The organism is Streptomyces sp. CNX435 (assembly GCF_059570575.1).
Map to the genome: position 1 here is coordinate 1 of NZ_JCANTA010000024.1, position 57,468 is coordinate 57,468.

Annotated in this window: 47 protein-coding genes and 3 pseudogenes (1 of these 50 only partly in view); 21 read left to right on the forward strand and 29 right to left on the reverse strand. The window is 72.8% G+C overall.

Going from position 1 to position 57,468, the window contains the following annotated elements; translation table 11 throughout:
- From T328_RS29410 to serC, 5 genes are all read left to right on the forward strand, one after another.
- Positions 1–3,846, forward strand: a 3,846-nt coding sequence (locus tag T328_RS29410) for a TreTu family toxin (RefSeq protein WP_496499250.1), incomplete at its 5' end; no start/stop codon positions are given.
- Entirely contained in the window at positions 3,846–4,169 is a 324-nt protein-coding gene (locus T328_RS29415; protein ID WP_496499251.1) for an immunity protein TriTu family protein, read from the forward strand. The genes T328_RS29410 and T328_RS29415, both read left to right, overlap by 1 nt.
- Positions 4,170–4,529: 360 nt before the next feature.
- The gene (locus T328_RS29420; protein ID WP_496499252.1) at positions 4,530–5,381 is read left to right on the forward strand and encodes a helix-turn-helix domain-containing protein; all 852 of its coding nucleotides are present in this window, start codon (positions 4,530–4,532) and stop codon (positions 5,379–5,381) included.
- Complete coding sequence (locus T328_RS29425) at positions 5,378–5,563, forward strand: DUF397 domain-containing protein (protein WP_496499253.1); 186 nt, start codon at positions 5,378–5,380, stop codon at positions 5,561–5,563. Before T328_RS29420 ends, T328_RS29425 begins: the two co-directional genes overlap by 4 nt.
- Before the next feature lie 101 nt (positions 5,564–5,664).
- Entirely contained in the window at positions 5,665–6,783 is a 1,119-nt protein-coding gene (serC, locus tag T328_RS29430) for a phosphoserine transaminase (RefSeq protein WP_496499254.1), read from the forward strand.
- 42 nt (positions 6,784–6,825) lie between these two features.
- Here the strand turns inward: serC and T328_RS29435 are convergent, their stop codons facing one another.
- Together T328_RS29435 and T328_RS29440 are read right to left on the reverse strand one after the other, a co-directional pair.
- Entirely contained in the window at positions 6,826–7,683 is an 858-nt protein-coding gene (locus T328_RS29435; protein ID WP_496499255.1) for an ABC transporter permease, read from the reverse strand.
- Positions 7,680–8,690, reverse strand: a complete 1,011-nt coding sequence (locus T328_RS29440; RefSeq protein ID WP_496499256.1) for an ATP-binding cassette domain-containing protein — start codon at positions 8,688–8,690, stop codon at positions 7,680–7,682. Before T328_RS29440 ends, T328_RS29435 begins: the two co-directional genes overlap by 4 nt.
- A 134-nt stretch (positions 8,691–8,824) precedes the next feature.
- On the opposite strand from T328_RS29440, the gene T328_RS29445 reads away from it, so the two are divergent.
- On the forward strand, positions 8,825–9,610 hold the full coding sequence (locus T328_RS29445; RefSeq protein WP_496499360.1) for a TetR/AcrR family transcriptional regulator: 786 nt from the start codon (positions 8,825–8,827) through the stop codon (positions 9,608–9,610).
- A 7-nt stretch (positions 9,611–9,617) separates the two neighbouring features.
- On the opposite strand, the gene T328_RS29450 is transcribed toward T328_RS29445, so the two are convergent.
- From T328_RS29450 to T328_RS29460, 3 genes are all read right to left on the reverse strand, one after another.
- The gene (locus T328_RS29450) at positions 9,618–10,706 is read right to left on the reverse strand and encodes a TolB-like translocation protein (protein ID WP_496499257.1); all 1,089 of its coding nucleotides are present in this window, start codon (positions 10,704–10,706) and stop codon (positions 9,618–9,620) included.
- Between the two features lie 144 nt (positions 10,707–10,850).
- The gene (locus T328_RS29455) at positions 10,851–11,840 is read right to left on the reverse strand and encodes an aldo/keto reductase (protein WP_496499258.1); all 990 of its coding nucleotides are present in this window, start codon (positions 11,838–11,840) and stop codon (positions 10,851–10,853) included.
- 154 nt (positions 11,841–11,994) lie between these two features.
- A complete protein-coding gene (locus tag T328_RS29460) occupies positions 11,995–12,939 on the reverse strand; it encodes a C45 family autoproteolytic acyltransferase/hydrolase (RefSeq protein ID WP_496499259.1) in 945 nt (314 codons plus the stop codon).
- 54 nt (positions 12,940–12,993) lie between these two features.
- Here T328_RS29460 and T328_RS29465 point away from each other — a divergent pair.
- A pseudogene (locus T328_RS29465) lies at positions 12,994–13,152 on the forward strand (aldo/keto reductase); the annotation flags it as partial.
- 247 nt (positions 13,153–13,399) lie between these two features.
- Positions 13,400–13,990, forward strand: a complete 591-nt coding sequence (locus T328_RS29470) for a Uma2 family endonuclease (protein ID WP_496499260.1) — start codon at positions 13,400–13,402, stop codon at positions 13,988–13,990.
- Between the two features lie 10 nt (positions 13,991–14,000).
- Here the strand turns inward: T328_RS29470 and T328_RS29475 are convergent, their stop codons facing one another.
- From T328_RS29475 to T328_RS29485, 3 genes are read right to left on the reverse strand one after another with little or no spacing between them, the layout of a single operon-like run.
- A complete protein-coding gene (locus T328_RS29475; protein ID WP_496499261.1) occupies positions 14,001–14,645 on the reverse strand; it encodes a 2'-5' RNA ligase family protein in 645 nt (214 codons plus the stop codon).
- Positions 14,646–14,664: 19 nt separating this feature from the next.
- The gene (locus tag T328_RS29480; protein WP_496499262.1) at positions 14,665–17,262 is read right to left on the reverse strand and encodes a cation-translocating P-type ATPase; all 2,598 of its coding nucleotides are present in this window, start codon (positions 17,260–17,262) and stop codon (positions 14,665–14,667) included.
- A 10-nt stretch (positions 17,263–17,272) separates the two neighbouring features.
- Positions 17,273–17,539: a DUF2530 domain-containing protein gene (locus T328_RS29485; RefSeq protein ID WP_496499263.1), complete on the reverse strand. Its 267-nt coding sequence runs from the start codon at positions 17,537–17,539 to the stop codon at positions 17,273–17,275.
- A 90-nt stretch (positions 17,540–17,629) separates the two neighbouring features.
- Here T328_RS29485 and T328_RS29490 point away from each other — a divergent pair.
- Positions 17,630–19,066, forward strand: a pseudogene (locus T328_RS29490) (NCS2 family permease); the annotation flags it as partial.
- A gap of 221 nt (positions 19,067–19,287) precedes the next feature.
- On the opposite strand, the gene T328_RS29495 reads toward T328_RS29490, so the two are convergent.
- A complete protein-coding gene (locus tag T328_RS29495; RefSeq protein ID WP_496499264.1) occupies positions 19,288–20,025 on the reverse strand; it encodes an SDR family oxidoreductase in 738 nt (245 codons plus the stop codon).
- A gap of 94 nt (positions 20,026–20,119) precedes the next feature.
- Between T328_RS29495 and T328_RS29500 the strand changes: the two genes are divergently transcribed.
- Positions 20,120–20,752, forward strand: coding sequence for a TetR/AcrR family transcriptional regulator (locus T328_RS29500; RefSeq protein WP_496499265.1), 633 nt, complete (start codon positions 20,120–20,122; stop codon positions 20,750–20,752).
- Between the two features lie 143 nt (positions 20,753–20,895).
- Here the strand turns inward: T328_RS29500 and T328_RS29505 are convergent, their stop codons facing one another.
- A complete protein-coding gene (locus tag T328_RS29505) occupies positions 20,896–21,912 on the reverse strand; it encodes a hypothetical protein (protein ID WP_496499266.1) in 1,017 nt (338 codons plus the stop codon).
- 9 nt (positions 21,913–21,921) lie between these two features.
- Positions 21,922–22,170, reverse strand: coding sequence for a hypothetical protein (locus T328_RS29510; RefSeq protein WP_496499267.1), 249 nt, complete (start codon positions 22,168–22,170; stop codon positions 21,922–21,924).
- 149 nt (positions 22,171–22,319) lie between these two features.
- On the opposite strand from T328_RS29510, the gene T328_RS29515 reads away from it, so the two are divergent.
- Both T328_RS29515 and T328_RS29520 read left to right on the forward strand, forming a co-directional pair.
- On the forward strand, positions 22,320–22,781 hold the full coding sequence (locus T328_RS29515; protein WP_496499268.1) for a MarR family winged helix-turn-helix transcriptional regulator: 462 nt from the start codon (positions 22,320–22,322) through the stop codon (positions 22,779–22,781).
- 28 nt (positions 22,782–22,809) lie between these two features.
- On the forward strand, positions 22,810–24,168 hold the full coding sequence (locus tag T328_RS29520) for an MFS transporter (RefSeq protein WP_496499269.1): 1,359 nt from the start codon (positions 22,810–22,812) through the stop codon (positions 24,166–24,168).
- Between the two features lie 156 nt (positions 24,169–24,324).
- Here the strand turns inward: T328_RS29520 and T328_RS29525 are convergent, their stop codons facing one another.
- Entirely contained in the window at positions 24,325–27,789 is a 3,465-nt protein-coding gene (locus T328_RS29525; protein ID WP_496499361.1) for a sacsin N-terminal ATP-binding-like domain-containing protein, read from the reverse strand.
- A gap of 179 nt (positions 27,790–27,968) precedes the next feature.
- Here T328_RS29525 and T328_RS29530 point away from each other — a divergent pair, with 179 nt between their 5' ends.
- From T328_RS29530 to T328_RS29540, 3 genes are all read left to right on the forward strand, one after another.
- Positions 27,969–29,309, forward strand: coding sequence for a hypothetical protein (locus T328_RS29530; RefSeq protein WP_496499270.1), 1,341 nt, complete (start codon positions 27,969–27,971; stop codon positions 29,307–29,309).
- Positions 29,310–29,480: 171 nt separating this feature from the next.
- On the forward strand, positions 29,481–30,404 hold the full coding sequence (locus T328_RS29535) for a 2-oxoglutarate and iron-dependent oxygenase domain-containing protein (RefSeq protein ID WP_496499271.1): 924 nt from the start codon (positions 29,481–29,483) through the stop codon (positions 30,402–30,404).
- A gap of 28 nt (positions 30,405–30,432) precedes the next feature.
- Positions 30,433–31,074 (forward strand): HAD family hydrolase, encoded by a 642-nt coding sequence (locus T328_RS29540; RefSeq protein WP_496499272.1) that lies wholly within the window; start codon positions 30,433–30,435, stop codon positions 31,072–31,074.
- 27 nt (positions 31,075–31,101) lie between these two features.
- Here T328_RS29540 and T328_RS29545 read toward each other — a convergent pair whose 3' ends face one another.
- Positions 31,102–31,341: a hypothetical protein gene (locus tag T328_RS29545; protein WP_496499273.1), complete on the reverse strand. Its 240-nt coding sequence runs from the start codon at positions 31,339–31,341 to the stop codon at positions 31,102–31,104.
- Positions 31,342–31,523: 182 nt separating this feature from the next.
- Between T328_RS29545 and T328_RS29550 the strand changes: the two genes are divergently transcribed.
- Positions 31,524–31,907 (forward strand): cold-shock protein, encoded by a 384-nt coding sequence (locus T328_RS29550; protein WP_027755166.1) that lies wholly within the window; start codon positions 31,524–31,526, stop codon positions 31,905–31,907.
- A 178-nt stretch (positions 31,908–32,085) separates the two neighbouring features.
- On the opposite strand, the gene T328_RS29555 is transcribed toward T328_RS29550, so the two are convergent.
- The 4 genes and pseudogenes from T328_RS29555 to T328_RS29570 form a co-directional block, all read right to left on the reverse strand.
- Positions 32,086–32,955 (reverse strand): 1,4-dihydroxy-6-naphtoate synthase, encoded by an 870-nt coding sequence (locus tag T328_RS29555; RefSeq protein ID WP_496499274.1) that lies wholly within the window; start codon positions 32,953–32,955, stop codon positions 32,086–32,088.
- Positions 32,956–33,767: 812 nt separating this feature from the next.
- Positions 33,768–34,379, reverse strand: a pseudogene (locus T328_RS29560) (futalosine hydrolase); the annotation flags it as partial.
- Between the two features lie 346 nt (positions 34,380–34,725).
- A complete protein-coding gene (locus tag T328_RS29565) occupies positions 34,726–35,310 on the reverse strand; it encodes a hypothetical protein (RefSeq protein WP_496499275.1) in 585 nt (194 codons plus the stop codon).
- Positions 35,311–35,336: 26 nt separating this feature from the next.
- On the reverse strand, positions 35,337–36,701 hold the full coding sequence (locus T328_RS29570) for an MFS transporter (RefSeq protein ID WP_496499276.1): 1,365 nt from the start codon (positions 36,699–36,701) through the stop codon (positions 35,337–35,339).
- A gap of 384 nt (positions 36,702–37,085) precedes the next feature.
- On the opposite strand from T328_RS29570, the gene T328_RS29575 reads away from it, so the two are divergent.
- Positions 37,086–38,036 carry a DUF3027 domain-containing protein gene (locus tag T328_RS29575; RefSeq protein ID WP_496499277.1) on the forward strand — a complete coding sequence of 317 codons (951 nt, stop codon included), beginning with the start codon at positions 37,086–37,088 and terminating at the stop codon, positions 38,034–38,036.
- A 301-nt stretch (positions 38,037–38,337) separates the two neighbouring features.
- Positions 38,338–41,244: a helicase-associated domain-containing protein gene (locus T328_RS29580; RefSeq protein WP_496499278.1), complete on the forward strand. Its 2,907-nt coding sequence runs from the start codon at positions 38,338–38,340 to the stop codon at positions 41,242–41,244.
- Between the two features lie 151 nt (positions 41,245–41,395).
- On the opposite strand, the gene T328_RS29585 is transcribed toward T328_RS29580, so the two are convergent.
- Complete coding sequence (locus T328_RS29585; RefSeq protein ID WP_496499279.1) at positions 41,396–41,881, reverse strand: SRPBCC family protein; 486 nt, start codon at positions 41,879–41,881, stop codon at positions 41,396–41,398.
- 92 nt (positions 41,882–41,973) lie between these two features.
- On the opposite strand from T328_RS29585, the gene T328_RS29590 reads away from it, so the two are divergent.
- The 3 genes from T328_RS29590 (at position 41,974) to T328_RS29600 (ending at position 44,620) form a co-directional block, all read left to right on the forward strand.
- Complete coding sequence (locus T328_RS29590; RefSeq protein ID WP_496499280.1) at positions 41,974–42,453, forward strand: iron chaperone; 480 nt, start codon at positions 41,974–41,976, stop codon at positions 42,451–42,453.
- Between the two features lie 108 nt (positions 42,454–42,561).
- Entirely contained in the window at positions 42,562–42,906 is a 345-nt protein-coding gene (locus T328_RS29595; RefSeq protein ID WP_496499281.1) for a hypothetical protein, read from the forward strand.
- A gap of 61 nt (positions 42,907–42,967) precedes the next feature.
- The gene (locus tag T328_RS29600) at positions 42,968–44,620 is read left to right on the forward strand and encodes a DNA repair helicase XPB (protein WP_496499282.1); all 1,653 of its coding nucleotides are present in this window, start codon (positions 42,968–42,970) and stop codon (positions 44,618–44,620) included.
- 149 nt (positions 44,621–44,769) lie between these two features.
- Here T328_RS29600 and T328_RS29605 read toward each other — a convergent pair whose 3' ends face one another.
- The 11 genes from T328_RS29605 to T328_RS29655 form a co-directional block, all read right to left on the reverse strand.
- Positions 44,770–45,786: a Gfo/Idh/MocA family protein gene (locus T328_RS29605; protein WP_496499283.1), complete on the reverse strand. Its 1,017-nt coding sequence runs from the start codon at positions 45,784–45,786 to the stop codon at positions 44,770–44,772.
- A 25-nt stretch (positions 45,787–45,811) separates the two neighbouring features.
- Positions 45,812–46,765 (reverse strand): TIM barrel protein, encoded by a 954-nt coding sequence (locus T328_RS29610; protein ID WP_496499284.1) that lies wholly within the window; start codon positions 46,763–46,765, stop codon positions 45,812–45,814.
- Positions 46,766–46,819: 54 nt separating this feature from the next.
- The gene (locus T328_RS29615; protein WP_496499285.1) at positions 46,820–48,331 is read right to left on the reverse strand and encodes a CoA-acylating methylmalonate-semialdehyde dehydrogenase; all 1,512 of its coding nucleotides are present in this window, start codon (positions 48,329–48,331) and stop codon (positions 46,820–46,822) included.
- Positions 48,332–48,381: 50 nt separating this feature from the next.
- Positions 48,382–50,316, reverse strand: coding sequence for a 3D-(3,5/4)-trihydroxycyclohexane-1,2-dione acylhydrolase (decyclizing) (iolD, locus tag T328_RS29620; RefSeq protein WP_496499286.1), 1,935 nt, complete (start codon positions 50,314–50,316; stop codon positions 48,382–48,384).
- Positions 50,313–51,209 (reverse strand): 5-deoxy-glucuronate isomerase, encoded by an 897-nt coding sequence (gene iolB, locus T328_RS29625; protein WP_496499287.1) that lies wholly within the window; start codon positions 51,207–51,209, stop codon positions 50,313–50,315. Before iolB ends, iolD begins: the two co-directional genes overlap by 4 nt.
- Positions 51,206–52,114 carry a Cgl0159 family (beta/alpha)8-fold protein gene (locus T328_RS29630; protein ID WP_496499288.1) on the reverse strand — a complete coding sequence of 303 codons (909 nt, stop codon included), beginning with the start codon at positions 52,112–52,114 and terminating at the stop codon, positions 51,206–51,208. The genes iolB and T328_RS29630 overlap by 4 nt, the downstream gene beginning before the upstream one ends.
- Positions 52,115–52,340: 226 nt before the next feature.
- A complete protein-coding gene (iolC, locus tag T328_RS29635; protein WP_496499289.1) occupies positions 52,341–53,366 on the reverse strand; it encodes a 5-dehydro-2-deoxygluconokinase in 1,026 nt (341 codons plus the stop codon).
- 12 nt (positions 53,367–53,378) lie between these two features.
- A complete protein-coding gene (locus T328_RS29640) occupies positions 53,379–54,203 on the reverse strand; it encodes a carbohydrate ABC transporter permease (protein WP_496499290.1) in 825 nt (274 codons plus the stop codon).
- The gene (locus tag T328_RS29645) at positions 54,200–55,102 is read right to left on the reverse strand and encodes a carbohydrate ABC transporter permease (protein WP_496499362.1); all 903 of its coding nucleotides are present in this window, start codon (positions 55,100–55,102) and stop codon (positions 54,200–54,202) included. Before T328_RS29645 ends, T328_RS29640 begins: the two co-directional genes overlap by 4 nt.
- A complete protein-coding gene (locus T328_RS29650) occupies positions 55,102–56,538 on the reverse strand; it encodes an extracellular solute-binding protein (RefSeq protein ID WP_496499291.1) in 1,437 nt (478 codons plus the stop codon). Before T328_RS29650 ends, T328_RS29645 begins: the two co-directional genes overlap by 1 nt.
- A gap of 15 nt (positions 56,539–56,553) precedes the next feature.
- Positions 56,554–57,468: the 3' portion of a carbohydrate kinase family protein gene (locus tag T328_RS29655; protein WP_496499292.1), read on the reverse strand. It continues 186 nt past the right edge of the window; the window shows 915 of its 1,101 coding nt (coding positions 187–1,101); its start codon lies off the right edge, out of view; the stop codon is at positions 56,554–56,556.

A 57,468-nucleotide genomic window follows, 5' to 3' on the forward strand; every position in this document is an offset into this window, starting at 1 on the left:
CAGAACCGCAAGTGGTGGGAGAAGGCGGTCGACTGGGTCAAGGACAACTGGGACACCATCGTCAACGTCTGCAAGGTCATCGTCGCCGTCCTCGGCATCGTCGCCCTCATCATCGGCGGCCCCCTCGCGCTGGTCGTCCTCGCCGCCGCCCTCGTCGTCCTCGCCGACACCCTCATGAAATACATGAACGGCGAAGCATCTCTTTGGGACGTTGCCTTCGCGGCCCTGGACTGCATCCCGGGGATGAGGGGTCTGACCACCCTCGGCGGGCTGGCGAAGATGGCCAAGGGCGGCATGAAGGCCATGAAGGGCCTCAAGGCCATGAAGGCCGGAGTGCTGGGCCTGGCCAAGCGTGGGCGCACCGTGCTTGGCGACGCGGCGCGAGGCGCCCGTGACCGGTTCAAGAGCGTGGTCAACAAGTTCACTGACCCGATCGACCTGGCCACCGGCGAGATGTACCTCCCCCAGACCGACATCGAGTTACCCGGCCTCCTGCCCCTGGCGTTCAATCGCCGTGTCGGCTCGTCGTACCGGTGTGGGTGGTGGTTCGGCCCCACCTGGACCTCCACCGTCGACCAACGACTGGAAATCGACGAGCAAGGAGTCGTCTTCATCACCGAAGACGGCCGTCTGCTGGCCTACCGCCACCCCTCCGGCCCCGATGATGCGGTCCTGCCCGACTCCGGCCCCCGCTGGCCCCTGGCCCTTCTGCAGACCGGCGGCTACACGATCACCGACCCACTCACCGGGCGCACCTGCCACTTTCGCAACCCGGACGGCGACGGTCTCGCCCTGCTGGACCAGATCTCCGACCGCAACGGCCACACCATCACCTTCGCCTACGATGATGCGGGCGCTCCGACCGGCATCCGTCACTCCGCCGGTTATCACCTCCGCCTGACGACACAGGACGACCGGGTCACCGCCCTCCACCTCGCCGGTGCCGCCGCAGACGGCACCGATGTGGAGATCAAGCGCTTCGGGTACGACGAGGACGGCAACCTCACCGAGGACTACAACTCCTCCGGCCTCCCGCTGACCTTCACCTACGACGACCGCCTGCGCGTCACCTCCTGGACCGACCGCAACAACCACTCCTACGCCTACACCTACGACCAACACGACCGCTGCATCGCTGAAGGCGGCGAAGCCGGTCACATCGCTCTCACCCTCACCTACGGCACCACCGACCCCACCTGGCCCGGCTGCACCCTCACCACTCTCACCGCAGCCGACGGCTCGACCACCCGCTTCGTCATCAACGACAACTCCCAGGTCATCGGCGAAATCAACCCCCTCGGCGCGATCACACGCACCGAGTACGACGACCACCACAACCTCATCGCCGAGACCAACCCCCTCGGCCACACCACCCGCTACACCTACGACGGCGACCACCGCTGTACCACCGTCGCCCGCCCCGATGGCAGCGAGACTCACGCGGTCTACGACCGCCACCCCTCCCCTGTCGAGCTGATCAGTGCCGACGGCACGGTCTGGCACCAGACCCTCGACGAGCGCGGCAACCGAATCGCCCTGACGGACCCGGCCGGCCACACCACCCACTACGCCTACGACGACGCAGGCCGGCTGGCATCAGTCACCGATCCCCTGGGCGCGGTCACCGAGTTGGAGTGCAACGCCGCAGGCTTGACCACCCGTATCACCGATCCCACCGGCGGCATCGCAACCTACGAATGGGACGACTTCGGCCGTCTGATCGCCGCCACGGATCCCACCGGCGCCACCACCCGCCTGGAGTGGACCGTCGAAGGCCAGCCCGCCCGCCAGGTCGGGCCCGACGGCGCCGAGCAGCGGTGGACCTACGACGGCGAAGGCAACTGCCTGACCCTCACCAACCCCGCCGGGCACACGACAGCGTTCACCTACACCCACTTCGACCGGCTCGCCACCCGCACCGACCCCGACGGCACCACCCACACCTTCACCCACGACCACCAGCTACGCCTCACCCAGGTCACCAACCCCCTAGGACTCACCTGGGACTACACCTACGACCCCGCCGGCCACCTCATCGCCGAATCCGACTTCGACCACCGCCGGACCACTTACGAACTCGACCCCGCCGGCCGGCTCCGCACCCGCACCACCCCCCTCGGCACGACCCTCACCTACCAGCGCGACGCCCTCGGCCGTCTCACCGAGAAGAACACCGGCGACACCGTCACCCGCTACACCTACGACTCGGCCGGCCGACTCGCATCAGCCACCAGCCCTGACGGTGAACTCAGCCTGCAACGCGACCTGAACGGGCAGATCACCGCGGAGGTGTGGAACGGGGAAACCGTCTCCTTCGCATACGACCCAGCTGGCCGCCGCGCCCACCGAACCACTCCGTCCGGCCACGTCAGCACCTACGCCTACGACACCGCCGGCCGCCGCACCCGGCTCACGACCGGCAACCACACCGTGGACTTCGCCCACGACGCCGCCGGACGTGAAACCGAACGCAGCATCGGCGCCCTCTCCCTCGTCTCGGACTGGGACCCCGCCGGCCGCCTCACCCGGCAGACCCTCACCGCGGGGCCCGCTCCCGTCCAATCCCGCGCCTACACCTACCGCCCGGACGGCTACCTCCTCGCCCTGGACGACCGGCTCTCCGGCAACCAGACCTTCGACCTCGACCCCGTCGGCCGCGTCACCCAGATCACCGCCGGCGACTGGACCGAGACGTACGCCTACGACTCCCTCGGTGCCCAGTCCACCGCCACCTGGCCCGCTGAACACGCCGCCCACGACGCTTCAGGACAGCGCACCCACACCGGCACCACCCTCACCCGTGCAGGCCGTTACCGCTACCAGCACGACGACGCCGGACGACTGATTCGCCGCACGCGGACCCGCATCTCCAAGAAGCCCGAGACCTGGCGCTTCGCATACGACACCGAAAATCGCCTCACGCACGTAGCCACCCCCGACGGCACCGAATGGCGCTACGCCTACGACCCCCTCGGCCGCAGACGCAGCAAGACCCGCGTCGCCCCCGGCACCGACGCGACCGCCGAAAAGATCACCTTCGCCTATGACGGCCCTACCCTCATCGAACAGACCACCCATCTACCCAACCCCATCACCGTCACCTGGGACCACGACGGCGTCGCCCCGATCTCCCAGACCGAGCACATCACCGACGCCACCACCCAGGACGAGATCGACGTCCGCTTCTTCGCCATCGTCACCGACCTCGTCGGCACGCCTCGCGAACTCGTCACCCCCGACGGCGACATCGCCTGGCGCACCCGCACCATCCTCTACGGCACCACCACATGGAACCGAGAAGCGACCGCCCACACCCCGCTCCGCTTCCCCGGCCAGTACGCCGACCCGGAAACCGGCCTCCACTACAACCTGCACCGCTACTACGACCCCACCACCGCCCACTACACCACCCCCGACCCCCTCGGCCTCGAACCCCACCCCAACCCCACCACCTACGTCCACAACCCCCACACCTGGGCCGACCCCCTCGGGCTCTCGCCATACGGCACTATGGGCGGTGGCGATGATCCGGTTCGGGTGGGCCGCTGGATGTCCCGGGCCGAGCACGATGCGATGGTCCAGTCCGGCGTCGTCCAGGAGGGCGCCGGTGGCACAACCTATGTGGCGCATCCCGCGGACCCGGCCGCGTACGGCCGTCAGGCCGCGCCCGGCACGGGCTACGTGGAGTTCGACGTCCCGCGTAGTTCCCTGTATCCGGCGGGCGAGCCCGGGTGGGCTCAGATCCCCGGGCCGAACTCGCTGCAGGCTCGCCTCGCAGTGCGTCGCGGACTGCCGGTGCCGCAGTTCCCGGAGGCGTCGAACATCCAGTGGCTGATGGAGAAGTGATGACGGTCCACGAGTTCCTTTTTCCGGCGCTGCGCGCCTGGGTCGAGGTGAGGCGGGAGTCCCTGGCCGCGGAGGGGGTCGCGCTGGACCTGGACGAGTCCCGGTCCGGGTGGGTCAAGGCGAGCATTGCCTTGGCGGTGGACGGACCGGATGCGGTCGGCCAGCTGACGGTGTGGGAAAACGGGGAGGCTGAGTTGGAGTACGGCGCCGTGGCCACCGGCCAAGTCGTTGCCGAGCACCGCAGCCTGGCGTCCGTCGAGGACCTGCACCGGGCCCTGGACGACTTGGTCCGCTTGCAGCACGAGGGGCCCGGGCGGCCGTGAGTTCAGCCGAGGGACGGCGTCAGGGCAGGGGGAGGCATCAAAATTGAACCAACTGAACGGCGACCTGGCCACCTTCCACTCCACCGCCGAGTTGTCCATCACCGTGAACGTCGACCGGCCGCAGACACCGCCCACGAGCGGTTAAAACGGTACGGAGGTTGTCCGGCTCACTCCACGCTCCAGACGAACGCTGAGTTCAGGGAGCGGCAAGAACGGGGGCGCCAAGGTACGTCCCACAACCACCTGCGCGTACGGTGAGTATGCGTACGCGCACGCAGGGTGGACAACGCTCGTAACCGTCCGTAAGCATGGGTGGGTTGGGCGTGAGGTGCGGGGTGTGTGTGCGGGAGGTGGCTGGGGATGGCCGAGGGAGTGGTTGGTGCGGGCGGCGGGGCCTGCGGGGGTGAACCGGAGGCGTCGGACAGTCTGAAGACGTTCGGCGCGATGGTCCAAGCGCTGCGCAAGCACGCGGGGTTGAGCCGGGAGCAGCGCGGGGAACTTGTGCGGTTCTCGAAGCACACGGTGGCGGCGATCGAGGGCGGCCGCCGGATGCCGCCACCGGACTTCGTGGAGCGGGCGGAGCCGGTGCTCGGCAACACGGGCGCACTGCGGGAGTCGGCGCAGCATCTGGTGCGGAAGCCGGGACTGGCGCGGTGGTTCCGGCAGTGGGCCCAGCTGGAGCGAGAGGCGATCAGTCTCTATACGTACGAGTGTCGGCTGATCCCGGGCCTGTTGCAGACCGAGGCGTACGCGCGGACGCTCCATGAGCACCATCTTCCGCCGATGGCGGACGATGCGATCGAGGCCCAGTGGGTTGCACGAGCGGAGCGGCAACGCCTGCTGCGCGAGCGGACGAACACCGCGTTCAACTTCATCCTGGAGGAGTACCTGTTCCAGCGCCGGACGGGTGGGGAGACAGTAGCGCGCGAGCTGATCGACCATGTGCTAGAAGTCGCTCGACTGCGCAACGCGAAGATCCAGATTATGCCCCTTGCTCAGGACGCTCATCCCGGGCTGGCCGGGCCGATGCAACTGCTGGAGACCCCGGAGAACCACTGGTACGCCTACAACGAGGCGCAGCGCGGCGGGCTGTTCATCTCTGACCGGAAAGAGATCAGCGTGCTCCAGCAGCGGTATGCCAGGATGTGCGCGCAGGCTCTCACCCCTGAGGACTCCGTGAGCCTCTTGCAGCGGATGCGAGGAGCGCAATGAGCACCAGTGACCTGGCCTGGTTCAAGTCCAGCTACAGCAGCAGCAGCGACGGAGACTGCGTCGAGGTCGCCGCCTGCCCCTCCGTCGTCCACCTCCGCGACTCCAAGGACAAGACCGGCCCTCAGCTCTCCTTCACCCCCGACGCCTGGGCCGACTTCGTCGCCTTCGCCCGCCGGCTCTGACCCGTACGGCGCTCACCGCGGGCTGCCCACCACGTGGGTGTTCTCGTCTCAGAGCGTGGACGGAGCGTCGTCGCGTCCGGGTCGGGTCGTAGGCTTCGGGGGTGGCTGAGATCGAGATTCCTGCTGACATCAAGCCCGCCGACGGACGCTTCGGGTCGGGTCCGTCCAAGGTGCGTACCGAGGCGCTTGAGGCCCTGGCCGCCACCGGCTCCGCCCTCCTCGGCACCTCCCACCGGCAGGCTCCCGTGCGGGACCTGGTCGGGCGGGTGCGGGACGGGGTGCGTGAGCTGTTCGCGTTGCCGGAGGGGTACGAGGTGGTCCTCGGCAACGGTGGGTCCACCGCGTTCTGGGACATCGCCACGCACGGGCTGATCGAGCGCAAGTCGCAGCACCTGTCCTTCGGCGAGTTCTCCTCGAAGTTCGCGAAGGCCGCCAAGCTCGCCCCGTGGCTGGACGAGCCGACCGTCGTGACGTCCGAGCCCGGTACGCACCCGGAGGCGCGCGCCGAGGCCGGGGTCGACGTGTACGCGCTGACGCACAACGAGACCTCCACCGGCGTCGCCATGCCGCTGCGCCGGGTCGCGGGGGCCGACGGCGGGGCGCTCGTGCTCGTCGACGCGACGTCCGGGGCCGGCGGGCTGCCGGTGGACGTGGCCGAGACGGACGTGTACTACTTCGCGCCGCAGAAGTCCTTCGCCTCCGACGGCGGGCTGTGGGTCGCCGCGTTCTCCCCGGCCGCGCTGGAGCGCGCCGCCCGCGTGCACGCCTCCGGGCGGCACGTGCCGGAGTTCTTCTCGCTGCCCACGGCGATCGACAACTCCCGCAAGAACCAGACGTACAACACCCCCGCCCTCGCCACCCTCTTCCTCCTCGCCGACCAGCTGGACTGGCTGAACGGGCAGGGCGGGCTGGACTGGGCCGTACGGCGCACCGCCGCGTCCGCCCGTACGCTCTACAACTGGGCCGAGGAGACGAAGGCCGCCACGCCGTTCGTCGCCGACCCGGCGCAGCGCTCGCAGGTCGTCGGCACGATCGACTTCTCCGACGACGTGGACGCCGCCGCCGTCGCCAAGACGCTGCGCGCCAACGGCATCGTGGACACCGAGCCGTACCGCAAGCTCGGCCGCAACCAGCTCCGGGTCGCCATGTACCCCGCGGTCGACCCCGCCGACGTCGAGGCGCTGACCCGCTGCATCGACTTCGTCCTCGAACGGATCTGACGACCATCAGGCCCCTGCGGCTTGCCGCAGGGGCCTGATGCGTCAGTGCGACAGGCGCTGGTACTTCCGCACCGCCAGCGGCAGGAACACCGCCGTGATCACCACCGGCCACACCACCGCCATCAGCATCGCGTGCTGCTCGATCCACGAGTCGCCCAGCCGCCCCGGGTTGCCGAACAGCTCGCGCACCGCGTTGGCCGTGGACGACACCGGGTTCCACATCGCGATCGCGCCCAGCCAGTCCGGCATGTCCGCGGGTGACGCGAAGACGCTGGAGACCATGCCGAAGGGGAACGCGATCGCGAAGAGGTTGCCCGCCGCCTCCTGGTTGGGCACCAGCAGGCCGAGCACCACCCCGACCCAGATCAGCGCGAAGCGCAGCCACAGCAGCAGCGCGAAGGCCGCCGCGGTCTCCAGCACCGTGCCGTCCGAGCGCCAGCCGATGATCAGCGCGATCGACGCCATCACCACCAGGTCCAGCGCGGCGCCGATGAGGTCGGAGACGCCCCGGCCGCTGACGACGGCGGAGGGGGACATCGGCATGGAGCGGAAGCGGTCGGTGATGCCGTGCTCCTTGTCGATGGCGATCAGCATGGCGGTGTTCATGAACCCGAAGGCCATGGTCATCGCGAACATGCCGGGCATCGCGTACGACTTGTAGGCGTCCGCGCCGCCCTCCATCGCGCTGCCGAAGACGTACACGAACAGCAGCACGGAGACGACGGGGAAGCCGAGCTGCCAGGCGATGTTCGACGGCTGCCGGCGGTAGTGCAGCAGGCCGCGGCGTACGACGGTCCAGCAGTCGGCGAACGCCCACTTCAGCGCCCCGCCGGGGGCCTGTTCGCGGGTGGGCGGACGGTGCCGCCGCCCGCCCGCCGCGGTGTCGGTGGCGGTGCTCATACGACCTCGGCCTCCTCTTTCTCTCCGGTCTTCGCGGTCTTCGCGGGCGTCTCCGTCTCGGCCGTGGTGTGGCCCGTCAGGCTCAGGAACACGTCGTCGAGCGTCGGTCGCCGCAGCGCTATGTCGTCCACCGCGACCCCCTCGTCCTGCAGCGTGCGCGCCACCTCCGTCAGCGCCGCGACCCGGTCGGTGACCGCGCCGTGCACGCGCAGCTCCTCCAGGTCGATGGCCGGTTCGGCGCCGGAGACCCGGGCGACGGCCTTGACCGCGTCCGGGATCTCCTCCGCCGAGCCGACGACGACCTCGATACGGTCGCCGCCGACGGCGTTCTTCAGCGCGGCCGGGGTGTCGTCGGCGATCGTCCGGCCGCTGTCGATGACCGCGATGCGGTCGGCGAGCTTGTCGGCCTCGTCCAGGTACTGCGTGGTGAGCAGCACGGTGGTGCCGTCGGCCACCAGGCCGCGCACCGCTTCCCACACCTCGCCGCGACCGCGCGGATCCAGGCCGGTGGTCGGCTCGTCCATGAACAGCACGTCCGGCGCGAGGATCATGCTCGACGCCAGGTCGAGCCGGCGCCGCATGCCGCCGCTGTACTCCTTCGCGCCCTTGTCCGCCGCGTCCGTCAGGCCGAACTGCTCCAGCAGCTCCGCCGCGCGCTCGCGGGCGCGCCGGGAGCCGAGGTGGAACAGCCGGGCGAACATCTCCAGGTTCTGCCGGCCGGTCAGCACCTCGTCCACCGCCGCGTACTGCCCGGCGAGGCCGATCCGCCGGCGTACCTTGACCGGCTCCTTCATCACGTCGTGCCCGCCCACCCGGGCCTGTCCGCCGTCCAGGCGGATGAGGGTGGACAGGATCCGTACCGCGGTGGTCTTGCCCGCGCCGTTCGGGCCGAGCAGGCCGTAGACGGTGCCGTACGGCACGGTCAGGTCGAATCCGGCGAGGGCCCGCTTCTCTCCATAGCGCTTCTGCACGCCGTCCGCCACGACGGCGTCGGCCGAGCTTGCCATCACGCTCTTCCTCCCCTATCTGAGTACGCCGTACTCATTTACGCATACGGTGTACGCAGATGGCAAGTCCCCAGCTAGACTCGGGTTCCATGGCGGGAACGGAACACAGCGGCAGCGGCGACCTCAGCCGCAGCATGGCCCTGCTCTGGGGCATGGAGGAGCGCGCCAAGCGCGGCCCGAAGCCCGGCATCTCGGTGGCGCGGATCGTCGACGCGGCCATCCGCATCGCCGACGCCGAGGGGCTGGAGGCGGTCTCGATGCGCAAGATCGCCGGGTGCCTGGGCGTGGGCACCATGTCGCTTTACCGGTACGTGCCCGGCAAGGCGGAGCTGCTCGACCTGATGCTCGACGGCGTCAGCCCCGTCGAACCGGAGGACATCGAACGCTTCCGGAACTGGACCTGGCGGGAGCGGCTGCGGGGTCTGGCCCAGAGCTTCTGGCAGCGCTACCTCGACCATCCCTGGCTGCTCCACGTCGACCAGGGCCGGCCTGTGCTCGGTCCCAACGGCCTGGACGGCTTCGAACTCGCTCTCAGCGGCTTCGACGAACTGCCGCTCACCGACCAGGAGAAGGTCGGCTTCGTCGTCGCGGTCGACGCCACCGCCGCCGGCCTCGCCCGGACCCATGTCAACGCCAAGCAGGCGGAGGCGCGGACCGGGATCAGCGATCAGGAGTTCTGGGAGGCGCAGTCTCCGGCGCTGGAGTCGGCGATGGAGTCCGGGCGCTATCCGCGGATCGCCAAGCTCGCCGACGACGCCTTCTCCGGGCTGGACGAGGAGGCGTTGATGTTCGCGATGGACCGGATGCTCGACGGCCTGGAGGCACTGCTCGAACACCGCCGCAAGACGGGATGGGCTCCGCCGCAGCAGACGGCGAGGACCTTCGACGGAACGGAGTGCCGCGAGGGGGAGACGGTCTGAGGGGCGCTCAGTCCGGGCGCGGGCGCCGCACCAGCGCGCGGAACAGCAGCAGCACCGCCGCGATAACCCCGCCCGCCATCAGCACCGTCGCCACCGGACTGCGGTCCCCGTCCTCACCGGAGCCCCCGCTCGCGCCGTCCCCCGAACCGCTCCCGGACCCCTCCGACTCCCCGCCCGACTCCTCGCCGGAACCCCCCTCGGCCTCCCGCCACACCAGGTCGCTCCGCTCCCCCTCGCTGCCGAACACGATCGCCGACCCGTCCGCCGTGTACGTCATCGACTCGCCCTGCGACTGCAGCGGCACGTCCAGCCGCCCGTCCTCCTTAGGCTCGCCGTCCGCGAAGCGGTACATCCGCCCGCCCACGTAGCTGCGCAGCGCCATCCTGGTGCCGTCCGGCGAGAACGCCCCGTCCGTCACCCACAGGTTGACCGGCGCGACCCGCCGGAAGACGTTCATCGACCCGGTCGACAGCTCCTCCGGTCCGACGTACAGCGCCGCGCCCCCGTCCTCCTTCTTACTGACGACGTACACCCGCCCGGACTTCGGGTGCACCATCAGCGCCTCCGCGTCGCGCGGCCCGTCCTCGTACTGCACCTCGTACTGCACGGCGTCCACCGTCGCGTCCGCTAGCCGCTTCGGCTCCGGGAAGCGGTAGACCCACACGTACGACCAGGAGCCGCCCATGTTGTCGCCGATGTCGCCGACGTAGAGCTGGTTGTCGGGCCCGAGCGAGATGGCCTCGACGTCGCGCGGCTCGCCTATGCCGCGCAGCGTGATCGTGGCCAGCGTCTCGCCGGTCTCGCCGTCGACGGCGTAGACGTACGGGCCGTCCTCGGAGTCGTTGTGCGTCCAGTACACGCCGTCGTGCTGCCGGCTGGCGGCCAGGCCGCTGGACTCGGTGATCCGGGGGTCGGTGAGGATCACGTCGTCCTGCGCCGCGGCGGGCGGGGCGTACGCGGCGGACGTCGCCAACGCCGCCGAGGTGAGCAGGGCGGCGGCGGTCGGCAGAAGGGAGAGCCGGCGGGAGGGCGGGCCGGAGGGCTGACAGGAAGACTGGCCGGAGGGCGGACGGGAGGGCGGAGAGGCGGCGGGCATGGCGCTAAGCCTGCCATGCGGGGATACCCGGTCGCGTTTCGGATGCGCTGGCTCAGAGCGCGCTCGAAGGACCTGGCTTGATCCTCATGAGGTATACGCAGCGCGCCGACCGCCGCCTCCCACTCCCCCTGCGGATCTGCTACGTCACCATGCGAAGGCTTCGGGAGACGGCCCCGGCCCCGGGAAGACATCGTCGAAAGCCGCAAGAAGCTCCTCGCCCAGGTCCAGGTCGAGGGCGCGCAGCGCCGAGTCCAGCTGCTCCTGCGTGCGCGGCCCGACGATCGGTCCTGTCACACCGGGACGGGTCAGCAACCAGGCCAGGGCGGCCTCGCCCGGTTCGATGCCGTGGTTGTCCAGCAGGTTCTCGTACGCCTGGATCTGCTCGCGCGTGCGAGCGTCCTTGAGGGCGTCGGCGGCCCGTCCGCTCGCCCGGCGCCCCTGCGTGACCTCCTTCTTGAGGACTCCGCCGAGCAGCCCGCCGTGCAGCGGCGACCACGGGATGACGCCGAGGCCGTAGTCCTGCGCGGCGGGGATGACCTCCATCTCCGCACGGCGCTCGGCGAGGTTGTAGAGGCACTGCTCGCTGACGAGCCCGACCCGGCCGTGTGTCTTCGCGACCTCGTTGGCCTGGGCGATCTTGTAGCCGGGGAAGTTCGAGGAACCGGCGTACAGGATCTTCCCCTGCTGGATCAGGACGTCGATCGCCTGCCAGATCTCCTCGAACGGCGTCGACCGGTCGATGTGATGGAACTGGTAGACGTCGATGTAGTCGGTCTGGAGCCGCTTGAGGGAAGCGTCCACGGCGCGGCGTATGTTCACGGCGCTGAGCCGGTCATGGTTGGGCCAGGCCGGTCCGTCGGTGCCCATGTTCCCGTAGACCTTGGTGGCCAGGACCGTCTTGTCACGACGCCCGCCGCCCTTGGCGAACCAGGCACCGACGATCTCCTCGGTGCGGCCCTTGTTATCGCCCCACCCGTACACGTTTGCCGTGTCAAAGAAGTTCAGCCCCGCATCGAGCGCCGCATCCATGAGGGTGTGGCTGGTGGCTTCATCCGTCTGCGGCCCGAAGTTCATCGTGCCGAGCACGAGGCGACTGACCTTGAGTCCGGTGCGTCCCAGCTGCGTGTATTTCATAGACGTCAAGCGAACCCCTTCGAGTCCACTCCAAGCAAGGCGGGTCACGTCCGGCGGGTGGCGGGGCCGGCCGGGGGACGGCCTGTCGGCGGCGGGTGAAATCACGTTCTTGCAAGATCTTCGTGCCGGGGTGGGCAGGAGTCCGGAAAACCTCTCAGCTGGCCCGGCCCAGGGTCACGGTGCGGGATCCGGGTGCGAAGTCACCGAAGGACTGTTGCCAGGACTCACCGGGCCATGCGTACGTCACACGGCCCTCGACGGGCCGGTAGCAGGCCGTGTAGAGCGTTCTCGACCCCTGCTCGTCGACGGATCGATACAGCGGCGGCTTCAGCATCGCCGCCACGTCCGCACCCGCGGCGCGAATGGCGCGCAGCCGCTCCTGCGTTCGCATGGCCCGCTCCTGCTCGTCGGTCACCGGCAGGTGCTGGTGATTGGCGGCGCAGGCATCCGGGGCCACCGTCGGCGCCATGTCCGGCCCCACGAACACCGTCACCGCCTTCGCGGGATCGACAAGGGTGAGGTTCTGGGGGACGGCGATGGGCAGGGATCGCAGCCTGCCGACCGCCTCGTCGACGGTGTCGCACGTCTCCAGCAGGTAGCGGACGACGATGAGAATGGCGAAGCCGCGTCCGTAGACGGAACGTCCGCCCCAGGTGAGCGAGACCGCGAGACCGGCGTCGTTCATCCCGTCCTGCAAGCCCCACAGCATGTCCTGCATCCCGATCACGGGGCGCAGGAAGCAGGAGGAGACGATGGTGCCCTCGCACTGATCGGGCCGCAAGTCGTAGTTGCGCAGCAGCGTGCCGTTCCCGCCGATCTGGGTGCAGCCCGGGGAGAACGGCCGCAGGGCCGCGTGGGTGAGGAAGACTTCCGCCTCGGGCCGGTCGAGTTGGCCGGCCAGGCGGTCCAGAACCGGGACCAGTTCCGGCATGTGCGTACGGAACAGCGCCCGAACACGATCCGCGCCCTCTTGGGTCCGGCCCTCCTCGGTCAGCAGGCCCGCCATCTCCTGCCACAGGGCCCGGGCGTAGGCGGCCCACCGCCCGTCGCCGCCGTCGCCGACCTCGATCGCCTGGAAGGTCATGTGCTGTTGCCGCATGGCTGCCACTCCCCCTGGGAGAATCGGATGAGGTGAGGGCAACCTAGATAATTGGGCACGCATTCGCCAGGTGTGGGCCCGCGCACGAGGGAGCAGCTGACGTCGGCGCTGCCGACGCTGGAGCTGACGCTGTCCGACGAGCTGCCGGCGTCGCTCGACGAGGTCTTCCCGGGCCCGGGTCCGGGTCCGTCCCCGGAGGCGTTCGCCCGGTAGCGGTGGCCGGGCCGGGCTGACCGGGTTCAGCCGCCGAAGGCGGCGGCGATGGCGACGACGGCGAAGATCAGCACGAGCGTGGCGCTGACGACGCGGATGCGGGTCTTGGCGTTCACGCGTACGAGCTTACGGGCCCGCCGCCCCGGGCGAAGCGCCCGGGGCGGCGGTAACGGGCCGTAACGGCTCACCGTGAGTATCGTTGTACTACCGGCTGCGGTGTTGGGTCGCAGCGGGGAGGAGCGGCACGATGACCGTCGTGGAGACCGACAGGATCGAGATGGCCGACGAGAGCGACGAGCTCACCCTCGACATGATGTTCGAGTGGCTGGAGCGCATGCCCGTCCCCGAGGGATACAAGGTTGAGATCGTCGAGGGGAAGATCTGCATGTCGCCGCAGCGGCAGACGCACTGGGAGATCACGCTCACCATCATCGAGCAACTGCGTGACCAGTATCCCCGAAGGCGCCTCGCCTCCGACGTCCGCATCGACTTCCCCGGCTACCTGAACGGCTTCGCCTCCGACGTCACCGCGCTGGCAGAGAGCGCCGTACGCGGGAGCGAAGGTCGCTGGCGCCCGCAAGACGTGGAATTCGTGGCCGAGGTGATCTCCAAAACGACCGCTACCAACGACTACGGCCCGAAGAAGACCGCATACGCCACCGCCGGCGTGCCGGTCTATCTGATCGCCGACCCGTACACCGGCAAGTGCCATCTCTACAAGTTGCCCAAAGACGGCGAGTACCGCAGCAAAACCACCCTCGACTTCGGTGAGCAGATCGATCTCACCGACACCCCCGTCGGGCTCAAGCTGGCCACCGACGAGTTCCCGCGCGACTGAGCGCCCCGCGCTACGTCTCGCCCCGCCCCAACGGCCAGGCGGCCAGGGTCTCGTAGTCGGGTTGGGCGCCCTTCTCGCCCGGGGGCGGTGGGTGGCTGCGGATCAGGGTGAGGGCGGGGACCGGGCGCTGGGCGGTGGCGAAGTCGCGTAGGGCGTACGTGAACGGGGTGAGGTCCGCGCCGCCGCCGTGGCGTTGGCGGGCCAGCGTCAGGTGCGGGCGATAGCGGCGCTCCCCGCGCCCACCGACCCCAGCTCCGGCACCGACCCCGGCACCGGCTCCGCGCCCGCCCCCGGTCCCGCCCTCCACCCCCGCCGTGCGGCGCCCCGCCGCCTCCGCGCCCGCAGCCAGCCGGCCCAGCTCCTCGACGTCGCCCGCCGCCTCCGTCCACAGCGCCGTGTCCGAGACCCGCCCGCCGCCCGCCAGCCCCAGCGCCACCGCCCCCCGCCGCCGCGCCGCCGCCCGCGCCAGCCGCTCGCCCAGCTCCGCGACGGAGCCGGCCGGCACCTCCCCGTAGAACGCCACCGTGACGTGCCACCCCTCCGGCCGGGTCCAGCGCAGCCGCCCGGCGTCCGGCAGCGCCCGCAGCCGCTCCACCGCTCCGGCCAGCTCCGCCAGCACCTCCGGGGGCGGGATCACCGCGGCGAACAGCTTCATCGGAACCGACCGCCTTCCCTCAGTCCGGGAACCGCCGCGTCACCCATCGCCACGCGAACTCCAGCACCACCGACGCCCCCGCCGCGATCCCGACCGCCGTCCACGGCATCTCCGCCCCGACCAGCTTCAGCGCGAAGAAGTCCTGCAGCCACGGCGTGACCAGCACGATCACGAACCCCAGTGCCATAGTCGCGACCAGCCCCACCCGCCACCACGTGTACGGCCGCGCGATGATCACCAGCACCCACATCGCGATCAGGAACAGCGTCAGCGTCGCCGCCGACGTCTCCGCGTCCAGTGCCCCGTCCCCCGTGTAGTGCCGCCGCGCGAGCATGTACGTCAGGAACGTCGCCACCCCCGCGATCAGCCCGGCCGGGATCGCGTAGCGCATCACCCGCCGCACGAAGTGGGGCCGCGCCCGCTCCTTGTTCGGCGCCAGCGCCAGGAAGAACGCCGGCACGCCGATCGTCAGCGTCGACAGCAGCGTCAGGTGCCGCGGCAGGAAGGGGTACGGGACCTGCGTGACGACGACGAGCAGCGCCAGCAGCACCGAGTAGACGGTCTTAGTAAGGAAGAGGTTCGCGACCCGTTCGATGTTGCCGATGACCCGGCGGCCCTCGGCGACCACCGAGGGGAGGGTGGAGAAGCTGTTGTTCAGCAGCACGATCTGCGCGACGGCCTTCGACGCCTCCGAGCCCGAGCCCATGGACACGCCTATGTCCGCGTCCTTCAGCGCCAGCACGTCGTTGACGCCGTCGCCCGTCATCGCCACGTCGTGCCCGCGGGACTTCAGCGCGGCGACCATGTCCCGCTTCTGCTGCGGGTTGACGCGACCGAAGACGGCGTTGTCGTCGAGGACGGCGGCCATCTCGTCCAGGTCCGTCGGCAGGGTGCGCGCGTCGACCGTACGGTCCGCGCCGGCCATGTCCAGCTTCGCGGCGACGGCGCCCACGGACACCGCGTTGTCGCCCGAGATGATCTTCGTCTCGACCCGTTCCTCCGCGAAGTAGCGGAGGGTGTCGGCGGCGTCCGGCCGCAGCCGCTGCTCCAGGACGACCAGCGCGGTCGGCTCGACGTCGCGCGCCACCTCCGGGTCGTCCAGCTCCCGGACGGCGCGGGCGAGCAGCAGGACGCGCAGGCCCTGCGCGTTCAGGTCGTCGATCTCAGTAAGAGTCGGGTCGGCGGCCGGCAGCAGCACGTCGGGCGCGCCCAGCAGCCACGTACCGGCGCCGTGGGCAAGGTCCCCGTCGCTCGCGTCGCTCAACGCCGCCCCGCTGTACTTGCGCGCCGAGGAGAACGGCAGCGACTCGGTGCTGCGCAGCTCCTCGGTGTCCGGGTACGCCTCGATGATGGCCTGCAGGCTGGCGTTCGGCCGCGGGTCGGACGAGCCGAGCGCGCCCAGCACCCGCCGTACGTCCGCCTCCGTCGCGCCGCCCAGCGGCCGCAGCTCGGTGACGTCCATGCCGCCCTCGGTGAGGGTGCCGGTCTTGTCGAGGGCGACGACGTCGACCCGCGCGAGGCCCTCGATCGCGGGGAGTTCCTGCACGAGGCACTGCTTGCGGCCGAGCCGGATGACGCCTATCGCGAACGCCATGGAGGTGAGCAGCACCAGCCCCTCGGGCACCATCGGCACGATGCCGCCGACCATGCGGCGGACGGCGTCCTGCGGGCCCTCGTTCTCGACCACGAGCTGGCTGATGACCAGGCCGATGGCGGCCGGGATCATCATGTACGTCACGTACTTGAGGATCTCGCTGATGCCGCTGCGCAGCTCGGAGTGGACGAGCGTGAAGCGCGACGCCTCCTCCGCCAGCTGCACGGCGTACGCCTCGCGCCCCACCTTCGTCGCCGTGAACGCGCCGCCGCCGGCGACGACGAAGCTGCCGGAGAGCACCTTGTCACCGGGGGACTTGACGACGGGGTCGGCCTCGCCGGTGAGCAGGGACTCGTCGATCTCCAGGCTGTCGGACTCCAGCACCTCGCCGTCGACGACGACCTTGTCGCCGGGGCCCAGCTCGACGAGGTCGCCGAGCACGATCTCGGCGGTGGGGATCTCTCGGGTGCGGCCGTCGCGGCGCACCCGCGGCTTGGCCTCGCCGATGACGGCGAGGCTGTCGAGGGTCTTCTTGGCGCGCAGCTCCTGGATGATGCCGATGCCGGTGTTGGCGAGGATCACGAAGCCGAACAGGCTGTCCTGGATGGGCGCGACGGCCAGCATGATGATCCACAGGACGCCGATGATGGCGTTGAAGCGGGTGAAGACGTTGGCGCGGACGATGTCGGCGGTGGAGCGGGAGGAGCGTACGGGAACGTCGTTGACCTCGCCGCGGGCGACGCGCTCGGCGACCTCGGCGGCGGTGAGCCCGATGTGCCGGCGCACGACGGCCGCCCCGCCCCCGGCCGCAGTCCCGACGGCTGTCCCGACGGCCATCCCGACGGCGGTGTCCGCCGCACCCCCCGCCTCGGTCCCGTCCTCGGCCCCTGCCCCGGTCCCCGTGTCAGTCCCCGCCTCGGGCGCACCGTCTTCCACACCGGTCGCCCCGCCCGCCCCTCCGGCGCCTCCGCCCGGCTCCGGCCCCCCACCACCGTCGGACGCTGCCTCGACCCGCTGTGTCATGCGTACGACGTTACGTGTTCGACTCGGCGACTGCGCGCGCCCCCCGGGCGAGCGCGGCCGCACGGCGGCGTACGTACCAGATGCCGAGGAGGCCGAGGCCGGCGCCCGCGAGGCACGTCCACAGCCACCACAAACGGTCGTGGTCGTCGAGCCAGCCGACGAACGGCAGCTGGACGAGGAAGAGCACGCACCACAGCACGGTGCCACCGACCGTGACCGCCATGATGTCGCCCTCGAACGGCTCCGGCGCCGGATGCCTGTGCGGCTTCTTGCCCATGTCACCAGGGTACGGGCGGTATCACGACCGCACCCTGATTAGGCGCCGGAATCCGGCCGCCGCCCGGCACGAACAGCACGAAGGTCGCGCATGCCCCACGCCCGGAGGACCGGCAGCACCTCCCCCCTCGACGCCTACTTCCGCATCTCGCGGCGCGGCTCGTCCGCCACCCAGGAGCTGCGGGGCGGGCTGGCGACGTTCTTCGCCATGGCGTACATCATCGTGCTGAACCCGATCATCCTCGGTTCGGCGACGGACAAGTACGGCCAGAAGCTCGACCACGGAGAGCTGGTCACGGCCACGGTGCTGGTCGCCGCCGTGACCACCTTCCTCATGGGCGCCCTCGGCAACGTCCCCGTCGCCTGCGCCGCCGGCCTCGGCATCAACGCCGTGGTGTCGCTGCAGCTCGCGCCGGAGATGTCGTGGGCGGACGCGATGGGGATGGTGGTGCTGGCGGGGCTGGTCATCATGCTGCTGGTGGTCACGGGGCTACGGGAACGGGTGATGTCCGCGATCCCGGACGGCCTGCGCAAGGCCATCGCGATCGGCATCGGTCTGTTCATCGCCCTCGTCGGCCTGGTGGACGCCGGCTTCGTCACCCGCAACCCGGACTCCGCGAACACCACCGTCCCGCTCGGCCTGGGCACCGCCGGTCACCTGAAAGGGTGGCCGGTGCTGGTCTTCGTGCTGGGCCTGGCGCTGACCTTCGTCCTGCTGGCCCGCCGCTTCCGCGGCGCGATCCTCGTCAGCATCGTGACGATGACGCTGGTCGCGATGATCATCCACGCGACCGGCGACCTCCCGGAGGAGGCGTGGGGCCTGACCGCCCCGGTGGTTCCGGACAGCCTCGTGGAGGCCCCCGACTTCGGCCTGCTGGGCGAGGCGAGCCTCTTCGGCGGCTTCCGCGAGGCGGGCATCCTGACGGGCTGCCTCTTCGTCTTCACCGTGCTGCTGTCCGGCTTCTTCGACGCGATGGGCACGATCCTCGGCGTCACGGAGGAGGCCGGCCTCCTCGACGAACACGGCCGCCTGCCCGAGATGAACAGGGTCCTGATGGTCGACGGCGCCGCCGTCGCCCTCGGCGGCGCGGCCTCCGCCTCGGCGAGCGCGGCCTTCGCGGAGTCCACGGCGGGCGTCGGCGAGGGCGCCCGTACCGGGCTGGCGAACGTCGTCACGGGCGCGCTGTTCCTGCTGGCGCTGGTCTGCACGCCGCTGGTGACGATCGTCCCGTCCCAGGCGGCGACGCCGGCGCTGGTGGTGGTGGTGGGCTTCCTGATCCTGTCGTCGAACATCCGCAGCATCGACTGGTCCGACACGACGATCGCGGTCCCGGCCTTCCTGACGATCACGCTGATGCCCTTCACGTACAGCATCACGGTCGGCATCGGCATGGGCTTCCTCGCCCACGCCCTGCTCCGCGCGGCGGTGGGCCGCCCCGGGACCGTACGCCCGGCGCTGTGGGTGACGTCGGCGGTGTTCGTGGTCTTCTTCGCCCTCGACCCGATCGAACGCTGGCTGGGCCTCGACGGACGCCCGGCGGCGCCACCTGGGCGACGTCGAGCTCCAGTTCCCACGGATACGTCTCGGCGCGCCCCTCACCTGGCCGTTCGGCACGAAGCCGCCGTCGCCGGGAGGACGTACACGCCATGCGGTGCCGCGCGGCGACGCTGTGGTCGAACTGCGTGTGCCGTACGAAGGTGGCATTCACGGCGCACCCTCGCCGGTAGTCAAACCCGCCTGCGGCGGAACTACCACGGCACCGTTCCGTTGTCGTTGAAGAACTTCCCGGTGGGGCCGTCCTCGGGCAGGGTGGCGAGGTCAACGATGATGCGGGCTCCTTCGGCAACCGTGCGGGTGCCGCGGTGTCGGGTCATGTCCGTGGCGGTATAGCCTGGCGTGGCTGAATTGATCTTGATGTGCGACAGTGCGTCGTTCGTGCTGAATGCCTTGGCGTACTGGACGGTGAGCATGTTGAGCGCTGCCTTCGACGAGGAGTAGGCCATCCGCATGTCAGCGTCGCCACCGAAGTCGGTGCCACCGCTGGTCAACGACATCGACGCAGTGGTGCTGGAGACGTTCACGATGCGCGGTGCCAAGGATGTGCCGAGCAGGGGCAGCATGGTCTGGATCATCGTGACCGCACCGAAGACATTGACCTCGTAGGTATGCCGCATCTCGGCGGCGGTGGTGCGTTCGGCGCGTTGGTCAACGACCGTTCCCGCGTTGTTGACCAACGCATCCAGCCGCCCGTACTCGGCTTCCAGCCAGTCGGCAACGTCCTGGACGCTGCCTGCGTCGGTGACATCCAGCCGGACCGGAATCGGCGCGATGCCCGCTGCGGCCAACTCGTGGGCGGCGGCCTCGCCGCGCTCGGTGTCGCGACTTCCGAGTGCAACGGTTACCCCGCGCGCGGCGAGCTGCCGAGCGGTTTCCTTCCCCAGCCCCTTGTTCGCCCCCGTCACCAGCGCCACCGGGTGATCAGTCAAAACCGGGCACCTCCCTCATCGCCTGAAGCCGAAAGCGGCCAACCTGGTTGATGATGCAAGCCGTATCATATGATACAAGCTGTATCATGAAGCCGTGGGACAGGACGAGTCGCAGTTGAGACACGAAGGGCTGCGCGCACGCGGAGTCCAGCGCACCAGGAACAAGATCCTCACAGCCGCCCGGCAGAACCTGATCGCCGCCGGCTACCGCAACCTCAGCCTCGAACAGGTCGCCACCGACGCCGAAGTCACCCGTGTGACCATCTACCGCCAGTTCGGCTCCAAACTCGGTCTGCTCGACGCGGTTGCCGACGACCTCTCCCAGCGGGCCGGACTGGTTGCCGGCATGCACGCCGCAGCCGCGCTCGACGACCCGGTCGCTGCCTTCCGGGCGATGGTCTCCCGGACATGCCGCTTCTGGAACACCGACCCAGACCTGTTCCGGCGCCTCATCAGCCTCTCCGCGGTCGATCCGGAAGCCCACCGGGTCGTCAGCAGTCGAGAACAGTGGCGCTTCGCCCAGGTCGCCCAGTTCGTCGCCCGGCTCGCCGAAGCCGGCCGGTTGCGGAGCCCGTTCGACACCCAGCGCGCCGGGGTGGTTGTCGCGGCCACCGTCAGCTTCACCACCTGCGACGACATCGCCACCCGGCTCCGCCTCGACCATGATCAGCTCGACGACCTCCTGCTGGCGCTGCTGCACGGAGTCGTCCGACTCGACCAACGCTGAACCACGGTCGGACGCATACCGGCCTTACGGCGCCTGGACGAGTTGCTTCGTCGTTCCGCTTCCCGCCGCCGGATGGCCCGGCGCAGCCCTGTCGACCGGCATCAAGGTCATGGCCCGCAACAAGTAGACCAGCCCCCAGCCATCTACCCGCTCCCAAGGATCGTGAATGAGCCCTCCAGCAGCGCCGCCCCCAGTGGCGGCGCGAAGTGCGGCTCGTCATTGACCCGGATCCGTTGGTCACCCACATCGACGACGTCGGGGGCCGTCTCGCGGAGCGCGCGAGCCGCAGCAGCGGGAATACGGTTCCCCGTAACGTCGAGTCGGCGCAAGTTACTGAAGGCGGACCAGCGGTTGCGGAGACGCAGCGCCCCGGATGCGCCGAGCAGGCCGAACGGCAGTCTCAAAGACTCCAGTCGTGCGATGAGCGCACTCTCGGCGAGCACGTCCACCAGTGTGTCTTTCAAGTCGCTCACCAGAGCCAGCTGACGAAGTTCCCCGAACCCGGGGTTGTTCAGCAGCGGGACCAAGTCCCGCGCCGAGCCGTCCCAGCTGTACTCGAAGTGGCCGAGCCAGAGTTCGAGCGACTCAAGCTGTGGAAAGGAGCTTGTACCCAGCGCGGCCACCACGGCAGGGTCGAGTGCCTCATCACGCAGCACCAGCCGGCGCAGATGTGCCATCTCCGGGAACGGAGGTGAGGGCTTCGCGCCCGAGACGTCGTGCACCATGTCGATGTCGTTGCACTGAACGACCAGCTCATGGAGAGTCGGCACTGCTGCAAGCACCCGCTCCAGCAGCACTGAAAGCCGACACGAGGAGCCGTCGCGCGACAGATCCTCCGGGATGTAGTCGCCGCGGCCGAAGTCCGGAAAGGTGAGGGCGCCGAGTCCTAGGTGGCGGATCCCCGGCTGACGGCTGGCGAGTACGTCGACGACCGGGTCAAACGAACCATGATGGGCCTGGCTTGTTGTCACCAGGAGCTTGCGAAGGACTCGCTCGGGGTTCGCGTGCAACCAGCCGTCGAGCGCCGCCGCGCAGTGATCCTCGTTGACGTCGTGGCCCATCGCGCCGCGGGTTCGGCTGCACTCCAGAGTGAGGTGCAGCTCCGCATACGGACCGCGGTCGTCGGCGTGGAGGACGTGACTGCACGCGGACGAGGGCATCGAGGCAGCCTACTCGGACAGCCCGGCCGGAGCGTCGAGCTGCCAGGGCTTCGTGGAGGCGGGCGGTCGTGCGGTAGTGGGCCAGTGGGTGAGGCGGTCGGTTTCTGCCACCGCCGCCCGGAAGCGTTCGTCGAAGTCGTTGCGCTGCAGCAGGCGCAGCACGTAGTCCTGCACCGCCATGTCCCGCTTCGCCGCGTGGGTGCGGAGGCGGTCGAGGAGTTCGCCGTCTATTCGCAGACTGAGCACGTGTGTCCCCATGCCGTTCAGGGTCGCCCGTCGCGTACTCCGGGGGCGGGCGTTCCCGTACGCGGTCATCCTTTCGGGTGGCGCGGGCAGTCTGCCCGTAACCTCCTCTGTCTCGGCTTCACCATTTTACTTAGCCAAAGTAATGAGGTACGCTAATGACCATGCCTGACCTGTCCCAGGAGGAGAACGCCGCCGCGGTGAACTCGCTCCGCTCCGCGATCATGCGGCTGACCCGGCGGCTGCGGCATCAGCGCGTGGACGAGTCGCTGAGCCCGACCGAGATGTCGGTGCTCGGCACGCTCTTCCGCTGCGGCCCTCTCGGCCCCGGTGAGCTGGCGCGCAAGGAGCACGTCCAGCCGCCGTCGATGACCCGCATCGTCGCCATGCTGGAGACCAAGGGGCTGGTCCGGCTGGAGCCGCACCCGGAGGACCGGCGGCAGAAGGTGGTCAGCCAGACCGAGCAGGCCGTGGCGATGCTCGAAGAGAGTCGCCGCAAGCGCAACGCCTGGCTGGCCGAGCTGGCCGGCGGCCTGTCCGAGGAGGAGTGGGCCACCCTGCGCGACGCCGCGCCGGTGCTCGAAAAGCTCGCACATCTGCCCATGCCGAAGACCGCACCACGCTGACGAAGGACGCTGACAGGAGGGGACACCTTTGCGTACGGGACCCGGAGCAGACTCCGCCCCCGCACCCACACCCGACGACCACGAAGAAGAAGACAAGCGCGGCAGGCACGGCACCTTCAGCTCGCTGCGGATCCGCAACTACCGGCTCTTCGCCGGCGGCCAGGTGGTCTCCAACACCGGTACCTGGATGCAGCGCATCGCGCAGGACTGGCTGGTGCTCAGCCTCACCGGCTCCGCCACCGCCGTGGGCATCACGACGGCACTGCAGTTCCTGCCCATGCTGCTGTTCGGCCTCTACGGCGGCGTGCTCGCCGACCGGCTCCCCAAGCGCAAGCTGCTGCTCGCCACCCAGACCGCGATGGGCCTCATCGGACTCGCGCTCGCGGCGCTCACGCTGAGCGGAGCGGTGACGGTCTGGCACGTGTACCTCATGGCGTTCCTGCTCGGCCTCGCCACCGTCGTCGACAACCCGGCGCGGCAGGTGTTCGTCGCCGAGCTGGTCGGCAAGGAGCAGATGCAGAACGCCGTCAGCCTCAACGCCGCCAACTTCCAGACGGCGCGGCTGCTCGGCCCGGCCGTCGCCGGTGTGCTCATCACGGCCGTGGGCAGTGGCTGGGCCTTTCTGCTGAACGGGCTTTCCTTCATCGCCCCCATCGCCGGGCTGCTGCTCATGCGCTCCGCCGAGCTGCACCGCGTCGAGCGCGCGCCGCGCGGCAAGGGGCAGTTGCGCGAGGGCCTGGCGTACGTCGCCGGGCGGCCGGAGCTGCTGTGGCCGATCGTGCTGGTCGGCTTCATCGGCACGTTCGGCTACAACTTCCCGATCTGGCTCACGGCGTACGTGGACGAGGTCTTCCACGGTGACGCCGGCACGTACGGCCTGCTGAACTCGCTGATGGCCGCCGGGTCGCTGGGCGGCGCGCTGTTCGCGGCGCGGCGCGGGGCGAGCCGGCTGCGGCTGACGGTGCTCGCGGCGCTGGCGTTCGGGGTGCTGGAGATCGTCGCGGCGGTGTCGCCGGCGTTCTGGCTGTTCGCGGCGCTGCTGGTGCCGGTGGGCGCGGCCGGGCTGCTGTTCAACACGACCGCGAACGCCAACGTCCAGCTCGCCACCGACGAGGCGATGCGCGGGCGCGTGATGAGCCTGTTCGTGATGGTGTTCGTCGGCGGCACGCCGATCGGGGGGCCGATCGTCGGCTGGGCGACGGACACGTTCGGCGCCCGGATCGGGTTCCTGACGTGCGGGGTGATATCGGCGGTGGCGGCGATCACGGTGGGCCTGGTGCTGGCCCGGGTCGGGGGGCTGCGGCTGCGGATAGACCTGCGGCGGGGGCAGAAGCACGTCGCGTTCGTGCCGGCGCGGCGGGCGGAGGAACTGGCTCCGGCGGCGTAGGTCAGGCGGGGGCAGGTTCGGGGGGCAGGTCTGGCGGTGTAGCTCCGGCGGGGCAGGTTCGGGGGGGCAGGCTCGGCGGCGTACCTACGGCGGTGTAGCTCCGGCGGGGCCGGGTGGCTTCTGTGCACCCGGCTCCTTCCCGTGCCGTACGGGCCCTCAGTCGAACCAGCGGGCCTCCCCCAGCTCCCGCGTCCGCGTCGGGTCCTCCAGCAGCGCCGCCGCCTCGAACCGCCGCTGCCACTGCCCCGTCGCCCACGCCAGCCCCGCCGCCAGCCCCTCCATCGTCGCCGCGTGGACGGTGCCGTCCGGGGTGCGGCGCCAGTCCAGTTCGACGCCGTCGACCGTCAACCGCTCGTGTTCCTCGTACGTCGCCGGGGTGTCCGCGCCCAGCAGCTCCCGTACGGCCTCGGGGACCTCGCGGGTCTCGCCCGCCGGCGGCACCCGCACTGTCGACGCCTCGTACGCCTCCGTCAGCCGCCTCACCTGCAGCAGCTCCCCCAGCGCCGCCGCCCGCCGCGGGTCGACCGGCAGCAGCGGGCGGGCCGTGGCCAGGGGCACCAGGTCCGGGGCGTCCGCGACCACGGCCTCGGCGGCCGGAACGACCTCCGTGGCGCCGTCGCGAACCGCGCGGAGGTCGTCCGGGAGGGTGACGCCGGCGGGGTCGAGGCCGGCGAGGAGGGTGTAGAGGGCGTGGAGTTGGGGCGGCGTGACGTCGCTCGCGGGGTCGGCGAGGCGGGCGAGCAACTCCGCGGCGCCGCCCGGTTCGTCGAGGAGCACGGCGGCGGAGGTGCGTACGCCCAGGGCGCGGAGGACCTGCTCGTCGCCGACCGCGGAGGCGTCGGCCGGCTCGTACAGCCCGGCGAGCAGCGGGTCGCCGCCCGCGGCGCGCAGGCCGGCGGGCGGGCGGCCGTCGAGCACGGGGTTGCCGCGCAGCCACCAGGCGGTGTACGGGCGTACGAGGTGCGCCTCGCCGTCCGGCAGCAGCACGCGCGCGGGGCGCGTGAGGGCCTCGCGCAGCGGCGGGCGGGAGAGCAGCGCGAGGGCCTGCGGCCAGCGCGCGTCGTCGACCAGGTCCAGGTCCCGTACGCCCACCAGCTCGGTGAGCACCGGCGGCACGGGCGTGTCCGGCAGCTGGTCGAGGACGTCCTCGCACCACACGTCGACGGCGTCGAGCAGCCCGGCGTCGTCGGGTTCGGGGTAGTCGGCGTCGCGCGGCTCCAGCTCGTCGGGGTCGAGGACGACGTCCTCGGCCCGTACGAGCGCGAAGTCCGCCTGCACCCCCACCGCCGTCAACGGCTCCTCCCCCCACCGCTCGACCAGGCTGCCGGCGCACAGCGCCAGCTCACCCGGCCGGATGACGGCGGCGAACGGGCTGCCGGGGTAGACGAGTTCGCCGGCGGGGGCCGGCTCGCCGTCCTCGTCGGGCAGCGCGAGGGCGCCCAGCCACGGTTCGTCGCCCGGCTCCAGGTGCGCGTCGCGGACCAGCCCGAGGACGATGTCCGCCAGCTCCTCCGGACCCGGCGCGCCCTGCTCCGGCCCCTCGTCGAACCACACCTCCCCGGCGTCCAGCGACCCCGCCACCGCCGCCCGCACCTGCGGCGTCGTCAGCACGGCGCGGGGCGTGGCGGGCACGGCGCCCAGCTGCTCCAGCACGGGGTGGGCGGCGACGGGGTCGGCGACGCGCAGGCCGAGGCGGGCGAGGCGCTGGGGCCGGTCACCGGTGCCGTCGGTGCTGTCGGCGCCGCCGGTCGGCAGGAGTACCTGGCGCGGGCCGACGACGACGCGGCCGTCGGCGAGCGGCACCGGCAAGCCGGCCAGCTCCTCGGGGTCGGTGCCGGCGAGGGAGCCGTAGAGGCCGTACCACCAGGCGGCGGGACGCTCGACGCTGCTGAGCCGCTCGACGAGTTCGCCGAGCGGCACGCGGGCGACGTCGAGGGTGCGCAGTTCGCCGCGGCGCTCCAGACCGGCGGGGAGCAGCTGCGGGAAGACGTCGCCGAGCCGCTGCACCGTCTCGGCGCCGGCGCCCTCGGCGACTAGCGCGTCGCGGGGGCGTAGCGGCTGCGGCTTGGCGCCCTCCTCGGGCGCGGCGGGCTCCTCGGGCGCGGCGGGCGGCAGGAACGCGACGTCGGGGAGGAGCCGGAGGATGCCGGCGCGCAGGGCGCCGTCCAGTTCGCCGCGGCCCAGGGGGCCGGGGACGAGGTCGACGGTGCCGAGGGTGAGGGGGGCCCAGTCGGCGAGGAGCGCGGCGTAGGCGTCGGCGGCGCGGTCGACGAGGAAGTCGGTGAGCGGGCCGGGGGCGAAGTGGCGGCGGGTGGGTTCGAGGGGGAAGGAGGCGATGAGGAGCGCGGGGACACCGAGGGGTTCGTCGGTGGGGGTGGGGGCGTGGAGTACGGGGGCGGTGGTGGGGGCGGCGGGGGCGCCGTCGGGACCCACGGGGACGGCCCAGGTGAGGGTCCAGGTGGGGCGGAGGCGCTCCTCGACGGGGCGGTCGGCGAGGAGGCGGGGGTCGAGGCGGCCGGCGGCGGTGCGGGTGCGGTAGCGGGTGGCGGTGGAGGGCTGACCGGGGTGAATGTCGGAGGGGCGGCCTACCCTGGGGCGGGAGTGCGGGGGATGGGTGAGTGCGGTGCCGGGCAGCGCGGAGGCGCCGGGCAGCGCGGAGGCGCCGGGCAGCGCGGAGGCGCCGGGCTGTCGGGGCGTACGGCCGGTGTCCTCGATGACCGTGTACGGGCCGTCCGCGCGGCGGCGCAGGGTGCGTACGCCCTCGGGGGTCTCCACCTCGACCTCGGCCAGGCCGGGCAGGGCCAGCAGGAGGGCGTCGTCGACGCCGGCGAGCAGGCGGCGGGCGAGGGCGGCGGCGGCCGGGTCGCGCAGCGGGAGCCGGACGACGGTGTCGTAGCCGTCGGGCACGGCCGGGGCGTCGGCACCGGCTTCGGCTTCGGCTTCGGCGAGGGGCAGGGGGAGGCGGAGCAGGGGGACGTGGCCTTCGCGGCGGGCGGCTTCGTCGGCGAGCGCGGGGTTGCGCTCGGCCGTCGTACGGACCATCTCCCGGGCCTCCGCCAGCGACCACCGCACCCGCGCGCCTCCGTTGGAGACGACCTCCGGCGCGTCGCTGACCGCCAGCACGGCGGAGAACCCGACCCCGAACCGGCCCACGGCCTCGTCCGTGTCCTCTCCCCGCTTGGCGGAGGCCCGCAGCGTGGACAGCGACTCGACACCGGCGGCGTCGAGGGGGGCGCCGGTGTTGGCGACGGTCAGCACCCCGGCGCCGCCGGAGGCGGCGTGTGTACCGGGCCCGCCGGCTCCGGCCGGCTCGCCCACGGCCTGGGCCGGCTCGCCGTCGGTCCCGGCCGCGGTCCCGGCCGGTCCCGTCTCCCCGGTCCCGTCGGGGACATCCAGCGTCAGCCGCAGCCGCCCCGCGACGCCGGCGCGGGCCGCCGCGTCCGCGGCGTTCTGGGCCAGTTCGACCACCAGCCGGTCGCGGTAGCCGCCGAGGGCGAGGTCCTCCTCGGCGTTGGCGTCCTCCCGGAAGCGGGCGGCCGACGCCGCCCAGGCGTCGAGCGCGGCGGCGCGCAGCCGGGCGGTGGGGTCGGCCACGGAGGCCAGGGGGTCCACGGGATCCACGGGGTCCACGAAGGCTCCTTGTCGCGGGAGGTACCGGTCGCCGCAGCGTATTCCGTCACCCGCGGCGTACGCGCGGCGCACTCGCCCTCGCGGGTGCCGGGGCCGCGTACGGGGGCGAGGGGGTGCCCGTCCGCGCGGTACCGTCGAGAAGTCAACAGCGCACGGCCGTAGGGGATTCGGTGGGCATCGAGAGCGACCAGCTCGTATACGACTACCTGAGCCGCGTCGGCGACATCGCACAGCAGCGTGCCCTGCCCTCCGGGCAGCGCATGCGGCTGGTCAACGAGCTGCGGGCCGGCATCGACAAGGTGCGCGCCGCCGAGGGTGCGCACAGCGTGGCCGCGGTCAAGCAGGTGCTCGCCCGGTTCGGCAGCCCGGGGGACATCGTCGAGGCCGCCAAGCGCGACCCCGCCTCCGCGGTGCCGGAGGTCGCGGTGCAGCCCGGGGAGCCACCGGCGGGGGGCGGCGGGCTGGCGTCGCGGCTGCCACGGCCGCGGGTGGGCGGGTCGGAGAAGTGGCTGGGCCGGCTGCCCCGGCCACGTACCGGCTCCGGCTTCTCCGACGGCTCTGACGGCGGCGGCGGGCGCACGACGGGCGGGCGGGGTACGGGCGGGCGAGGGACGGGCCGGTCCGGCGGACGCGGGCCCGAGTACCCCGTACCCCAACCGGGGTCCGCGCCGGACGACTTCACCCCGCCCGCCGAGCCGCCCCCCACCGCCGCCTCCCCGCCGCACCTCGCCGGCGAGGACGAACTCGACGGCACGCACTCCGACCCCGACTGGTGGCACGTCGAACCCGGGCCGTTCGGCGGCCCGATGCCCGGCGGCGCGGGCGGCGCCGACAAGGTCCCGGGCTTCACCGGCGGCGTCGAGCTGCCGGAGTTGTTCCGGCAACCCGGGGACCAGGACGACGAGGACGAGGACGACTACGAGGACGAGAACGAGAACGAGGACGACGGGGAGCAGCTGAAGCCCGGCACGCAGAAGGGCGGCGGCGGCGCGGGCGCCGTGGGCCGGGCCGCGCGTGCCGCCAAGGCGGCGAACGCGGCGCGGGCGGCCCGGGCCGCCAAGGCCAAGCAGGCCCGCCGGGAGAAGGCGGAGGCCGAGGCCGAGGAGGACTACGAGGACGACGAGCCCTCCACCCCGCGCCGCCGCGGCGCCGCCACCCGCGACCTGCTGCGCAGCGCCGGCCTGATGGAGGTGCTGGCGATGGGCGCGCTGCTGGGGGGCGCCGCGCTCAACCAGTGGATGGCGTCGGTCGTCGGCTGGGCGCTGGTGTACACGTCGCGCCGGCTGACGATGGCGGAGAAGAAGTGGGCCGCGCTCGGGGTGCCGGGCACGGTGGGGGCCGGCGGGCTGGTGTGGCTGTGGGGACGGAACGAGGGGCGGTGGGGCGAGCAGCTGAAGGAGGGGACGATGGGGCAGGCGTACGAGGACATGTTCCTCGACCTCGTCCGGCTCGCGGCCGTCGCCTCGACGCTGTTCCTGCTCTGGCGCGCGCGGCGGCGCCTGCGCGGGTAGCGCCCGGCTAGCGCTCCGCGGGCAGGCCCGCGCGGGTGAGGCTCGGCAGCCAGCGCGCGGCGTACGGTACGGGCCCCGCGTTCACGCCCGTCCGACGCTCGTCCGCTGTACGGGGCCGTCCGCCGCGGCAACAATGAGGCCGCCACGGAACCATCCCGGAGAGAGGCACCCATGAGCATCTCCCTTGTCGACCTCGCGTCCTGGCGGTCCGGTGCCCCGGACGAACGGCAGCAGCTCCTCACCCGGCTCGACGCGTCGCTGCGCGAGACCGGATTCGTGATGGTGACCGGCCACGGCGTGGACCCCGCCCTGCGCGCGACCGTCAGGGAGGCCGCACGCACGGCCTTCGACCTGCCCCCCGCCGTCAAGGACGGCTACCGCAACGAGGGCAGCGGCGGCTGGACCGGCCCCGGAGGCATCGCCGCGGCGGCCGTCAAGGACGCGGCGAGCCCGCCGGACCTCGTCGAGCTGTGGAGCCTCTACCCGCACCACCCGGGCGTCTGGCCGGCCGAGGCGCCCGCGCTGCGGGAGCCGGTCGAGGAGTACGCGCGCCAGATGCGGCGCCTCTCCCTCGACCTGCTGGAACTGCTCGCCGCCGCCCTCGGCGAGCCCGCCGACTTCCTCACCCGCTACGACACCGACGCGGCCTGGACGTGCAACATCAACTGGTACGGGAGCAGGCGGCAGACCGGCGAGCCGCGCCCGGGTCAGTACCGCCTCGGCGCGCACCAGGACTGGGACCTCATGGCCGTACTGGACCGCCAGCACGGCCTGGGCTGCCTACAGGTCCGCAACGGTCCGGCAGACGCCGAGGACGACGAGGACAACTGGCAGGACGCCCCGTACCACCCCGAAACCGACGCCCTGACCGTCAACCTCGGTGAGCTGGGGGCGATGTGGAGCGGGGGGCGGTGGCAGGCGGGCTGGCACCGCGTGCTGCCGCCGCCGGCGGACGCGCCGGCCGAACAGCTCATGTCGCTGGTCTGGTTCTACAACCCCGGCCCCACCACGCCGATGCCGCCGGGCTCGGATCAGACGGCCGCCACCGTAGGCGAGTTCCTCGACGAGCGGCTGCAGGCCATCCTCCTCTCCTGACGAAAACGGCGGCGGGCACAATTGGCCTGTGCATACACATTCCCCGCCGCCGGGTTTCACTGTCGGCTTCGACCTGGACATGACCCTCATCGACTCCCGGCCGGGGATCAAGGCCGTGTACGAGGCGCTCGTCGCCGAGACCGGCGGGTACGTCGACACCGACCTCGTCACGTCGCGTCTCGGCCCGCCGGTGGAGTCGGAGCTGGCGAACTGGTTCCCCGCGGACCGCGTGGCCGCCCTGGGCGACCGCTACCGCGCCCTCTACCCCGACCACGGCATCACCCCCACCACGGCCCTGCCCGGCGCCGCCGAGGCCCTCGCGGCGGTGCGGGCGGCCGGCGGGCGGGCCCTCGTGGTGACCGCCAAGAGCCGGCCGCTGGCCAAGCTGCACGTCGACCACCTGGGCCTGTCCCCGGACGCGGTCGTCGGCGGGCTGTGGGCGGACGCGAAGGCGGAGGCGCTGACGGAGTACGGGGCGTCGGCGTACGTCGGCGACCACGTCGGGGACGTCGCGGGGGCGCGGGCGGCGCGGGTGCTGTCGGTCGCTGTGGCCACGGGACCGTGCCCGGCGGAGGAGTTGCGGGCGGCGGGGGCGGATGTCGTACTGCCGGATCTGACGGCGTTCCCGGGCTGGCTGGCCGGGTGGCTCGCGGGGGACCCGGCGCTGTAGCGCACGGGCGGGCGCGCGGGCCGTACGCTACGGCGCCGCCTGCCGCGCCTTGCGCCGGGACGCCGCCGCGGAGCGGAACAGCCCGGCCAGCGCGAGCCCGAAGCCGACGCCCATCAGCATCGAAACGAGGTACGCGGCTGTCGGCAGCGGGTCCGCCCCGACGAAGAACGGGACGAAAGTGACGAACGTACCGAGCGCGCCGACGAGGAAGACGATCGCTCCGGCGCGTACGAGCAGGTCCCCGGGGCGGGAGGTTCCGGTGTTCACACCACCAGCGTAGGCGGGGCGGGAAGTGCGCGGGGTATGCACGGTATATGCGCTGAGGAAGCACCCGGCGACATCTTGTCACCACGCGGGGGACCATTAGCCTTGAGGTGGCGGGTCGCGTGACCCGCTCTCCTGCTCTTTCGGGGGCGGCGAGTACGAAAACGAAGACAGGGCGACGACACGTGCCTACCGGCAAAGTCAAGTGGTTCAACAGCGAGAAGGGCTTCGGCTTCCTCTCCCGCGACGACGGCGGTGACGTCTTCGTGCACTCGTCGGTGCTGCCGGACGGGGTGGAGACTCTCCGGCCCGGTCAGCGCGTCGAGTTCGGCGTGGTGGCCGGGCAGCGCGGCGACCAGGCGCTGTCCGTGACGTTGCTGGACCCCACCCCGTCGGTCGCGGCGGCGCAGCGGCGCAAGCCGGACGAGCTGGCGTCGATCGTGCAGGATCTGACGACGCTGCTGGAGAGCGTGACGCAGCAGCTCGAACGCGGCCGGTACCCGGACAAGACACACGGCCGGAAGATCGCCGGCATGCTGCGGGCCGTCGCCGATCAGCTGGACGTCTGAGGGGGCGAGTGCCGCGGGGCGGCGGCGGGTGGCACGTAGGCGCGTAGGGCTGCGGGGTGCGGGGACGGGGGCCCGTACCCGTACCGTATCGCCTCAGACGGAAGCACCGGAGCCCACGGGCTTCGGGCTTCCGGCTTTCGGGTTTCCGGCTTTCCGGCTTCCGGCTTCCGGCTTTCCGCTACGGGAAGGCCAGCGCGTCCGGGCCGAGCGGGGGCACCAGGCCCTCCGCCGCCGCCCGGGTGAGCAGCCCGCGCACCGCCGCATAGCCGTCCTCGCCGAGGTCGGCGGTGAACTCGTTGACGTACAACCCGATGTGCTGGTCGGCCACCGCGGGGTCCATCTCCTGCGCGTGCTCCCTCACGTACGCGCGCGACGCCTCCGGGTCCTCCCAGGCCATCCGCACCGAGGCGCGGGTGGCGGCGGCGAGCGCGTGCAGGGTCTCGGCGCCGAGGGCGCGGCGGGCGACGATGGCGCCGAGGGGGATGGGCAGGCCGGTGGTGGCCTCCCAGTACTCGCCCATGTCGGCGACGCAGTGCAGGCCGTAGCCCTGGTAGGTGAAGCGGGCCTCGTGGATGACGAGCCCGGCGTCGACCTTGCCGTCGCGGACGGCGGGCATGATCTCGTCGAACGGCATGACGACGATCTCGCCCACGCCGCCCGGCACTTCGGTCGCGGCCCAGAGCCGGAGGAGCAGGTACGCGGTCGAGCGCTCGCTCGGCACCGCGACGGTGCGCCCGGCGAGGTCCACGGGGTTCTGCGCGGCGGCGGTCAGCACCAGCGGCCCGCAGGCCCGGCCGAGGGCGCCGCCGCAGGGGAGGAGGGCGTAGCGGTCGAGGACGTAGGGGAGGACGGCGTACGAGACCTTGAGCACGTCCAGCTCGCCGCGCTCGGCCATGCCGTTGGTGAGGTGGATGTCGGCGAAGGTGACGTCGAGGGGCGGGGCGCCGGGGACGAGGCCGTGGGCCCAGGCGTGGAAGACGAAGGTGTCGTTGGGGCAGGGGGAGTAGGCGATCCGCAGGGCTTGCGAAGGGCTCGCGGGCGAGGTCATGGGTGCTCCTCTCCGTCCGGTGGGGCGGGGGTGGCGGTGGTGGCGGTGGGTCCGGTCGAGGGGGCGTCGGCCTCCGGCGGTGGCGGGGGGTTGTCGGAGGGGCGGCCTACCCTGGGGCGGGTGTGCGGGGAACGTACGTTGGCGGCGGTGTGGGGGTCGACGGACACAGTGCCGGCGGGCGCGGTCTCGGCGGATGCCTGCTCGGTCGGCACGGCGTCGGCGGATGCGGTGTCGGCGGATGCCGCCTCGGCCGGGACTGTCCCGGGGGGTGTCGTCTCGGCCGGGACGGTCCCGGTCGGCACGGCGTCGGCAGACGCGGTCTCGGCAGACGCGGTCCCGGCGGGCGCGGTCCCGGCCGGCGCGGTCCCGGCGGGCGCGGTCCCGGCCGGCGCGGTCCCGGCCGGCACGGTCCCGGCCGGCACGGTCCCGGCCGGCACGGTCCCGGCCGGCACGGTCCCGGCCGGCACGGTCCCGGCCGGCACGGTCCCGGCCGGCACGGCGTCGGCAGACGCGGTCCCGGCGGGCGCGGTCCCGGCGAGTGCCGTCTCGGCAAGTGCCGTCTTGGCCGGGACGGCCTCGGCGGGTGCCGTCTCGACGGGCGCGGCCTCGGCGGGCGCGGCCTCGGCGGGCGCGGCCTCGGCGGGCGCGGTCCCAGCGGGTGCCGTCTCGGCCGGGACGGTCCCGGTCGGCACGGCGCCGGCAGACGCGGTCCCGGCGGGCGCGGCCTCGACGGGCACGGCGCCGGAGGCGGCGGGCGGGGTCTCGGCGCCGGGGGCAGCGGGCTCGGCGCCGGAGGCGGGGCGCGTGCCGCGGGACGTGGCGATGTCGGAGAGGGACGCGAACGCGGTCGTCAGGGCCGTCAGGGCCGCCGGGATGCGCCAGGCGGCGCGGTCGCGGGGGCCCACGGCGTTGGACACCGCGCGGATCTCCAGCACCGGAACCCCGTGCCGGGCCGCGGCCTCGGCGACGCCGAAGCCCTCCATCGCCTCGGCCGCGGCGCGCGGGTGGCGCCGTAGCAGGCCGGCGGCGCGCTCCGCGGAGCCCGTGACGGTGGACACGGTCAGCACGGCACCCAGCACCGCGCCGGTCGCCTCCGCCGCCGCCCGCGCCGCCTCCGGCGGCGGGCGGTGGACCACGGCGCCGAAGCCCAGCTCCGTGACGGGCACGAATCCCTCCGCGGTCTCCGCCCCCAGATCCGCGGCCACGATCTCGTCCGCCACGACCACCCCGCCCACGGGCACCACCCCCGCGAAACCGCCGCCGATCCCGGCCGCGATGACGACGTCGTACGGAACGGAGGCCGCGGCGAGCACCGTTGCGGTGGCCGCCGCGGCGGCCGCTGGGCCCACCCCGCCGACCACGACGTCGTAACCCCGCCCGGCCCGCCCGACGGCCTCGGCCTCCGCGGCAACGGCGGTGACCACCAGCACCCGACCCCCACACACCCACCCCAGGGTAGGCCGCCCCTCCGACAATCCCTGCTCACCGCCGCGGCCGGACGCCCCCGCCCCCGCAGCCCGGCCCGCACGCCGCCCCTCCGACGAGACAGGCCCGCCGCCGGACCCCGAGTCCGCATCGCCAGATGCGCCCGCACCGCCGGACGCCGCCACATACCCGCCGCCGAGCGCACCCGCGCCCGCGCCCCCGCCGCCGCCAGGCGTCACCGTCCCACCGCCAGACATCAGCTCCGCCGTCCCGTCGGGCGCACCGTCGGGCGCCGCGTCGGACACCACGCCAGGCGCCCCGCCGGACGGGGCGTCAGTCGTCCCGTCAGGACTTCTTCCGCTTCAGGTCGAAGCTCCACGCGCCCTTGTACTTGCCCTCGTCGTCGATCTCCACGATGCCGACCTTCGCCTTGTCGTTCAGCACCGGCTCCCCCGTCGGCGACTGCGCGTTGAGGAACTGGTCCGCGTTGTACGTCACATACGTGTGCTTGCTCGGCCGCGGCACCACCGGCCGGCCGTCCACGAACAGCGTCCACCCCGTGTCCGCGATATCCGGATCCACGCCGATCCGGACCCGCTCCCCCGCGTCCACCGTGATCGACGCACCCGCGCGCTCCGCGACGCAGGCGTCCAGCTCCCCGCTGGGGATGTCCTCCCCCTCGTCGTAGCACTGCGCCTCCGTGCTCGCCGTGCGGCCCCCCACCGTGATCTGGGCCAGCGGCGTCGGCTTTTCGCACCCGGCCAGGGCGAAGACCGAGAGGGCCGCGACGCCGAGAGCCGCCCCGGAGCGACCAGCGCGACCAGCGCGACCAGCGCGGCGGCCACGCCGACCGCCGGTGCCGCGAGGGCCGCCGGTGCCGCGGGGGCCGCTGGCGTGGGAGAACGCGGTGGTGGCGGGCGCAGTGGTCATGCGGGCAGGCTACCTGTCACCCCCGGTCAGGCCACGCGCGGGTGCGGCGTGCCGCGGCGGGCGGCGGTGAGCAGCCCTCGTACCGTCGCCAGCAGCCCCGCGGCGACGACCGCCGCCCCCGCCGCCATCCCGCCCACGCCGCTCAGCGGCAGCAGGATGCCGATCGCACCGCCCGCGACCCACGACAACTGCATGACCGTCTCGGAGCGGGCGAACGCCGACGTGCGCACGTACTCCGGTACGTCCCGCTGGATCAGTGCGTCCAGCGACAGCTTCGCCAGCGACTGCGCGAACCCCGCCATCGCCGCGACGCCGATGATCAGCGGCAGCGAGTAGAAGACCGCCGCCAGCACCGTCATCGTCAGCGCGAGGGACAGCAGCACGGCGATCAGCTTCTCCGGTCCGCGGGCGCGCAGCCAGGAGCCGATGACCGAGCCCAGCGCGTTGCCGGTGCCGGCGGCGACCGCAGCCATGCCGAGCGTCAGTTCCGGCCGCAGCCCGCCCGGCGGGTTGTCGCGCAGCAGGAACGCCAGGAACAACGTCATCAGCCCCGACAGCACGCGCAGCGCGGAGTTGGCCTGCAGCGCGTACAGCACCGAGGGGCCGACGGAGCGCAGCCCCGGCTTCGACGGGGTCCGCGGCCGGCCCTCCTCGCCCGACGCCAGCCGCGCCTTGCCCTCGCCGCGCGCGGAGTCGACCGCCGGCGGCATCCGGAACGACAGGACGACCCCGAAGCCGAAGATGACCAGCGCCCCGTACAGCGGCCAGCCGGGGCCGATGAGGTGCAGCAGACCGCCGATCGGGGCGGCCAGCCCGGTGGCGAGCAGGCCGGCGAGCGTCACCCGGCTGTTGGCCTTCACCAGCGACGTGCGCCGCGGCAGCAGCCGCGGCACGACGGCGGAGCGCACCACCCCGTACGACTTGGAGCACACCAGCACCCCGAGCGCCGCCGGATACAGGCTCAGATCCCCGGACTTCACCGCGTCCGCCAGCACCAGCGCCAGCAGCGCCCGCGCCAGCATCGTGCCGGCCATGGCGGCGCGGCGGCCGTGCGGCATCCGGTCCAGCAGCGGGCCGACGACGGGGGCGAGCAGGGCGAACGGGGCCATGGTGATGGCGAGGTAGAGCGCGACCCGGCCGCGGGCCTCGTCCGTCGGTACGGAGAAGAACACCGTGGACGCCAGCGCGACGGTGATCATCATGTCCCCGGCGGCGTTGACCATGTGCAGCTCGATGAGCCGCCCGAGGCCCGACTCCCCCGCGCCCTGCGCGTGCGTGGCCCGGCGGATCCGCCGGGCCGCGCCGACGACCGGCCGGCGCACGGCGCGCCCGACCGCCCGGCCCGCGTGCTGCAGCGAGCCGGTCGCGGGAGCTGCCCGGTCCTCGACCACCTCGCCATAGTGCCCGCACGCGGGAGGGTAGGGCGAGAACCCCGCGGGGGCGCATGCGGTCATCCGGCGGTCATCGGGCGATCATCGGGGGAGCCACGGGCGATTATCGGGGAAGCCACGGGCGGTCATCCGGGGAGCCGCGGGTGGTCATCCGGGGATCCACGGGTGGTCCGTACGGGGCACGTGGCGGCCCGGCCAGGGGCGCACGGGGGCGGCCGGCCGCCGAGGCGGGTGGTGGGCGTACGGTCCCGGCGTGGCGCCAGGTAGGGTGAAAGACGCGCCTCTGAGTGTGTCGTGAGGAACCGAGCGTTGACGCGGCCCCCCGGTCCGCTCCCTCGGCTCGCGCGCCCGCCCGGCCGTCCGTACCGAAAGACTGTGAGCCAGATGAGCCCTGCGAACAGCCCCGCCGAGACGCCCGCGGTCCGCGGCGCCGCGGCGCGGAGCCGCGTCACCCCCGACCAGCAGTGCGCCGACGCCGTCGACCTCGCCCGTGCGGCGGCCGAGGAGTCCGCGGGTGCGGACCAGATCGGCGAGCACATCGGCGTCACCGCCGACGACACGCGCGTGGTGACCCACCTCTTCGAGTGCCGGCTGCCGGGCTACCGCGGGTGGCGGTGGGCGGTGACCGTCGCGCGCGCGTCCCGGGCGCGGACGGTGACGCTGGACGAAACGGTGCTGCTGCCCGGCCCGGAGGCGCTGCTGGCGCCGGAGTGGGTGCCGTGGCACGAGCGGCTGCGCCCCGGGGACCTGGGGCCCGGCGACCTGCTGCCGACGGAGGGCGAGGACCTGCGGCTGGCGCCGGGTCTGGCGGTCGGCGAGGAGGAGCTGGAGGAGGAAGTCGCCGCGGGAGTCGCGGGCGTGGCGGATGTCGCAGGCCTGGCGGGCGTAGCGGGCGTGGCGGCGGGCCCGGCCGCCGACATCGGGCAGGAGACGCCGGAGGCGGAGGCGGACTCGGTGGCGGCGCTGTCCGGCGGCGGCGTACCGCGGCGCGCGGAGATCGCTGCGGTCGCCGACGAACTGGGCATGACCCGGCACCGGGTGCTCTCCCGCTACGGCCTGCACACCGCGGCGGACCGGTGGGAAGAGGAGTACGGCCCCAAGACGCCGATGGCGCAGGCGGCGCCGGCGTCCTGCGTGAGCTGCGGCTTCCTCATGCCGCTCGCGGGCTCGCTGCGGCGCGCCTTCGGCGTCTGCGCGAACGAGTACTCCCCGGCCGACGGACACGTCGTCTCGCTCGCGTACGGGTGCGGGGCGCACTCGGAGGCGGCGGTGATGCCGAAGCCGGTGGAGCCGGCGCTGCCGGTGCTGGACACGATGGGCGCGGACCCGACGTAGTCCTCGCCGGACGGGGGTCTGTGGCCCCGTAGGAAACGAACCGGCTGCCGGCGGTGCGCGCGGAGCCCCGCAGGCGGCCCCGCGCCGCAGGCGGCCCTGCGGCGGATGCGGGCCCGCGACCGCGCCACCGCCCCGAGCCGACAGGCAGCCCGGCAGCCCGAAGCGGGCCGTACGCGGCTCTCTCGCCCGCGTGTGCCCCCCGCCGGAGGCGGTGTCGGCCCGGACGCGCTGGACCGGCAGCGGGCCGCCGAGCCCGGCTTCGTCCGGTAGGGCCCGTCCGGCGAGGACTACTGTGGAGCGGATGACGACCGGCAACCCCGCCCGGACCCTCGCCGAGGAACTCCGCGCCCGCCCGGACACCGCGCTGGCCGAGCTGCTCCGCGCCCGGCCCGACCTGCTCACCCCCGTACCGGGCGACCTCACCCAGCTGGCCACCCGCGCCGCCACCCGCGCCTCCGTCGCCCGCGCGCTCGAACGGCTCGACCGATTCACGCAGCAGACCGCCCAGGCGCTCGCGATCGCGCCGGACCCGTGCCCGTACGACGTGCTGGCCGGGCTGATGGGCGACGAGCCCGACACCGTGGCCGCGCTGCCGCGCGCCGTCGCGGAGCTGCGCGCGCAGGCGCTGGTGTGGGGGGACGAGCAGCGGCTGCGGCTGGTGCGCACGGCGCGGGAGTTGCTGGCGCCGCAGGGGGCCGTGTCGCCGACCGGCCTGGGGCCGGGCGCCGCGGAGGCGGCGACGGGGATGTCGCCGGGGCGGCTGCAGCAGGTGCTGGCGCACGCCGGGCTGCCGGCCACGCACGACCCGGTCTCGGCCGTGGAGTCGCTGACCGCGCTGTTCTCCGACCCGAAGCGGATGGCGGACCTGCTGGACCAGGCGCCGCCGGACGCGGTGACGGTGCTGGGGCGGCTGACGTGGGGGCCGCCGTACGGGACGGTGTCGGCGCAACCGCCGGCGCACGTGCGGTGGCTGCTGGACCGGGGGCTGCTGCTGCCGACGGCGCCGGGGAACGTGCTGCTGCCGCGCGAGGTGGCGCTGCACCTGCGCGACGGCCGGGCGCACCGGCGCGTGGCGGCGGTGCCGCCGGAGCCGGTGGCGGCGGGTTCGTACGGGATGCGGGTGGTGGACGCGACGGCCGCGGGGCAGGCGGCGGTGGCGGTGGCGACCGTCGAGGAGCTACTCGGGGAGTGGGCGGCGGCGAGCCCGTCGGTGCTGCGGGCGGGGGGTCTGGCCGTACGGGACCTGAAGCGGACGGCGACGGCGCTGGACGTCGCGGAGCCGCGGGCGGTGTTCTGGGTGGAGCTGTCGTACGCGGCCGGGCTGCTGGCCTCGGACGGGGAGACGGACGAGCGGTTCGCGCCGACGCCGGCGTACGACGAGTGGCTGGAGCTGCCGGCGGCCGAACGGTGGGCGGAGCTGGCGGCGGCGTGGCTGGCGGCGACGCGAACGCCGGGGCTGGTCGGCGGCCGGGACGGCAAGGGCCGGGCGCTGACGACGCTGGGCGAGGGGCTGGACCGCGGCGCGGCACCGGAGGTACGGCAGGGGGTGCTGCGGCTGCTCGCGGGGCTGCCGGAGGGTACGGCGGCGACGGCGGACTCGGTGGTGGCGCGGCTCCGCTGGGAACGCCCCCCGCGGGGCGGCGGCGCGGGCGCGGCGGAGGGCGCGGCGGAGGGCGAGGAGGCCGACCTGCGTACGCGGTTGACCCGCTGGACGCTGGCGGAGGCGGAGCTGCTGGGCGTCACGGGCCGCGGCGCCCTGGCGACCCACGGCCGCGCGCTGCTGGTGACCCCGGAGGCGAGCGCCCGCGACGCGGCTGCGAGGGCGGCAGTCCGGGCCGGTACGGATCCGAACACCGCGGGTGCCGCAGAGACCGCGGGTGCCGCAGAGACCGCGGGTGCCGCAGAGACCGCGGGTGCCGCAGAGACCGCGGGTGCCGCAGAGACCCCGGGTGCCGCAGAGACCGCAAACCCCCGTTCCCCGCACTCCCGCCCCAGGGTAGGCCGCCCCTCCGACAACGACCCCGCCCAACCACCCGCGACCAGCGCCGCCGAGGCAGAAGCCGGCGCAGAACCCGTCGCCCCGCCCGGCACCGCCCCCCGCGACATCGCCCCCACACCCGGCGGCACCCCCGCCACCGGCGCCGCCGCCCTCGCCGCCCGGCTCCGCACCGCCGCCGCCCCGGCGCACCCCTCCCCAGCCACCCCCGCCGAAGCCCGTGCCGCCGCCGCCCGGGCCGCCGGGGCGCTCGCGCCGCACCTCCCCCCGCCCGTCGACCACGTGCTCCTGCAGGCCGACCTCACCGCCATCGCCCCCGGCCCCCTCAAGCGCGAACTCGCCGCCGTGCTCGGCGTCCTCGCCGAGGTCGAGTCCAAGGGCGGGGCCACCGTCTACCGCTTCACCCAGACCTCCGTACGGCGCGCGCTCGACGCCGGGCGGTCGGCCGCCGAGCTGCACGACTTCCTCGCCGCCCACGCCCGCACCCCCGTGCCGCAGCCGCTCAGTTACCTCATCGACGACGTCGCCCGCAAGCACGGCCGGCTGCGGATCGGTGCCGCCGGCGCGTACCTCCGCTGCGACGACGACACGCTCCTCGCCGAGATCGTCGCCGACCGGCGCTCCGCCGAGCTGCGGCTACGTCACCTCGCGCCCACCGTGCTCGTCTCCCCCACCCCGCCCGACGTGCTGCTGGAACGGCTCCGCGCGATGGGCTACGCCCCCGCCGCCGAGTCGCCGGACGGCGTCGTCCTCGTCGCCCGCGCCGCCGCCCGCCGCACCCCGCCCCGTACGCCGCCGGCGCCCGTCCCCGAGGGCCCGCCCACCCCGGACGCCACCCTCCTCGCCGCAGCCGTCCGCGCCGTACGGGCCGGAGACCGCGCCGCCACCGCCCCCGTCCGCCCCACCCCCGGCACGCAGGGCACGCCGGGCACCCCCGGCACCCCGGAAACCCCCGACGCCACCCGCCCCGGTGGCCTCCCCCGCACCACCGCCGCCGAGACCCTCGCCGTCCTCCAGGCCGCCGTCCTCGCCGACGCCGCCGTCTGGATCGGCTACGTCAACGCCGACGGCGCCGCCAGCCAGCGCGTCATCGCCCCCGTCCGCGTCGAGGGCGGCTACGTCACCGCGTACGACCACACCGCCGACGAGGTCCGCACCTACCCCCTCCACCGCATCACCGGCGCCGCCGAACTCGCCGGCGACTCCTCCTGAGCCCTCACCCCGCCCCGCGCCGCACGTGACCCTCACACCGTGTGAGCCCTTGCACCGGACGGCGTCCGGTTCGCCAAACGAGAGTTCGCCCCCACGGCCGCGTCTCGGTCCGTATGCCACGCCGACTGGGTCACGGAGCTGCAGGAACGGGTCACCCGCGCCTGACGCCCGCACCCGCCCCGCCCACCCGCCCTCCGGCCGCCGCGTACTCCCGCACCGCGATGCGCGCCAGCTTCGTCAGCATCATCCCGTTGCGCACCGCGACCAGGTAGTCCACCGGCAGCCCGTGCATCCGCGTCCCCGGTCCGCGCAGCGGGTGCCAGTCCAGGAGGAACAGCGTGTTCTCCCCCCACGGCGCCAGCCGCATCGCGATCCGGGCCGCCCCGAACGGGTCGGCCTTCGCCTCCAGCTCCAGCCGCCGGCCCGGCTCGCAGACGCGGACGACGCAGGTGTCGTCCAGCGCCATCGGCCCCACGCCGACGCGGACCCGCAGCCGGGCGCCGACCGCCGGCCAGTGCGTGTCGGCGGCGAGGATCTCCCGGGCGCCGGTGACCCACTCGCCGTAGCGGTAGCCGTCGCTCAGCAGGTCCCACACCTTCTCGGGCGGGGTCAGGATCAGTCGGCGGCTGCGTGCCACGGCAAACCTCCGGTCAGTTCTTAAGAAGCCATCGCCGGTCGTTCTTCGTAATCTGAGACGCGTACCCGGTCAGACCCCAGAAAGGTACTGCGATGGCGGACGCGAAGAAGGCAGCCACGGCCGCGGACGGCGAGTCCTACGAGGGCTTCACGGCGGAAGAGATCGCGGCCATGAAGGACCGCGCGAAGGAGATCAAGAAGACGAAGCGCGGCGGCCCCAAGACCGACCCGGTGGCCGAGCTGCTGGAGAAGATCGCCGAGATGCCGGAGTCCGACCGGAGCATCGCCGGCAGGCTGCACACCCTCATCACCGAGGCGGCGCCCGAGCTGTCGCCGCGGCTGTGGTACGGGATGCCCGCGTACGCCAAGGGCGCCAAGAACGGCAAGGGCGGGAAGATCGTCTGCTACGTACAGGCGGCGGACAAGTTCAAGTCGCGGTACCTGACCCTCGGCTTCGACGAGGCCGCGCACCTCGACGAGGGCACCATGTGGCCGACCTCCTTCGCCGTCACCGAGCTGACCCCGGCCCACGAAAAGAGGGTCACCGAGCTGGTGAAGAAGGCAATGAGCTGAGCCGCCGCACGGACGCGCGTCAAGCGACGACCTCATCGGCCACCACATCGAGTGACAAGATGGTCATGCGTGGGATCTCGACCCGCGTCCGCACCCAGACTCAGACCCATGGGAGCAGTGATGATCGCCGAACGGCAGGAGCCGGCTACCGCCGAGAACTGGATGTTCCCGCCGAAGGAAGGGTGGACCGTGGACCAGGTCAAGGACCTGGATCTGCCCTTCGACTGGGAACTCGTGGACGGAGTGATCGTGCCCAAGGGGATGGCCGTTACCTGGCACAACCACCGCGTGGAGCGTGAGCCGGATGACACTCCGGCGGTTCACGAGTTCTGGCTCCCCCGCGAGGCGCGCTCCTTTATCGAAGCACCTTTGCACCCGGTGCACCGCGAAAAGCTGGTCACGGAACAGCCTTACCCGATCGAGATCGACCTCCGGGCCCTCACCGAGTTCTGAGCGCCCTGCGGCACACTGGAGGCTTGGCCACCGGCCAACGCCAACAGCTGAGGAGGGGCGCATGGGGTCCGGACCGCTCATTGTCCAGTCGGACAAGACGCTCCTGCTGGAAGTCGATCACGAGCTGGCGGACGAGTGCCGGCGCGCCATCGCGCCCTTCGCCGAGCTGGAGCGCGCCCCGGAGCACATCCACACGTACCGCGTCACGCCGCTCGGCCTGTGGAACGCGCGGGCCGCCGGGCACGACGCCGAGCAGGTCGTCGACGCGCTCGTGACCTACTCGCGCTATCCCGTGCCGCACGCGCTGCTCGTGGACGTCGCCGAGACCATGGCGCGGTACGGGCGGCTGACGCTGGCCAAGGACCCCGCGCACGGCCTCGTGCTCTCCTCCACCGACCGGCCGGTGCTGGAGGAGATCCTGCGCTCCAAGCGGATCCAGCCGCTGGTCGGGGCGCGGCTCGACGACGACACCGTCGCCGTGCACCCGTCGGAGCGCGGGCAGATCAAGCAGGCGCTGCTGAAGCTCGGCTGGCCCGCCGAGGACCTCGCGGGGTACGTGGACGGGGAGGCGCACCCGATCTCGCTGGTGGAGGAGGGCTGGGGGCTGCGCCCGTACCAGAAACAGGCCGTCGAGGGCTTCTGGCACGGCGGCTCCGGCGTCGTTGTGCTGCCGTGCGGGGCGGGCAAGACACTCGTCGGCGCCGGCGCGATGGCCGAGGCGAAGGCGACGACGCTGATCCTCGTGACGAACACCGTCGCGGCCCGGCAGTGGAAGAGCGAGCTGGTGCGCCGGACGTCGCTGACCGAGCACGAGATAGGCGAGTACAGCGGCGCCCGCAAGGAGATCCGGCCGGTCACTATCGCCACGTACCAGGTGCTGACGACGCGCCGCAAAGGTGTCTATCCGCATCTGGAGCTGTTCGACTCCCGCGACTGGGGGCTGATCGTCTACGACGAAGTGCATCTGCTGCCGGCACCCGTCTTCAAGTTCACCGCCGATCTGCAGGCGCGCCGCCGGCTCGGGCTGACGGCCACGCTGGTACGGGAGGACGGCCGCGAGTCCGACGTGTTCTCGCTGATCGGGCCCAAGCGCTTCGACGCCCCGTGGAAGGAGATCGAGGCGCAGGGCTACATCGCGCCCGCGGACTGCGTCGAGGTGCGGGTGAACCTCACGGACGCCGAGCGGCTCGCGTACGCCACGGCGGAGACGGAGGAGAAGTACCGCTTCTGCGCCACGACCGACACCAAGCGCAAGGTCGCCGAGGCGCTGGTCGCCCGGCACGCGGGGCAGCAGACGCTGGTCATCGGGCAGTACATCGACCAGCTCGACGAGCTGGGCGAGCACCTGGACGCGCCCGTCATCAAGGGCGAGACGACCAACGCCCGCCGCGAGAAGCTGTTCGACGCCTTCCGGCGCGGTGAGATCGGCGTCCTGGTGGTGTCGAAGGTCGCGAACTTCTCGGTCGACCTGCCGGAGGCGACGGTCGCCATCCAGGTCTCCGGCACGTTCGGCTCGCGGCAGGAGGAGGCGCAGCGGCTCGGCCGGGTGCTGCGGCCGAAGGAGGACGGGCACGAGGCCCGGTTCTACTCGCTCGTCGCCCGCGACACCATCGACCAGGACTTCGCCGCGCACCGCCAGCGGTTCCTCGCCGAGCAGGGGTACGCGTACCGGATCGTGGACGCGGACGGCGTCCTGGCCGGCGACGACGTGTGAGCCGACGGGCCACCGCCACCCTCAGGCCGCCGTGTACCCGTACGCCGGCCTGGACACGCCTGCTGCCCTTACGGAGACGCGGCGAAGCGGGGGCGGGGTTCCCACGGCCCGGCCCCTCCCCCCGCGGTCGGGGCCGGGCCGCGGGAAGATCAGGCGTAGAACGCCGGGCGCTCCACGAGGTTCACGTCCACCACCGCACCCGTGCGCTGCGCCTCGACCGTCGCCGCGGCGACCGCCGTCGCCGCGTAGCCGTCCCAGGCGCTCGGTCCGGTGGCCGCGCCCGCGGCCACCGAGTCGACCCACGCCTGCATCTCCACGTCGAACGCCGCGGCGAAGCGACCGCCCCACTCCTGGTCGATCTCCGTGCCGACCCGCGCCGCCGCGCGGACCTCGGCACGCGCCGGGTCGGGCAGCCGGACGAGGCCCGTCTCACCGACCGTCTCGCACCGGATGTCGTATCCGTACTGGCAGTTGACGAAGACCTCCAGGTCGATACGGACCCCGCCGGCCGTCTCGAAGAGCATGAACTGCGGGTCCTGCAGATGCGGGAAACGGCGCTCCGTGGCGCGCGGCATGATGACCTGCGCCGAGACGATCTCGTCGTCGAGCAGCCAGCGGGCGGCGTCGATCTCGTGCACGCCGGTGTCCTGCGCGGCCATCTCGGTGGTGTACCGCTCGACCGCGGACCGGTTGCGGTGGGCGCAGTGCATCATCAGCGGCCGGCCGATGCCGCCGTCGGCGATGACCCGCTTCAGCTCCCGGTACCCCGGGTCGTAGCGGCGCATGAACCCGACCTGCACCAGCCGCCGCCCGTACGCCTCCTCCGCGGCCAGCACGCGCAGCGCGTCCGCCGCGGTGGTGGCCAGCGGCTTCTCGCAGAGCACCGGCTTGCCCGCGGCGATCGCGCCGAGCACGTGCCCGGCGTGGGCGGCGTGCCAGGACGAGACCAGCACCGCGTCCACGTCGTCGGCGGCGATCAGCGACCCCGGGATGTCGGTGGCCTCCGCGACCCGCGCGCCGCCCGCCTCCGCCGCGGCCTTCTCGGCGAGCGCGGCGTCGATGTCGGCGACGGCGCTGACGCGGGCGCCGCTGATGGTGCGGGTGATGCGCTCGATGTGCTCGCGGCCGATGGCGCCGGTGCCGACGACTCCGATGCGTACCGTCATGTCTGTCTGCTCCTCGGACTCGTTCTCAGCGGGGGCGGCGGGTGCCGCTCAGGCCCACGCCCGCCAGGTAGTCGCGGGTACGGACCGCGATCGGCAGCGGCACGTCGGGCTCGCACGGCCACAGGTCCTGCTCGACGACCACGAACAGCTCCGCGTCCAGCTCCGACAGCGCCTCGACGATGTCCGCCGGGTTCGGCACGCCCGCGGGCGGCTCGACGGCGACGCCGCGGCTGACGGCCTCGCTGAACGACAGGTTCTCGGCCCGGACCTGCTCGATGATCACCGGGTCCATCTGCTTGATGTGGACGTAGCCGATGCGCTCGGCGTAGCGGCGGATGAGGTCGAGGTTGTCGCCGCCGCCGTACGCGACGTGGCCGGTGTCCAGGCAGAGGTTGGCGTACCGGGAGTCGGTGGCGTTCAGGAAGCGCTCGATCTCCGGTTGCGTCTGGATGTGGCTGTCCGCATGCGGGTGGACGACGAGCCGTACGTCGTAGTCGTCCAGGAGGATCCTGCCGAGGTCGTCGGCGGCCTTGCCGAGCGCCGTCCACTGCGCGGCCGTCAGCTCCGGCGGCTCGGTGAAGTCGCCGGTCTTCTCGTCGCGGTACAGCGGCGGGATGAGCACGAGGTGGTGCGCGCCCGCGGCGGCGGTCAGCTCGGCGACGCGGCGGACGGCGGCCAGCGTCTCGTCCCACTCGGCGGGGCGGTGCAGGGCGCCGAAGATCGTGCCGCCGGAGACCTGCAGCCCGCGGTCGGCGAGTTCGCCGGCGAGGCGCTGCGGGTCGGTGGGCAGATAGCCGTACGGGCCCAGCTCCAGCCACTTGTAGCCGGTCTCGGCCAGCTCGTCGAGGAAGCGGGTGTACGGGACCTGGTGCTCCTCCTCGGGAAACCACACCCCCCAGGAGCAGGGGGCGGAGCCCAGGCACAGGTTGCCGGCGGCAGGGCGCGGGGCGGAGGGCGGGGCGCCGGATGCGTTCGTCATGAGGGTGCGGCCTCTCGGGTGGTCGGGGCTCGTAACGGGGTGATGCGGGGCGGCTCAGTCGGCGGTCGGGAACGCGAACGCCGCGCCGCGGGCCGCCGGGTTGCCGCCGGCCGGCCAGCGGGTGGTGACGACCTTCGGGCGGGTGTAGAAGCGCACGCCCTCCGGGCCGTGCACGGGGCTGTCGCCGATGAGCGAGTCCTTCCAGCCGCCGAAGGAGTACGCCGCCATCGGCACCGGCACCGGCACGTTGATGCCGACCATCCCCACGTGCACCCCGCGCTGGAAGCGCCGGGCCGCCTCGCCGTCGCCGGTGAAGAGCGCGGTGCCGTTGCCGTACGGGTTGGCGTTGATGAGCGCGATCGCCTCGTCGAGGGTGTCGACGCGGACGACCGCGAGCACCGGCCCGAAGATCTCGGTGCGGTACGCGTCCATCGTCGCGCTGACGTGGTCCAGCAGCGTCGGCCCGGTGAAGAAGCCCTCCTCGTGCCCCGCGACCGTCAGCTCCCGCCCGTCGACCACGACCGTCGCGCCCTGCTCTGCCGCCGAGGCGACCGCCCCGCCGACGCGCTCCTGCGCGGCGCGGGTGACGAGCGGCCCCATCTCGCTGGCCGGGTCGTCGCCGGGCCCGACGCGCACCGCGCGCGCCTTCCGCGCCAGCACCTCGACCAGCGGCTCCGCCGCGTCCCCGACCGCGACGGCCACCGAGACCGCCATGCAGCGCTCGCCGGCGGAGCCGTAGGCCGCGGCGATGAGCTGGTCGGAGGCGAACCCCAGGTCCGCGTCCGGCAGGACGACGGCGTGGTTCTTCGCGCCGCCGAGTGCCTGGACGCGCTTGCCGGCGGCGGTGGCGCGCTCGTGCACGTACGTCGCGACGGGCGTGGAGCCGACGAAGGAGACGGCGGAGATGCCGGGGTGGTCGAGGATCGCGTCGACGGCGGTCTTGTCGCCGTGGACGACGTTGAACACGCCGTCGGGCAGCCCGGCGTCCGCGTACAGCTGCGCGATCAGGTTCGACGCGGACGGGTCGCGCTCGCTCGGCTTGAGCACGAAGGTGTTGCCGGTGGCGATCGCGATGGGGTGCATCCACAGCGGCACCATCACGGGGAAGTTGAACGGGGTGATGCCCGCGCACACCCCCAGCGGCTCGCGGAAGGAGAGGACGTCGACGCCGCGCGAGTACTGGTCGGAGTAGCCGCCCTTGAGGGCGTCGGCTATCCCGCAGGCGTACTCGACGACCTCCCGGCCGCGGACGATCTCGCCGCGCGCGTCGGAGACGACCTTGCCGTGCTGCGCGGAGACGAGGCGGGCCAGTTCGTCCTCGTGCTTGGCCAGCTGCTCGCGGAAGGCGAACATCACGCGCATCCGCTGGGACAGCGAGCTGTCGCGCCAGCTGTCGTACGCCTTGGCGGCGGCGCTCACGGCGGCGTCGACGTCGGCGGTCTCGGCGAGCAGGACGCGGGCCTGCTCGCGGCCGGTGGCGGGGTCGTAGACGGGGGCGGTGCGGGTGGCGGTAGCCGATGTGGAGCCAGCGGCGCCGCCGGCGATCCAGTGCTCGATCGTGTGCATGTGCGGTCTCGCTTAACTTGCCGGAGCAGAACGGAGCAGAACAGGAGTGGTCAGAGGTACGGGCGTTGGGCGCGCTTGCCGTCGCGGTACTCCTCGTACGCCTTGCGCGTGGATTCCAGCTCCGAGACCTCGCTCACGGGCACGTCCCACCACGCAGAGCCCGGCGGGTTGGGCCCGGTCAGGTCGGTGACGACGTGCACCACAGTGGTGCGCGCCGCCTCCTTCGCCCGTACGAAGGCGTCCCGGAACTCCGCGACCGTAGTCGCCCGCAGCACGTCCGCGCCGAGGCTCGCGGCGTTCGCGGCCAGGTCCACCGGCAGCGGCCCGCCGTCCAGCTCGCCGGTGTCCGGGTTGCGGCCGGCGTAGCGGGTGCCGAAGCGCTGCGAGCCGACCGACTCGGACAGCGCGCCGATGGACGCGAAGCCGCCGTTGTCGACGAGGACGACGACGATCTTCAGGCCCTCGGAGACCGCGGTGACGATCTCCTGGGAGAGCATCAGGTACGAGCCGTCCCCGACGAGGACGACGACCTCGCGGTCGGGGGCGGCCAGCTTCACGCCGAGCCCGGCGGCGATCTCGTAGCCCATGGTGGAGTAGGCGTACTCGACGTGGTACGCCTTCGGGTCCCGGGCCCGCCAGAGGGACTGCAGGTCGCCGGGCATGGAGCCGGCGGCGTTGATGATGGTGATGTCGTCTGGGCCGTCCGTCAGGTCGTTGACCGCGCCGATGATCTCCGTCTGCGCGGGCGGCGGGCCGTGGCCGCGCTCGGGGTGGTAGACGGCGTCGGTGGTGCGGCGCCAGGCGTCGGCGAGTTCGCGGACGCGCGCGCGGTAGGCGTCGTCGACCTGCCAGTCGGCCAGCTCGGCGCCGAGGGCTTCGAGGCCCGCGCGGGCGTCCGCGACCAGCGGCTCGGCGGCGTGTTTGACGGCGTCGAGGCGGGCGACGTTGAGGTTGACGAACGCCACGTCGGGGCGGGCGAAGACGGTGCGGCTGGCGGTGGTGAAGTCGCTGTAGCGGGTGCCGACGCCGAGGACCACGTCGGCCTCGGCGGCGAGCGCGTTGGCGGCGGCGGTGCCGGTGGCGCCGAGGGCGCCGACGGCCGCGGGGTGGTCCCAGGGCACGGCGCCCTTGCCGGCCTGGGTGTCGGCGACGGGGATGCCGGTGCGGAGCGCGAACGCCCGCAGTTCCTCCCACGCCTCGGAGTACACCGCGCCGCCGCCGGCGACGAGCAGCGGGCGGCGGGCGCCGCGCAGCAGCGCGACGGCGCGGGCCAGCGCCGCGGGCTCGGGCGCGGGGCGGGGCACGTGCCAGACCCGGCGGCGCAGGAACGCCACCGGCCAGTCGTACGCCTCCGCCTGCACGTCCTGCGGCAGGGCGAGGGTGACGGCGCCGGTCTCGGCGGGGTCGGTGAGCACCCGCATCGCGGCGAGCGCGGCGGAGACGAGCTGCTCGGGGCGTTCGACGCGGTCGAAGTACGCGGAGACGGGGCGGAGGGCGTCGTTGACGGTCACGTCGCCGTTGCGCGGGTCTTCGAGCTGCTGCAGCACCGGGTCGGCGGCGCGGGTGGCGAAGACGTCGCCGGGGAGGAGGAGGACCGGCAGGCGGTTGGTGGTGGCGAGGGCGGCGCCGGTGACCATGTTGGTGGCGCCGGGGCCGATGGAGGAGGTGCAGGCGTAGGTCTGGAGGCGGCCCGCCGTCTTGGCGTAGGCGGTGGCGGAGTGGACCATGGCCTGCTCGTTGCGGGCCAGGTGGTACGGGAGGTCCGCCTCGCCGGTACGGGCCGCCTGCAGCAGCGCCTGGCCGACGCCGGCGACGTTGCCGTGGCCGAAGATGCCCCACATGCCGGGGATCAGCCGCCGCTCGACGCCGTCGCGCTCGCTGTACTGGTTCGCCAGGAAGCGCACCAGGGCCTGGGCGGTGGTGAGCCTGACGGTGTCCTTGCTGACGGTGTCCTTGCCGTGTACGTCGCTCATCGCGTCGCTCATCGGTCCCCTCCTCCGAACGGCAGCCTCGGGTCGGTCTCCTGGTCGTCCCAGGTGCTGCGGATCCAGCCGTGCGCCGGGTCGTCGCAGATCAGCCAGGCCCGCTCGGCGCCGGGTCCGGCCATGACGTTGAGGTAGTACAGGTCGTAGCCCGGCACGGCCATCGACGGGCCGTGCCAGCCGTGCGGGATGAGCACGGTGTCGCCGCCGCGCACCTCGGCGAGCACGTCCAGCGGCCGGTCGGCCGTGCCGTAGACGCGCTGGTACGCCATGCCGGGAGTGCCGTCGGGGCCGTCGGCGACCTCGAAGTAGTAGATCTCCTCCAGCTCGCTCTCCTCGCCCGGGCGCGCCTCGTCGTGCTTGTGCGGCGGGTACGAGGACCAGTTGCCGCCGGGCGTGAGCACCTCGCAGACCAGCAGCCGGTCGGCGTCGAAGGTCTGCGGCAGGCAGTAGTTGTGCACCTCGCGGCTGCACGTGCCGGCGCCGCGCAGCTCCACGGGCACGTCTTCCGCGGGCCCGTAGCGCACCGGCAGCCAGCGCTCGCAGCGCGCCGAGGGCAGCGCGAAGCGCCCGCCGCCGCGGCTGGCGATGCGGACCTCGGCGTCGCGCGGCACGTACGCGAAGTCGGTGGGCGCGCCGAAGACTCCGGTGCGGCCGGTGAGGGTGAAGAGTTCGCCGCAGGCCTCGACGGTGCAGCCGCCGGCGAGCGGCAGCACCAGGTACTCGGCGTCGCCGGTGGCCAGGGTGCGGCTCTCGCCGGGGGCGAGTTCGAGGATGCGCAGGCCGGAGTAGCCCCAGTTGGCGGAGCGGGGGGTGACGACCGTACGGTACGGGCCGGAGGCCGACTCCCCGCTGCGTACGAAGAGGTTGTCGTTCACACCGTTCTCGCCGCTCACAGCAGGCTCACCGCCCGGTCCACTGCCCCGCTCACGTCGCCGTCCGCCGGATACAGCAGCGAACGGCCCACCACCAGCCCCTGCACCCCCGGCAGCCGCAGCGCCCCGCGCCAGGCGTCGAACACCGCGCGCTGGCCGGCCGCGCCGCCGGTGTCGCCGCCGAGCAGGAGCACGGGCAGCGTGGTGGCGGCGACGACGCGCTCCATCTCCGGGACCACGGGCAGCTTCAGCCAGGTGTACGCGCTGCGCCGGCCGAGACCGGAGGCGATGGAGACGGACGTGACGACGGCGTCCGGGGAGAGGTCGTTGCGTACCCGGCCGTCCTCCCAGCGGGACAGGAACGGCTCGACCATCGCGACGAGCCGCCGGTCGGCGAGCGCGTCGACGGCGCGGGCGCTGGACTCCAGGGTGGCGGCGGTGGCGGGGTCGTCGAGGGCGATGCGGGTGAGCATCTTGCCGCCGTCGAAGCCCATGGCGTCGATGGTCTCGGCGTCGTAGCCGGTGAAGCGGTCGTCTATCTCGAACGCGGAGCGGGCGAGGCCGCCGCGGTTCATGGAGCCGAAGACGGACTTGCCGTCGAGGACGCCGAGGAGGAGCAGGTCCTCCAGGATGTCGGCGGTGGCCAGCACGCCGGTGACGCCGGGGCGCTCCAGGGCCAGGCACAGCCGCTCCAGGAGCAGCCCACGGTCGGCCATGGCGTGGGCGTCGGCGCCGACGGCGTTGGCGCCGCGGGCGGGGTGGTCGGCGGCGATGATCATCGCCCGGCCCGTGTCGCCACCGGCACCGCCACCGCCACCGCCGCCGAGCGGCGATGCCGCGGGGCGGCGGGCCGCCGCGGCGGCGGTGACGGCCTCGGGGTTGTGGACGCGGGCGGCGGTCAGGTCGCCGATCTTCTCAACGGTCATGCGTGGGTCTCCGGGGGGATGGGCGCGTACGCGGGCGGGTGCGGCGGGCGCGGCGGTCAGGGTGCGCACTTCGATCGTCGCACCGCTGGCCCGTGTCCGGGCGTACACGTCGTGTCACCGGGGCGGCCTACCCTTGGGCGGGTGTGCGGGGGACGTGGGGTCCCGGCGCTGTCACAGAGCGCGCCTACCCTGGGGCGGGTGTGCGGGGGACGAGGGCTGGGACGCATCACGACCCGGCACCCTCGGCACTCGCGGCGCCCGACCCGGCACCCGCGCCCGTCCCCGTCCCCGCGCGTGCCGCGCGTAGCCGCTCCTCCACCTGCGCCGCCGTCGGCATCGCGTCGGAGCACGCCAGCTCCCCCGCCACATGCGCCCCCGCCGCGTTCGCGAAGGCGATCGTCCGGTTCAGCTCCCAGCCCTCCAGCATCCCGTGGATCAGCGCCCCGCCGAAGGCGTCGCCCGCGCCGAGGCCGTTGACGACCTCCACCGGCACCGGCGGCACCTCGGCCTCGGCGCCGTCGCGGTGCACGGCCAGCACCCCCCGCGGGCCCTGCTTGACGACGGCCAGTTCCACCCCCGTCGCCAGCAGGGCCCGCGCCGCGGCGCGCGGCTCTCGCTCCCCCGTCGCGACCGCGCACTCCTCCAGGTTCCCCACCGCCACCGTCGCGTGCGCCAGCGCCCGCTGATACAGCCCGCGCGCCAGTCCGTCGGCCGACGCCGCCGCGTCCTCCGGCCAGAACATCGGCCGCCAGTCCAGGTCGAAGACGGTGTGCGCCGCCCGGCCCCGGGCTTCGAGCGCCGCCAGCGTCGCCGCCCGCGAGGGCTCCTCGCACAGCCCGGTGCCCGTCATCCAGAACACCCGCGCCCCGCGCACCGCGTCCAGGTCCAGCTCGTCCACCGCCAGGTCCAGGTCCGGGGCCTTCGGGTAGCGGTAGAAGTAGAGCGGGAAGTCGTCCGGCGGGAAGATCTCGCAGAACGTCACGGGCGTGGGCAGCCCCGGCGAGGTGCCGACGAAGTCGGTGCCGACCCCGTATCCGCGCAGCGCGTCGCGGACGAAGGTGCCGAAGGGGTCGGCGCCCGTCTTCGTGACCACCGCCGCGCCGTGCCCGTAACGGGCGGCGGCGACGGCGACGTTGGTGGGACTCCCGCCGAGGTACTTGCCGAACGTGCTGACCTCGGCGAGACCGACGCCGGTCTGCAGCGGGTAGATGTCCACCCCGACCCGCCCCATGGTCACCACGTCGTACGGCATGTGCACGCCTCCCTACTCCTTCACTGCTCCGGTGAGCATTCCCTCGATGAACCGCCGCTGCAGCGCGATGTACACGACCACCACCGGCAGCGCGATCAGCACGGCCGCCGCGGCCAGCAGCGAGGTGTCCGAGGTCTGCTGCCCCTGGAAGAACGCCAGCCCCAGCGGCACCGTGCGCAGCCCCTCATCGCTGATCATCACCAGCGCCATCAGGAACTCGTTCCACGTCCACATGAAGGTGATGACGATCATCGTGGTGATCGCCGGCCGCCCCATGGGGACGAGGATCCGCCACAGCGTCGTGAAGCTGTTCGCCCCGTCGACCCGCGCGGCCTCCATGACGGTCTGCGCGCTGTTGCGGAAGTACGTCCGCATCCAGAACACGCCGAACGCCAGCGACTGCGCGAGCTGCGGCAGGATCAGCGCCCAGTACGTGTCCGTGATCTCGTAGTGCCGCAGATCGAAGTAGAGCGGTACGACCAGCGCCTCCTGCGGCAGCGTCAGTCCGATGACGAACACGTAGAACAGCACGTTCGAGCCCGGGAAGCGCATCGTGCCGAAGGCGTACGCGGCCAGGATCGACAGCACCGTCGCGACCGTGACCACCACGACCGCCACCAGGATCGAGTTCCCGAGGTACGTGCCGAAGTGGCCCTGGCTCCAGGCGTCGGAGAAGTTGCCCCAGTTCAGCCCGCCCTCCGGCAGCGAGAACCCGGTGTTGAGCGAGCCCTGCTCGCCGAACGCCGTCGACAGGATGCCGATGACCGGCGTCAGGGAGATGACGGCGAAGATCGAGAGGATGCCGTACGTGAAGGTGCGTTCGATCCTGGTGCTCATGAGCGCCGCCCTTCGACGAGCCGGGAGACCGTGACGGTCAGGGTGAAGATCAGCACGGTGAGCGCGACGCCCACGGCCGCGGCGGAACCGACCTGGTTCAGCTCGAAGGCGCGGTGGTAGACCTCGTACGCCGGCACGGAGGTGGCCTCGCCGGGGCCGCCGCTCGTCATGACGTAGATGAGGTCGAAGTTGCGCAGCCCGGCGATGATCGTCAGGGTCAGCGCGACCGCGATCTCGGCGCGCAGCGCCGGCAGCGTGACGGCGAAGAACTCGCGGAACGCACCCGCGCCGTCCAGCCGCGCGGCCTCGTACAGCTCCTTGGGGATGCGCTGGGCACCGGCGAGGAACAGCACGAGACACAGACCGGTCATCACCCACGTCCCGACGATGCCGACAGCGGGCAGCGCCCAGTCGTAGTCGCCGAGCCAGGGGCGGGCCAGGGAGTCCAGGCCCACGCCGCGCAGCACGTCGTTCAGCAGCCCGTCGGGGGCGAGGATCGACTGCCACGCGACACCGACGACGACCATCGCCAGTACCTGCGGCAGGAACAGCACGGTGCGGAAGAACGTCATGCCCCGCACCCGGATCCGCGACATGGCCGCCGCGAGCAGCAGGCCGATGCAGACCGGGAGCACCGAGTAGAAGATCAGCAGCACCAGCGCGTGCCCGAACGGGGCGCGCAGCGACGGGTCGGTGAAGATGTCGGAGTAGTTGTCGAAGCCCGCGGAGGTGGCCCGGGTCAGGCCGTCCCAGTGCAGGAACGACAGCCACACCGACTGCCCGAACGGGACGAGCAGGAAGAGCGCGTATATGACCAGCGCGGGCAGGACGTAGAGGTATCCGACCGCGCGTGGTTCGCCGGGCGCGCGGCGGCCGTAGCCGGCGGTGAGGGACTTCATCACGACCCCGCAGGCTCGGAGCCGGCGCCGTCGCCGCGCTGCTTCTCCATGAACGGCCCGTAGTCGTCCTGCAGCTTCTTCGCGAAGTCGTCGGGCGAGGTCTTGCCGGCGATGAGGTCCTGCAGCCCGGCGGAGATGGTGTCGTAGAACGTGGGCGTGGAGTAGTCCAGGTACGGGACCAGGCCGTCGTCCTCGTTCAGCCGCTTCCAGGCCGCGATCATCTGGCCGTCGGCGCTGTCCGGGTCGACCTCGTCGGCGGCCTTGCCCGGGACGGCGGGCAGCACGCCGTTCTCGGTCATCACGTCGGCCGCGTGCTCGCTGGTGATGTGGTCGAGGTACGCAGCGGCGACGTCGGGGTGCGCGGACTTGGAGGTGACGGACCAGGACAGGCCCTGGCCGCCGGTGGTGACGGGGTTGCCGCCCGCAGTGGCGGGGGGCGGGGCCATGACGCCGAGGTCGTCGCCCATGGGCTTCTTCAGGTCGGCCTGCAGCCAGGTGCCGGCGATCAGGTACGCGCCGTCGCCGTCCGCGAACTGCTTGGTGGCGTCGTCGTAGCCGCGGCCGTTGGCGTCCTTGGGCAGGTAGCCCTTGTCGATCCAGTCGGCGAGCTCCGCGGCGGCGTCCTTGGTGTACGCGTTGTCGAAGCCGTCGCCGCGGCCGAGGACGGTGTCGCGGGCCTCGGAGGCGCCGAACTGGTCCTGGAGCACGCCGAAGTTGTGGATGGCGGGCCACTGGTCGAGGTTGCCGAACTGGATGGGCAGTTCGCCCTCGTCCTTGAGGGTGGCGAGGCCGTCGGTGAACTCCTTCCAGGTCTTCGGCGGTTCGAGGCCGGCGTCGGCGAGCTTCTCCTTGTTGTAGTAGAGGCCGATGAACTCGCCGGTCTGGGAGACGCCGTAGAGCCGGCCGGTGCCGAACTGGCTGCCGTCGGCGGAGACCCGGTTGAGGTTCAGCAGGGTGCTGGGGTAGCGCGTGTTCCAGTCGTAGACGCCCGCGTAGTTGTCGAGCGGCGTGAGCAGCCCGGCCTGCACGAAGGCGACCATGTCGGCGTAGCCCTGGTTGGCCTGGACGACGTCGGGCGGGTTGTTGCCGGACAGCGCGAGCTTCAGCGTCGTCTTCAGGTCGTCGAAGCTCCGGGAGACCCGCTTGATCGTGACGTTCGGGTACTTCTCCTCGAACTCCTCGTTCAGCTGCTCGATCTCCGCGTTCTGGCCGCCGCGGACCTCCTGGTCCCATACGGTCAGCGTCACGTTCCCCGCCTTCGACGGGTCCGGTACGCCGCCCGCACCGCCTGCGCCCCCGCCCTCGACGGCGCCGGAGCCGTCGGTGCCGGGCACGCAGCCGGCCGCTATCACGGCGAGCCCCGCGGCGAGCGCGGCAGGCACGAGGGTACGTGTCCTGGTCCGCTTTCTACCGCCGCCCTTGTTGCGCATTGCCATCAGTACTCCTTCGATCTACTCGTCCCGGAAGCCGATGGTCGGGATCGCCCGCCGGCGCGGACGGTTCCGCACCAGGGCCGGGACCAGGCCGTCCAGGAAGTCGTACCGCCGGGCCACCTCGGCGGCGTCCGCGTCGCCGGCCTTGGCGCGGGCGGCGGCCTCGATCCACCACGCGGCCACCTCCGTCCAGTCCGGCGCGGACAGGGAGCCGCCGAAGTGCTGCACGGACAGCGCGGCGGTGAGGTTGGCGAAGGCGAGCCGGTCGGCGAGCGGCCAGCCCGCCAGGGTCCCGGTCATGAAGCCGGCGACGAACACGTCGCCGGCGCCGGTCGGGTCGAGGGCGTCCACCAGCAGCCCGGGCACGTCGGCGCTCTCGCCGGTGATCCCGTCCACCGCGACGGCGCCGTCGGGGCCCTTGGTCACCACGGCGATCGGCACCATCTCGGCGAGGGCGCGTACGGCCTGCTCCGGGGAGTCGGTGCGGGTGTACTGCTGCGCCTCGGCGGCGTTGGGCAGGAAGGCGTGGCTGTAGCGCAGCCCGGTCAGCGCGGCCAGGTCCCAGCGGCCGGTCTCGTCCCAGCCGACGTCGGAGAAGACCTGCGAGCCCTTGTCGTGCGCGTGCCGGACCCACTCCTCGTCCCGGCCGGGCTCCAGCGAGGCCACGGCGGAGCGGGCGCGCGGGAGCGTGTCGCAGGCGGGGGCGGGCGCGGGGTGCTCGTGCGTCACCATCGTGCGCTCGCCCTCGTACGCCATGGAGACCGTGACCGGCGAGTGCCAGCCGGCCAGCCGCCGCGACGGACCGAGGTCGACGCCCTCGTTCTCCGCCAGGCTCTCCCAGATGTAGTCGCCGTAGAGGTCGGTGCCGAAGCTGGCGCAGAGCGTGGTGCGCAGCCCGAGGCGGGCGAGCGCGGTGGCCATGTTCGCGATGCC

Excerpts from the sequence above, each read along its gene's own strand:
- T328_RS29415 (WP_496499251.1), top strand. The coding sequence starts at position 3,846 with ATGACGGTCCACGAGTTCCTTTTTCCGGCGCTGCGCGCCTGGGTCGAG.
- T328_RS29420 (WP_496499252.1), top strand. The coding sequence starts at position 4,530 with ATGGCCGAGGGAGTGGTTGGTGCGGGCGGCGGGGCCTGCGGGGGTGAA.
- T328_RS29425 (WP_496499253.1), top strand. The coding sequence starts at position 5,378 with ATGAGCACCAGTGACCTGGCCTGGTTCAAGTCCAGCTACAGCAGCAGC.
- T328_RS29435 (WP_496499255.1), bottom strand. The coding sequence starts at position 7,683 with ATGAGCACCGCCACCGACACCGCGGCGGGCGGGCGGCGGCACCGTCCG.
- T328_RS29440 (WP_496499256.1), bottom strand. The coding sequence starts at position 8,690 with ATGGCAAGCTCGGCCGACGCCGTCGTGGCGGACGGCGTGCAGAAGCGC.
- T328_RS29445 (WP_496499360.1), top strand. The coding sequence starts at position 8,825 with ATGGCCCTGCTCTGGGGCATGGAGGAGCGCGCCAAGCGCGGCCCGAAG.
- T328_RS29450 (WP_496499257.1), bottom strand. The coding sequence starts at position 10,706 with ATGCCCGCCGCCTCTCCGCCCTCCCGTCCGCCCTCCGGCCAGTCTTCC.
- T328_RS29455 (WP_496499258.1), bottom strand. The coding sequence starts at position 11,840 with ATGAAATACACGCAGCTGGGACGCACCGGACTCAAGGTCAGTCGCCTC.
- T328_RS29460 (WP_496499259.1), bottom strand. The coding sequence starts at position 12,939 with ATGCGGCAACAGCACATGACCTTCCAGGCGATCGAGGTCGGCGACGGC.
- T328_RS29470 (WP_496499260.1), top strand. The coding sequence starts at position 13,400 with ATGACCGTCGTGGAGACCGACAGGATCGAGATGGCCGACGAGAGCGAC.
- T328_RS29475 (WP_496499261.1), bottom strand. The coding sequence starts at position 14,645 with ATGAAGCTGTTCGCCGCGGTGATCCCGCCCCCGGAGGTGCTGGCGGAG.
- T328_RS29480 (WP_496499262.1), bottom strand. The coding sequence starts at position 17,262 with ATGACACAGCGGGTCGAGGCAGCGTCCGACGGTGGTGGGGGGCCGGAG.
- T328_RS29485 (WP_496499263.1), bottom strand. The coding sequence starts at position 17,539 with ATGGGCAAGAAGCCGCACAGGCATCCGGCGCCGGAGCCGTTCGAGGGC.
- T328_RS29505 (WP_496499266.1), bottom strand. The coding sequence starts at position 21,912 with ATGCCCTCGTCCGCGTGCAGTCACGTCCTCCACGCCGACGACCGCGGT.
- T328_RS29510 (WP_496499267.1), bottom strand. The coding sequence starts at position 22,170 with ATGGGGACACACGTGCTCAGTCTGCGAATAGACGGCGAACTCCTCGAC.
- T328_RS29515 (WP_496499268.1), top strand. The coding sequence starts at position 22,320 with ATGCCTGACCTGTCCCAGGAGGAGAACGCCGCCGCGGTGAACTCGCTC.
- T328_RS29535 (WP_496499271.1), top strand. The coding sequence starts at position 29,481 with ATGAGCATCTCCCTTGTCGACCTCGCGTCCTGGCGGTCCGGTGCCCCG.
- T328_RS29555 (WP_496499274.1), bottom strand. The coding sequence starts at position 32,955 with ATGACCTCGCCCGCGAGCCCTTCGCAAGCCCTGCGGATCGCCTACTCC.
- T328_RS29565 (WP_496499275.1), bottom strand. The coding sequence starts at position 35,310 with ATGACCACTGCGCCCGCCACCACCGCGTTCTCCCACGCCAGCGGCCCC.
- T328_RS29575 (WP_496499277.1), top strand. The coding sequence starts at position 37,086 with ATGAGCCCTGCGAACAGCCCCGCCGAGACGCCCGCGGTCCGCGGCGCC.
- T328_RS29580 (WP_496499278.1), top strand. The coding sequence starts at position 38,338 with ATGACGACCGGCAACCCCGCCCGGACCCTCGCCGAGGAACTCCGCGCC.
- T328_RS29590 (WP_496499280.1), top strand. The coding sequence starts at position 41,974 with ATGGCGGACGCGAAGAAGGCAGCCACGGCCGCGGACGGCGAGTCCTAC.
- T328_RS29595 (WP_496499281.1), top strand. The coding sequence starts at position 42,562 with ATGGGAGCAGTGATGATCGCCGAACGGCAGGAGCCGGCTACCGCCGAG.
- T328_RS29600 (WP_496499282.1), top strand. The coding sequence starts at position 42,968 with ATGGGGTCCGGACCGCTCATTGTCCAGTCGGACAAGACGCTCCTGCTG.
- T328_RS29605 (WP_496499283.1), bottom strand. The coding sequence starts at position 45,786 with ATGACGGTACGCATCGGAGTCGTCGGCACCGGCGCCATCGGCCGCGAG.
- T328_RS29610 (WP_496499284.1), bottom strand. The coding sequence starts at position 46,765 with ATGACGAACGCATCCGGCGCCCCGCCCTCCGCCCCGCGCCCTGCCGCC.
- T328_RS29615 (WP_496499285.1), bottom strand. The coding sequence starts at position 48,331 with ATGCACACGATCGAGCACTGGATCGCCGGCGGCGCCGCTGGCTCCACA.
- iolD (WP_496499286.1), bottom strand. The coding sequence starts at position 50,316 with ATGAGCGACGCGATGAGCGACGTACACGGCAAGGACACCGTCAGCAAG.
- T328_RS29630 (WP_496499288.1), bottom strand. The coding sequence starts at position 52,114 with ATGACCGTTGAGAAGATCGGCGACCTGACCGCCGCCCGCGTCCACAAC.
- iolC (WP_496499289.1), bottom strand. The coding sequence starts at position 53,366 with ATGCCGTACGACGTGGTGACCATGGGGCGGGTCGGGGTGGACATCTAC.
- T328_RS29640 (WP_496499290.1), bottom strand. The coding sequence starts at position 54,203 with ATGAGCACCAGGATCGAACGCACCTTCACGTACGGCATCCTCTCGATC.
- T328_RS29645 (WP_496499362.1), bottom strand. The coding sequence starts at position 55,102 with ATGAAGTCCCTCACCGCCGGCTACGGCCGCCGCGCGCCCGGCGAACCA.
- T328_RS29650 (WP_496499291.1), bottom strand. The coding sequence starts at position 56,538 with ATGGCAATGCGCAACAAGGGCGGCGGTAGAAAGCGGACCAGGACACGT.